This window comes from Cellulophaga sp. L1A9, assembly GCF_009797025.1.
In the GTDB taxonomy this organism is placed as follows: Bacteria; Bacteroidota; Bacteroidia; order Flavobacteriales; family Flavobacteriaceae; genus Cellulophaga.
Genome location: NZ_CP047027.1, coordinates 230,686 through 288,356, shown reverse-complemented (window position 1 = coordinate 288,356; position 57,671 = coordinate 230,686). Strand labels below are relative to the sequence as shown.

Below are 57,671 nucleotides of genomic sequence, written 5' to 3'. Positions count from 1 at the left end.
ACTCACCAATTCAATTGATGAAGCGCAACGAACTTTTATTTATGCTAAAGAGTTGGGGTACAATTTCTTGGATATAAAAGAGCGACTATATACATTTCCATGGATAAATTTTGAGACTTTTAATCAAGTTTTAAATAACTTTTATGCTTCTTATTTTGCGGGGGCATTGATTATTGCTAGTGCTAAAATTAAAGCGGAACTAAATGAAATTTTTGAAAAGAAAATCTTTGATACTTCCTTATTTTTAAAAGCAATTGAGTCTTTTAATGCATCACCAGAGTCGTTTTATCAGCGTTTGACCAATATCTTGCCCAAAGCGTTTAATATTCAAAATTTGTTTTTTCTAAGATTTACACACAAGGCAGGAAGCAATAAGTTTTACCTCAAAAAAGAGTTGCATCTATCTCACCAACATTCGCCGCATGCCAACGAAACAGACGAACATTATTGCAGACGTTGGGTATCTCTAAAAATGTTGGAAGACATAAGTATAAGCAAAAAGGAGCATGAGTTTGATATGCAAATCTCTAATTATCCAGAAGATGGTATGAAATATCTTGTATTGTCTTCAGCTACAAAAGATCCTTTTAAAGAGGGGCATTATCGCAGTATTAGTGTTGGGTTGCTCATTAATAAACAATTACAACGAAAACTTAATTTTTTAGGTGATCCAGCAATTGAAACCCAAAACGTGGGAGTCACCTGTGAAAGTTGCCCCATTAAAGATTGTACGGTAAGGCAAAAGCCTGCTGTTTATTTAGAACAAAAAGCTAAAAACAAAAAAATAGAAATGATTGTTAAAGAATTAAATGCTAAATATATGTCGTAAAGATTATACTGGAGTGATGTTCTGTTTTTACAGAAAAAGAGCGCAGCTGTTTTAATCTAAAAGGCTCCTTACATCATAATCATCTATACGAAATTTCTCTTTTTTATATTTTGCTTTTCTCTTAGTTAACCTTCCGTCGGTTTGGTGGTAGAAGGCATAAGAAATATTTTTTGTTTTGAATGTATATGCAATTTTTACAGGCTCATAATGTGTTAAGCCACCTTTTAAAACTACAGTGCTCTCCTCTAAAGTTGGGTAAGACGTATCCACAGTGGTCCAAGAGCACACAGTTAATTGGGTCCCTTGTTTAAAGGCTTTTTTTTTGAATAGCAGATCTTCTTTTATCTCATATACAGTAGCATAATTACAAGAGAACGACATATCGTCTTGTCTTTCTAATAAAAGAAATTCTTCCGCATTAAGCGTGTGTACCTCTGTAAAATAGGTATGCATTTTATGGTCCCTAAGGATAATCTTATTTGCTATATCATTTTGTTGTTTCGTGATGTAATTTAAATGGTAGAAACCTTTTGCAAAATGATAAAGGCTAACTTTTTTATTTTCTGATTGATAGCTGTTAAACTTGAAAGAAAGGGAGTCACTCTTATTCTTTAATGCTATAATTGTGCTGTTCGCTATATTTTTAGATTGCATGATGACTTCTATTTCATGCATAAAATGACGTAGTATACTGTCTTTGGTTTTATCTCCTTCAGCAGCTCTTATGCGATTAGGAGAAGCTCTGCGCTCCTTAGTAGCGTTAGGTACTTTGGTTTCAGTTTTTTGACCGAAAGCCCTGGAAAATAGGATTGTTAAAATAAAAATAATTAGTAGTCTTCGCATGCTGTAAATTCTCAATTAAGATTCCAAATTTAATGGCTATTATCGCACAAAATAGAAATACGCGGGGCTGTTTTATTTATTAAGGGTATGGGAGGGCAACCAAAGCTGTATCCTTCAAAGCCAAAGGTAACAGATGGTTTGTCTTTAAATAGCTAATTCTGAACAATAAACACCATGTATAGGATATAATTCGTTGATGTACTATGGCTGTCCTCCAATTCCATTTGCGCCGGCTTGCTCCATAAAGAATTTACTAGTGTCAGTAACTACTTGGTTTAATCCATCTTTAATATAAATGTCAATTGGCAATGACAATTGTTCTATTAGGACCTAAGGCGTCTAAAGACACCTTTAAACCAGCCGTAAAATGGATTGCTTGTGGTTTCTTTTTCTATCGTCTCTTTGTTAGATGAACGCTTGGTCCTGTTGTTTGCATTGATGCCAAATTGGCTAAAAAATACAAGTAGCAATATGAGTTTAAAGTGTAGTTTTATTTTAAAGGCATCACCTATCTGTAGAAAACTAATGGCGTTTTAATTGTTATAAAATTAAACCTTAATAGCTTCCTAGGCATAGCGTTATGGATTGCAGTGAAAATCCCGGAGCGTGGCACACGCGAGGAATTGCAACGAAAAGCCAGACCCAATAGGGGAACGCCCAATAAAGAATAGTGACAAGTGTTTTTTAGTTATTATTCAGCAATAGATTTTAATTCGGCAAGATCACTTTTATTGAACATATTCTTAATCTTATATAGGACACCTGTATTTAAATTAATTTACAGGCTTACGCTCTTTCTAATTTCAATGTTTAATTTTTTAGATAATTTGTCGATCAACTTATCATAAGACCTGTTTAGAATCAAGGATATGTTTCCAGAATCATTAGTAATATTCGTGTCTAAATGTATTTAAGATTACTAATGGTGTTTTTTTATTCTCACTTATCCAATGCTTTTTTATTATGTTTCTTTCGATTTAGGACTCTTTTTCTATTTAAAAGAACGCGCTGTGCTATTTTCTTATTTTTAGAAAATACTACAGAAATTCCCATAGTCGTCAATAGGGCTATAAAAGCTGATGCTCCTAACGCACCTCCGTAGCCATTAAAAAATTGGCTCTTATTAATGTAGATAACACTGAATAAAACACTTGCGATTACCAATATACTGTAACTGCCTTTAGCCTCTGAAGAGATCATACCAATAAATGATGCGCCTATAAAAACGATAGGTATGTTTTTAGTTAGGTACGGATTGAGTAGCTCAGGAAATAATTGAAAAAATAAAGCGACAATGAGTGATAACAAAGCTGATGCTCTTACTGGTCCTTGTTTTAAATGTGCACTGAAGTAAAAGGTGAGTATTGTTCCTAATATCCCTGTTATAATAACGATTAAAATGTTCATAGTGATAGCCAGTAAATTAGGGATACCATAACAACGCCAGCAAAAGCTATAGTCCCAAGCTTTCCGCCAACACCAAGAAATAGGTTTTTGGAAATCATGAAAAATAATCCCGCTAAAATTCCTGCTGCGACCACAAAATAAATGGAGGGTGTAATTTGTACACTAGACATCCCTACAAAGGCGCCACAATAAATTGCCGGTGGTAAATTTTTTAAATAAATAGATTGTTTTTTTAGTTTGGGAATAAAAGACGCTAAAGTCCCTACAATACTAGCCGATAATACGCTGCCTAGCCCAAAGTTAATATTCAAGATATAGCAGATTACAGCTCCAATTGGCACCCAAACAACTACTGTTACTTTTTCATAAGAATAGTCATCATGATGTAAATCCAAATATTTGTTTCCAAACATCGTTAGCGTAATCAATAAAAGAGAAAGGATGGCAACGTAAATGTTGGAATCGTATTTTTCTTTTATAATCATCGTTAAAAATATAATTTGAATACATAGAACATTCAAGATCATAAAAAACCGAATGGCTTTGTGCTTCTTCATTACGAAATTTTAGTATTTAATTTTATCGTATTGCGTTCGGTTATGTGTAAACGTTTTGTCTACATGTGATAAAAGAAACAAAGGTCAGGAGGGAGGCATTTGTTTACCCTTTTGTCCATGCAAATTTACAAATTTGCGGTCAAATTAAAAATTGATAGGCTTTGAAATTAGACTAAAATGGAGCGTAGAAGTGCAGGGTGGTTCTACTTTTAATAATGCGCTGGTACTTATGTATTTAGAGTGTGGTGTAGTTTTTTTTAAAAACTACAGAAGCATTTATTCGTAATTTTCCTTTAAAATTTTTTAATACGCAACTATTAATTTCTTCGAGTTTTTAGTGATTTGAAGCATCCCGAATTTGTGTATTTCCAAAATTATAAAACAACATCGAAATTATAATGAAGTGGTCGTTTTTGCTTTTCTTTTTTTAACTATGAAAAATAATAATAAACAGATGATTAATAAAAGAGCAGTGTACATAATGTAGTTGGATTTAAAAGTAGTTTGCTTTAAATCTACTTTTTTCCACAGTTCATTTTGGAGTTCTATGTGTATTTCGTGGTTGTTTTTAAGGTCCAGGAAATACTTCTCTTTAGGGAATGCATCTAATAAAAAAATAACAACAGATTGGTTGTTGTGTATGTCTTTAAATAATTCATTTTTTAGATGGATGGTTTGTATTGAATCAGGGAGCCCAATAATTTCTGCAACTAGTTTAGTTTCATGACCTAAAAAAACCTTGGGATTCTTAAACTGTAAAGTGTCTTTCTTGTTAACAATAAAATAGAAGCTGGTTTTAAAGTGTTTGAGTACTAAGTCTCTAAATTCTTTTGGTGATTTGTATGCACCTTCTCCATTGAGGTAATTAACTTCTTGTTGAAAGGCGGTAAGGGAGCTATTGATTTGTAAGATAATTTGCCCATTAGCTGTTTTAGAAATAATGATATTAGATAAATCTGGTTGATGAGCAAAGACTACATTGCTCATCAACAGCAAACCGAAAAAAAATAACTTTAATAGGTGTTTTTTATAAAGCATATTCCCCTCGTAAACCATCAATGAAGTTATTGCTACCTGCTTTGTCTACATGATAATGATACCCTCTAGTGTCGTCATAATGACCTCTAGAAGCATCTAAATCTTCATACTCTTTTCCGTTCACATCTGCATTTTCAAAGATTCCATAACCATCAAAGGCATAACCTATCATAGCAGAATGATTATCTGTTTGTGTTATTTTTTTAGAAACTCCTGTTGCTGCATGGTAATGGTATCCTGCAGCTAGGTTTATATGTCCGCCAGCATCGTCAAATGGTGCAATAGTATAAGCGCCTAAAATATTATCTACAGGAGCCGGAGCATCAAATACCACTCCATTAAAGGCCAAACCTCTACTTGAGGGTAAAGTAGAATTATCTCCATGACCTTCGGGCCTGCCTTCTGGTCTTTTGTGCCCGTCTTCACCATTTGGTCCGCCTGGTCCACCTGGAGGGCCACCGCCAGGAGGGCCTTTTGAAAAGGCATAAGCAGTTGCTGCTTTTTTAGGAGTAACAGGGATATAATATGTATGCTTTACATCGGCAACATATGAGGGCAAACATTCTACACAATAGTTTTGGTATTCCGCTCCTACATTTGGATTAGCAGCTTCCTGACATTCTTGTTTTGTTTTTGTTTTAGTGATGATACCAGTTTCACTATCGTATAACATCCAAGTATCGTCTTCATAAAAAGTGGCTAAATTTTTAATAAAGGCGCCATCTACATCATATACTTTCCCATTTTCTAACCAAATACCACCTGCAGATGCATCATCAGAAATAGTATCGGGACACCAAGGTCCCATTTCATGATCTGTAGGGATTGATGTGACCACTATTTTATAACATTCCGCCGCAGAGCCATCAGACAATGTTCTGGTTTCTATGGAAATAGGCTCTGCTAACCCTCCCGATAAGAAATTTTCACTTTTTACAGGTATTGTAACCTTATCTTCTGATATGGTTTTTGTATTTGAAGCTTTGTCTTTACAAGCAGAAAACACTAGAATCAGCATCCAAAATGTTAGTATTTTATATAGATTTTTTTTCATAATAATTTAGTGGTTTAATACGGCTATCACAAGTTAGTATAATCTTTTAAAAGAACCCATGTTTAGGGGTGTTTATCAGAAGGAGGCCCCGAAAATATTTTTTAAAATCGCTTGGTACAGCAGCTATAGCTAATTTAAAAAGGGTGTTTTTTTCTATTTTGTCATTTTTATTAATTGTTCTAAAATTACTTGGCCTTCTTCCCAGAATTCTAACTTTGAATCGGAATTTATATGACCTTTTAAACCAATATTTTTAAAATCACTATGCCATTGTTCTGCAAAATATTTAGCACGTTCTAGGCTTACAAAATCATCATTTTCACTAGCGACAACAATGGAAGGAAAAGGAAGTTTGGATGTTGGCATAGGGGCAAAGCCTCTTACTATTTCAGGTGTATGCATTGGATCGTCTACATCTGCAGGAGCTACCAATAGCGCACCTTTAATATTGGGGTTCGTATGCGTGTTTACCCAATGCAATACTAAGGATACGGCAAGACTATGTGCTACTAGAATAGTAGGGCAATCTAGTCTTAAGATAGCCTCATTTAAATTCGTTAGCCAATCTTTTAGTTTTGGTTCCTTCCAATTTTCTTGATTTACCCTTTCTGAAGCATTAAATTTCTGTAACCAAAATGATTGCCAATGATCTGCTCCAGAACCTCCAAGTCCAGGGATAATTAATAACTTAGTTTCTTCTTGTTCCATTCGATGTATTTTTTTAAATACTATTATAAATCATGTACCTGGTAGGCGATGTTCCAATGTATCAATTTACGGTGGGGGATTGAACAGTTAATTTTTATAGCTATTCTAAGCTATTTTTTTGTGACGACACATATTCAATTCTTAAATAATCCCATAAACTTGGGTCTACAAAAAGCTTTGTGTTCATTTTTTTGTATTTTATTTCGTTGTAATCATGGTCTTTAAAAAACGGATTATCAAACAAGTTGTGAATATTAAACCCCAAAACATTCAATGCTCCAACTAAATGAATAAATTCATAACTATCTGTCAACTTCTGCTCTGCTAGGATATAATTCCCTACGGAGTTAAACAATGAAGAATATCCAATACAATTGGCTTTTTTGGAGGTATAAACGGAATTTGCATTGCTGGAAACCTTATTCAGTGAAAATGCTAAGGTGTCACTCGTTATTTCATTGCTCAACGCAATTATTTCTTCAATATTTAATACTTTTCCTTCTGTTTGATAATTAATTTCCGCAATCAGATTTTTGTCAGTCAACACACTATTTTTCCTTCGGTCAACTTCTGAATACTTAACTAAAGTTCTAAATAGCACTCCCCGAGAGAGTATTAATAACAGGATTAAAAGGCTTAAGTATTTTATAATTTTCTTAAATCTATTCATTTTTTTGGAAAATTAATAGCTTTTCAAAGGGTACTCTTAATATAGGTGCTAATACCTTTTTTTTAGTCTTTGCTTCTTAAAAAAGCGTGGACCTCAAGGATATGAAGTCTAATGAGTATCTTATGATGCTTTCTGTATTTCTAGTGTTTTGTATACTTCATCAAAAACTTTAGGATTGTCTGCAAGGACAATCAGTGTGTCATGTACTTTAATTTTTGTTAGACCATTAGGAATAATATAGCTTACATCTCTTTTAATCATTGCGATTATCGCATTTTTAGGAAAACCTAACTGTACAATTTTCTTATCTACTGCTGCGCAGTCAGGGGTTATTAAGAATTCTTTCATCTCAGCCTTAGGGTTCTCTGCCAATAGCAAATCACTTGTGGTTGATTTTTTCTGGGTTTCTGGCAATCCAACATTTAACCATTTTGCCACTAAGGACAGTGTTGTTCCTTGAATTAATATGGAGGTAACAGAAATGAAAAATACAATATTAAAGATCATGTTAGCTTTGTCAATTCCCGCCAAAAGGGGGTAAGTAGCAAATACAATTGGAACGGCACCACGCAAGCCAACCCAAGAAATATAAAACCTCCTTTTAAGTTTCATTTTAAAAAACATAAGGCTGATAAATACGCCTATTGGTCGGGCCACAAGAATTAGGAATACTGAAATTAATAATCCTATACCCATATATGGTATAATTTGAGAAGGAAAGACAAGTAAACCTAAAGTAAGGAATAGCACAATTTGCATGAGCCATGCCAAGCCATCGAACATTTTTAGAATGGTTTTTTTATGTATAAGGTTTTGATTTCCTAAATAGACAGCACAAATATAAATGGCAAGAAATCCATTCCCTCCTATAAAATTGGTTGCAGAAAATGTAGTAAACATTAACGCAATGACTAAAACAGGATAGAGCCCTTCAAAGTCCAGTTTTATTTTGTTGATGATAAATTTACTAGAGATTCCGAAAGCGATACCGGCGATGCCTCCTAAAATCATTTGTTGAAAAAACAAGGGGACAATAGAAGCAAAACTTTGGTCTTGGTTGATGACCAACGTTAAAAATGCTATGGTGAGCACATATGCCATTGGGTCGTTACTTCCACTTTCTAACTCTAATGTAGGTCTTAAGTTTGTTTTTAGAGCAAGACTTTTTGACCTTAGGATTGAAAATACAGCTGCTGCATCTGTTGAAGATACAATAGAGCCCAATAATAAACTTTCATAAATAGTAAAGTCAGTAACATAATATACAAAAGTACCTAGGGAGACTGCGGTCAATAAAACACCTAATGTAGATAATAAAATTCCTTCTCGAAGAATGGGCTTAACTGCAGTCCAGTTGGTATCTAATCCACCAGAAAATAAGATAAAATTTAAGGATACTATACCAATGAATTGTGCAAGCTGTGGATCATTAAACCGGATACCTCCAATGCCATCAGAACCTGCTAACATTCCAATTGCTAAAAAGAGCAATAAAGTAGGAACTCCAAATTTATAAGAAGTTTTACCCGCAAATATACTTACAAGAAGTAATAAAGAACCAATTAATAGTATGTTTTCAATCGTTAAATTCATTCTTTTTTTCTTTTAAATACCTCCTTACAAAGGTACCGCTACTCGTCTAAAAAGTAAGCAAGAATTTACGGTTGTTTTTCTTTGATCTTCTTATTTTTTGTGAAAATATTTCATGCTGTCTTGGAGGTGGTCTGTATTGAAGCTCAGGTTTTAGCGCTTAAGTGTGTTTTTTACTTTTTACCCCTTGGCGATTAAGGCTACGGTGAAAGCGCCAAGGGCATTGCGCGTTTGAATATGCTTGGTTTTCGTTTTATTTTCAGCTAAAATTAGGTAGCTATGGGGTGTCTTTATTCTTTTGTAACTCTATGTGTTATTCTCTTGTTTGTAATCACTGTTTTTACTCTAATATTTAATAATGCAACTTCAGACGTTGTGTAAGGCGAACAGACATACCCTTCATTGGATAGTTGAACTCGGAATAGGAGTCCGTCAAAGTCTAAATTGATATCACGAATAGTTAAAGTTGCAGTGTCCATTCCTGAATAGTTGGTGGCATCTACTATATCTGAAAAAGTCACCCCTAAATCAGTACTTATTTGCCATTGATACTGGGTCGTGTTGGATGCTGTTACAAATATGTTGCCAGAATGACCATCAAAAATAATAGTATCCTGAGGGGCTACTGAAATATTAGGTGCTGAACTAAATTCTTGATAATCGGATACTGTATTATTATCTCCATCTTTTGGATTGGTATACCCACCTTGCCCAGTAACCACACCCCACGAATTGGTCGTGATTGGTGAAGTTCCTAAATAGCCATCACTATCTCCATCTAAGAATCCTGCTTCCACAGCATCATTACATCCATCGCCATCACTGTCAGAAGACAAATAATCAAGTATATTATCATTATTGGAATCCTTAATTTCGTAATTTATAGTTCCATTATCATATTGCCCTACGGCTTGTACAATATCAACAATACCATCAGTGCCAACGGGCCCTGTTAATCTGCCCGCTACCAGTGATTCTCCGTGGCCGGCTTCAATAGCATCATAGATACCATCATTATCACTATCTAAATCTAAGCTGTTCACTATACCGTCTCCATCTGTATCTTGTGGAGTACAGCCGGTATAAAAACTTTTATCGTTTACTACAAAAAATATAGGATCTGCGTTGGCAGAAATTTCAAGACGAAATATTACCGCTTTAGTTCTTTCTGCAGGCGTAAGCCCAAACTCAGATAGTTCAACAGCAGCAAGTCTAATGTTCTTTTTTTGATTCCTACCACTTGCGGAATCGTTTACGTTGTATTGATCCACATTTGAATTTCCTACTATGGGAGTATTATTCCAATTAACTTCAACACCATTGCCCAGATAATTTCCGTCTTCATCGAGTAAATGTAGCCTGTTATAGTTTAAACCACCTCCCAATTGTGCCCCCTGTGTTACTAAAATATCCATTTCGCCATCGCCATAGGCAGTAGTATTTGTTCCTCCTAGACTAAAGTACCAAATATTGTCAATGTTGGCAATAGCATAGCCCATATCAAGCCCTCTTTCTCCTTCATAGAGATATGGGTTAAACGGAATTCCGCCTGATGTAAGTTGTGGCGCTACAGCACTTCCCGTATTTCCATCCAGTGCCCTTCCTTCTAAACGTATTCCAGATTTAATTTTTGTCACAGGTCTTAACGCAGTCCAAGAGGTCTCGTCAACAGCGACATCTCCTATGCCATTCCCATCAGTGTCCATACTATCATAGAATCCATTACTATTACCGTCTATCATAACGCTTGATCCAACACCTGTAGCATATGTTTCGCTGCCCACTGTAAATGCTAAAAGTTCAGATGTATTGTCGTAAGGGGTTGTATTGAGGGATCCGACAGATGAAGTCCAGAAACCACTGTAGTTTGTATATATGGACGTCACATAATTCGTAGATGTTAAACTAGAAGGAGGAGAACCAAATGCAGTACTAACCTCACAACCATCTTCATTAAGATCTGGAATACCATCATTATCATCGTCTTCGTCAATATCATCAGTAAGACCATCACCATCAGTGTCTATTTCCGCAAAAGGTTTGTCCGCATTGACGTTTGTTGACTGATTTTTTTTTCTTTTTCAAAAACGACGGTATCATGAGAATCAACAGGTCCGAATAAAAGAATAAATGAGGTAATTGGAATAATTAGAACTAAAATTAATGATGCAGTGTACCTCAATCTATGTTATGTTTTAGAGATTTGAATTCGTAGTTATAAATACTTTAATTATTTTTTTAAAGTAGACCTAAACTAGAAGATTATACGGAAGTAACACTTTAATTGTTGTTAAGAGAATACTTTTGATCGTGTAAGTGATAAATGTTGTTGTTTGCTTTAAAATTAGTAACAGAAATAGGGGCTTCTTTTTTTGGAGAGAAATAAAAAAGTAGCGTAATTGGTTAAGCTAAAGTACTGTTAATCAGTTGTTTTTGTAAGAAAATACCGCAATTAAAATAGTTATTGTATACAGTTGGAATTCAACTAAATAGGAATAACGCTTTGAATTAAATTTTATTTATGAATGCTGTTTTTACTTAGAAGTTATAATAGGTGTCCTTAAACATTCTCTTTTATAAGTTCCTCTTAAGTAAAGACTCAAGAATAGGTTTTTCTGGAGCCTTTAGTTTCAATACGGTACTTAATGCGGCCTCACTAAAGGCTTCCATTCTATTTGTGTTCATCTTATAATTTATTTTTGTACTATAATTTAGGGCGCCCAAAGGACTAGCTGTACTCTAAAGCATTAATGCCTTAATTGAAGCGTTTTTTTAGTTTTATCCACAGCTTTTTCTTTAGAGTGTACACGTTTAATACTCCGGTATACAAATTCCTATGATACCCTTTTTTTATTTCTAGAGTATCACTAGATTATTTCTTTCTTGTATTCTTCAGTGCTATCAATTGTAGTATTCCTTTAACTATGCTTATCTGGTCATGGGTACTTCCATTAAAAGGACACGTGCATTTTCCGTTGCTTTTACGTGTATCGTTTCCGTATCCCAAATGCCCATACCATCTCTTTTAGATAATTTTTGGTTATTAATTTCTACAGCTCCTTCAAGAATAAAAGCATAGACACCATTGCCTTCCTTTTTAATGGTATAGGTGTCCGATTCTTCTTTTGTGAATTTTCCAATATGAAACCAAGCATCTTGATTTACCCAAACACCTTGATCGTCTTTATTAGGAGAAAGTACTTGATAAAATTCATTCTCTTTTTCAATAGCTCGTATAGAAATTTGATCGTATCGTGGTGCTTGATTTTTCTCTTTAGGGAATATCCATATTTGAAGAAATTTTACATCCTTGTCTTTGTTTTTATTGTATTCAGAATGTGTAACACCTGTTCCTGCACTCATGATTTGTACATCTCCTTCTTTAATTACGGTAACATTTCCTAAGCTGTCTTTGTGTTCTAAATCTCCTTCCAAAGGAATAGAAATAATCTCCATATTATCGTGTGGGTGTGTTCCGAAACCCATTCCTGCTTGCACGCGGTCGTCATTTAAAACGCGCAGTACACCAAAGTTCATTCTTTCTGGGTTGTGATAATTTGCAAAACTAAAGGTGTGATTTGAACTTAACCAACCGTGATTTGCTTTTCCTCTTGTTTCTGCTTTATGAATTATTGTATTCATTGTATTTAGTTTTTAACTGATTAGGTATAAATTACAATGCAAAGATGACACAGTTTAGGAGGCTGTGAAATATGAAAAATGGGAGTAAACATATGAAAATCCGATATTAGGATTTGTTTTCTCTTTTTTTGAAGTGTAAAGGAGATAATTGAGTGTGTTTTTTAAAAAAAGCACTAAAATTGGCAGGTTCGCTATATCCTAATTCATATCCAATTTCTTTATTGGATAGGTTGGTAAAATAGAGTAATCTTTTGGCTTCGGTAATTAGTCTTGATTGAATATATTCTTTAGCTGTTTTCCCTATTTTGGTTTTTACTGTTCGGTTTAAATGGTCTGGTGTAATATAAAGGCGTGTTGCGTAATAAGATGTAGTGTGTTCTTTCTTGTAATTATCATCTACTAAATCTTTAAAATTTCGAATAAGGTTGTCTCCAGTACTGTCAATATCTGATTCTAAAGGATTCATAGCGCAACTATTATTGCATGCTATTAACAAGAGTTTTAAAAAAGCACCTATAGATAAATTTTTCATTCTGGCATCACTTATAAATAAAGCGAAGATTTGATAGCTAAAGTTTTCTATGATGCTAAACTGTTCCGGACTAGGCAATAAGGGAGGTGTTTGACCGTAATTTTGAAAAAGATTCAAACTCGCAATAAATGATAATGGAATAGCGTTTTCTGTCAAAAATTCATTAGAAAAAGTCATAGAAAAACCAATGGATTTTTCCGTTTCTACAACTTGATGTACTTGGCCAGGAGCCACGAAGAAGATTTGTTTGTCCGCTAGGTCATATGAATTGAAATCTATTTTATGAAGTCCCTTAGCTTTATTAATTATTAAGACAGTATAGTAGTTGTGCCGGTGTGGCTCGTCTACTTTTCCGTTCCGCTTGGTGTAAATATCTTCCATTTTGGAAATTGCAAAACTCACGTTTTCCTCAACAGAATTTACTTTTTTATATGTTTTAACGGGACTCATTCTTTCTAATTAGCGGCAAAGGTTTGTAGCGGAACATAAAAGACTTAAAACTTCCTTACTTTTTGTATTCGCCTTTTATCAAATTTACAAATTTACTGTCATTGATTTTTAAATCTTTAAACTGTTAATTTTAAGCCCAAACAACACTAAGATAAGCTAGACTTTCGGACGTAATTCCTATGTGATTATATCCTGTTTGCCACTTAAAAAATTCACTTGAAATTCTATTGCTACAGGAAATTTACGTATACACCCATTATCTCAATAGCGCTAATAACACCATTTATATATGTGGATTGGTCTGCCAATTTTTATTAGTAGTAGTAACATAAATTTTGTGTAAAACAAAAAGCGAATCATTTAGAACTAGGCTATTTTCTTATCTTTTTATATTAGGTGAGATGAGGTGCTTTTTATTCTTTTTCCAATGTAGAGAATGCAGCAGCTTTTTTTCCGTCATTATTAATTCCATCGTTATAAAAATAACTATACAAAATTCGGTTTTCGTCAATTTTGGATAGGATTATGGTGCCTTCTTTTATACATGTAGACGTATTATTTTCAATAAGCTCTGTAAATGTGGCTTGATCTGCGGAGTACTTGGCTAGTTTCCATTTTCCTGAACAATCTAAACTTGGATAAGTGATGTTGTAATTTCCATTTTCAATGTTTAACACAATAGTCCATTGACTAGCCTCTGTTAAATCGGTTTGATATCCAATTCCAGTCCATTTTCCTTCCAACCATTTTTTGTTTTTTGAAATGGATGTATGTGATACCCCACAACTTGCTAGGAGCGCTAAACTAAATACGGTTACTATAAATTTAAAATTGCTCACTTTTACAGATTAATTATAAGTGTATTATGTGTATGAAGCTGCATTTTGGGAGCAAGGACGATACGCTCGATTCTCCTATGAATTAAAAAGAGCATATGTTTAGACGCTTATTTTTCGCGTTCTGTTACTTTCAGAACAACCTTTTCCTTTAGAACCCTATTTAAGCTATTTTTTATCTTCTGGTAAAGGTGAAATCATAATGTGCGCTCTATGTGTTCCTGGATTCATAATCCAAGGATGATTTGGTGCCATTGGAATTTCTGGTAATCCCATAGATTCAGAGGTAGCCCATGGCATATATACTACATAACGGAGTTGCGCATCTTCAACCTTAGAAGTTTCTGGGTCATAAGCTGTTTTTGATCCAAAAAGGATGTGCAAGCTAGATCCAGGAGTTATTTTAAGTTGTCCAGATTTCATTTCGGCTTCACGGATAGCAAAAACTTCCTGCCCTGTTTTTCCTTCGGCTCTTAAGGCTCTTCCTCTGGCCATAAAAGGCTCAAGGTCTTTGTGGTAGCATGCGGCGTTGAAGCCATCTTGATTGGGGTTGTCCGCTAGAACAATATATTGATTATTTCCTTCTCTCAGCGTCACAAATTCGCCAGCCATGTTATATCCTATCACTTTACAGCCCGCTCTACTTTCTTCGGGAGCAGCCATTAATGCTGTTGCAAGTAAGGCTTCATCCGTATCAATAGGTTTAAGTTGTGTATTGACATCTTTAGTTGTTGTTTCTACTCCGGTTTCCAATACTGGCGATTCCTGTTTTGCGCTTTTTGATTTTTCTGATGAGTTACAAGAAATTAGCATTCCTGTAAAAACAAGTGCTGTAATAATATGTTTCATGGTTTTTTGTTTTTCAGATTGTTAGATGTCAAATCAAACAGATTTAGCATACTTCTAAAAATACGGAAGCTTTTTTAAATTAGCACCAAACTATAGTATTGATTATTTTTTTATTTCAGTTGTATGTGAATATGATCATCATGTCTCACCGCTCTACATCCTTGATATCTTATTTTATTATTCCTTAAATTCATTCTTTGTTTTAAATGTGGTTCAATAAATAATTTCCCTAAATGCGGACTTTTTAAGACGTTTTCTATTAGAGATTTAGTTCCTTTTTCTGAGAAAATCAATTCATCATTGATTTTTCCTAAGGTCAAATACTTTGGATAGTCATACTGAAAATATCCATTTTTTAAGCATTTTTCTATTTGATTGTATTCATTTGATTTCGGATTTTCAAAAAGTCCGTAACCGCTTACCGATTTTTGTTCATTCGTAATCATACCGTTTTTGGTTTCATAAATCAGACTTAAATCAATTTTATTTCCGTCATTATGGCTCAGATGTGGCAGTAGTGGAAATTTAGTAATGAAAGGAAAATTAGCATCTAAATAATGAATTTCAATATTTGTTCCGTTTAGTCTTTTTTCTGTCTCACTTAATAATTTGTTTAGCTTGGGTCTTACGTAATTCCTATTTAATAAAACAGTCATATAATTTGTCGGTTTTATTTTCTCCGAATGTTTTACTTTTTCTCGACCAAAAATTGGTGCCATTAAGGGAACAATTAAAAGTGTTGAAAAAAGATATAGACTGATAAAAATTAGTAGCGTTTTAAACCTTAGATTTTTAGACCAGCTCCTAGAAATTAGTACACTCAATACATAAATAATTCCACCGATCTGGGTTACAGCAGTTAGAAAACAAAAAAGGATTAGTTGGAGTATTTTTTTTAGTAGAATTTTCAATTTTGAGTTCTTGTTTTAATGATGCGTCAGGTTTAGAATATGAGAATTGTGAAAGCAAGATTTTTTTTGTTATTCTTTAAGGGTATCGTAAAAGCTTTTTTACAGCTCGATTAGTAAGGTTGCTTTTGCTTAAACTTTTTGTAGTCAGAACAAAGCCCAAAATTTTGTTCACATGATAAATATAGAAAACAACGAGGAATTTTTCATTAAAGCATTTTACTCTGGTAAGAATACTATGGCGATTTTTATTTACAACCTCTTTTTAGTTTTTGAACCTAAATCCAAATTTAAACAGTTATAAAGGTACAAAGACACAATAATGAGCGCATTAGGTTATATTTGATATGTTCCTTTCAATTGCTTCCTAGACTAAATTTAATATTATGTTTTTATTAGAAAGATGGTTTCTTATCATGAGTAATTGAAGGGGGGAATTTTATATTAAATTTAATTGAAAGTAATTTCTTACTGTTAATTGCGTTAAAACTAAATATATCTCTAAAGGCCTGGCATGGTTCCAAAATATTTTTTCACCTTTTTCATTCTTTTTAGTTCCATCACCGGGGTACAATCACAACATACTGAGCCCCTTACTTTTAATCATATTGAAGAAGGGATGTCACAAAGTACGGCAACTAGTCTTTTGGAAGACAGCTTTGGATTTATCTGGATTGGTACGAGAAATGGTTTGAACAAATATGATGGAAAAGATTTTGAAATATTTAATAAAAGTTTAGATGGTATTACAGGTCTTAGTCATGAATATATCGTCTCATTATATGAGGATAATGAAAACTTATTAATTGGTTCTAACCATGGTTTAAGTGTCTATGATCGTAGCTTAAACCTTGTAACCCCTTATCCGTTCAAGGAGGAAGCAAAAAAGATTGAAAGCAAAAGGTTTGAATCCGTAACTAAAATAGCGGGAATGTTATGGTTAGGTACGGAATCGGACGGCCTTTATAGCTACCAACCAGAAACTGGAGAATTAAAACATTTTATACTTCCCTATGACCCACTAAAATTTGAAAATCGCAGGGTCAACAAAATTATTAAAGTAATAAACTTTGATGAGGAACGTATTTTGGTTGTTTCCACGTATAATATATTTGTGATTACGAAGGATATGAAAGTCCTTAGTGAGATTAAAGAAACAGCAGAAATTGTTACAGTCTTACAATTAGATGAAAATAATTTTTTGTTGGGTACCAGTAACGGAATGTTAATTGAATTGAATGTTAATGCTACTTCAGACCTACTTGTTAAAAAAATGGATATAAGTCCTGGTTTTAGCATACGCTCTTTAGCAAAGAATAACAATGATGAATTGTGGATAGGTACGGAGAATAACGGTTTGTATATCTATACAAAGACTTTAGAACGGATACGACACATAGAATACAGTGTGACTCAACCAAATTCTCTTTCGGGTAATTCCATTTGGTCGCTATTATGTACCAGAAATGGTGGGATGTGGATAGCTCCATATCAAAGTGGTCTTAACTTTTATGATTCGGAATTCTTTAAATTCAAACACATTAACTCAGATCCCTTTAATTCTCAATCTTTGAGTAATAAATTTGTCAATTCTTTTAGCGAAGATGCCAAAGGTAATTTATGGATTGCTACTGATGGTGGGGGTTTAAATTATTGGGATAGGACTTCAGATATATTTACACATTTTTCACTAAAAGAGAACACCTTTGGTAGTGACGTGGTCCTTTCATTACTGCAAACAAAAAAGGATGAACTATGGGTGGGTACATGGGCCAATGGTATTACTATTTTCAATACGGAAACTAAGGAGTTTAAAGAATTGAATATTCAGAATTCATTTTTAAAATCAAATATCATAGTAGACCTTTATAAGGATAAAAAAGGCCTTATCTGGGTAATTAATTATTTTGCAGGGGTGCAAATATTTAACCCAGAAACAAATACTCATGAAAATATTAGTCTTACTTCCGAATTGGATGGGAGCGAAATTAATTCGATGTATCAAATATTTGAAGATAACAAAGAACAAATTTGGATTGGCACACTAAATTCAGGTTTGTTTAAGTTGACTAAAAATGATGGTGCCTGGAAAAGTGTTCATTATCACAGTAAAAAGTCATTAAGCAATGATTTCATCAATTCCATTATCCAAGATAACGAAAATACCATTTGGGTAGGTACTCAAGGGGGACTTAACAAATATTTACCTGAAAGCGATACTTTTGAAGCGGTCACAGCCTTAGATGGACTTAAAAATGAAGCCATTAAAGGAATTATAACGGATGGTAATAAACAACTATGGTTAAGTACAGAAGACGGTATTATTAGGTATAATACGAGTACTGGAAAAACAATTGATTTTGATGTTGGCGATGGTTTGCAGTCTAAGGAATTTATAGCAAGTTCAACGTTGACAACAAGTAGAGGAGAGTATGTGTTTGGTGGTATAAACGGTTTCAATATATTTACTGCGGATGCCGTTAAAAAACGGAAAGATAAACTTACTTTGTTTATTTCAGGGCTTAAAATATTCAATAAGCCTGTTTTACCCAATGATGATTTTGGCGTTTTAAAAAAGGATATTAGTCAAGTAGATTCTCTCACCTTTAACTATGATCAATCTGTAATTAACATTGATTTCAAAGCCCTTACCTTTCGGCACCCAGAAAGTGTCAATTATGCTTTTTATTTAGACGGTTTTGAAAAAGACTGGAACTATGTGGGGAACAACCCTAGTGCAACGTATACGAACTTAAATCCTGGAGAATATACGCTAAGAATTAAATCGACGAATTCTGATGGAGTTTGGGTTAATAATGAATTAGATCTTCATATTACCATAACGCCTCCCTACTGGGAAACATGGTGGTTCCGGTCATTATTTGTAGCACTAATTTTCTTTTTATTCTATATCGCCCATTACATTAAATTAAGAACTATTAAAAAAAACCAACGGAGGCTAGAGTTGAAAGTAGCGGAGCGTACTAAAGAATTATTATATCAAAAAAACAAAAGTGTAGAAGCTGCAAAAGATTTGGAATTGAAAAATGAAGAAATTCAACGCTTTACGTTTGCGGTTTCCCATGATTTAAAAAGCCCATTAAACAATATAAAAGGAATTGCTGGCCTCATACCATTGGAACTTGTGATGGAAGAATTTCCGAATATAGAAGAGTATCTAGGATTGATAGATGTTTCCTGTAATAATATGAATGAATTAATTGAGGACATTACAGAAATTGCAAGGCTGGGTAAAATTGAGAATAAAAATGAGTTATTGAAAACGAACGAAATATTGAATTTATCAAGAGATCTTATTAAGGGGAAACTTAGTATGGAGAATATAGAACTCAATATTGCCGAAAACCTACCCGAAATTTTTGGCGATCGCAATAGAATCATCCAAATTTTTGGCAATTTCTTAGATAATGCAGTGAAATATATGGGAGACCAACCAACCCCAATAATCACGATTACATACGAGGTGAATGGCGATACAAATAGCTTTTTAATACGTGATAATGGATTGGGTATGGATGAGCGAGCTTTAAAAAAATTATTTACACCCTTTGAGCGTTTTCACGTGAATGTAAAAGGAACTGGCCTAGGGCTTTATATGGTAAAACAAATTGCAATTTCACATGGCGGAACCATAACAGCTACCTCAGAAGGCAAAGGAAAAGGCACCACTTTTAAGCTAATTTTACCGAAAGCTGAAATTGCAGCGCAAAAAGCGAAATAGCTACCATTCATTTTTAAGGGCAGCTATTGGAGTAACTTGAAATATAGCTGTTCATCAATCATTTTTTTTAGAACTTCATTGGCATAAATACTTTCTTTGGTATTATACTGCGGATGAATTGTCTTTTATATCGTAAGTTATCTGGTTGGGATTCTATTTTTTAAAATATAAACTAAATAAAAATTTGCGTAAATTTTAATAAGAATATTGGAAAGAGGAATAAAATTATTCAGAATTAAGAGAGGTTTCAATTTAAAAAAAGAACAAAAGGACTTTAACTTACCCTTTTAAATAGATTTAAAACCTTCATAAGAGGCTAATAAGCTTAATAACAATAAAACTTTTAGTAATTTTGTAAAAAATATATTTCAATTTCTTTTACAAGATATCAACAAAATAAAAATGAATACAGAAAAAAAAGTATGGTTTATTACTGGTGTATCATCAGGATTAGGTAAACAGTTAGCTAAAGAGGTATTAGCACAAGGACAAATTGTGGTAGGTACTTTTAGAAAACAAGCCCAAGTAGAGGCGTTTAACAATGAAAGCCCAGGGAATTCTTTTGGTGTACTTTTAGATGTTGCTTCTACACAAATGATTGTTGATGGTGTTAAAACTATTTTTGATAAATTCGGAAAAATTGATGTAGTTGTTAATAATGCTGGATATGGTATTATGGGAAGTGTCGAAGAAATTTCTGATGAAGAAGTTAGAAGACAATTTGAAGTAAACGTTTTTGGTGTTTTAACTACAATTAGAGAAGTATTGCCACAAATGCGTAAGCAGCGTTCTGGTCATATTATAAATATTACTTCAATTGCAGGACGTATAGGTTCTCAAGGTTTAGGAATTTACAATGGTTCTAAATTTGCTTTAGAAGGTATTGGTGAAGCTTTAGCAGCAGAACTAAAGCCATTAAACATTAAAGTAACGAACGTTGAGCCTGGACCATTTAGAACAGAATGGGCAGGAAGTTCAGCAGCTTATGATAATACAAAAATAGAAGATTACGAAAGTACTGTAGGAGAACGCATAAGAGGTTTACAAGCCTTAAATGGAAACCAACCAGGAAATCCAGAAAAAGCGGCAGCAGCTATTTATAAATTAGCACAATTAGAAGAAGCTCCAGTGCATTTACCTTTAGGTAAAATTGCTTATGAAGTTTTCGGAAAAGTAAATAATGGATTAATTGATGAATTAGCTAAGTTTGAAAACTTAGGTAAAGATTGTGATTTCGAATAGGTTATTTTAACCTTTTTTATAACTACTAAAAAACCGCCTCAATGGCGGTTTTTTTTATTTCCTTAAGCAATAGCGTATATTTAAAGAACGGCCTACCTTACTGTCGGCACGTGTACGAGAGATTTACTCTAAATGCGTAAAAAGTAGAGTAGGAGTTTCTACTTTAAGTTTTCTTTTAAAAAAAGGAGGTATTTTATCTAAAAAAATGTCCTAATACGAGCTTCAAAATTATTCAATTATTTGCTGAATTAAAAATTCGAAATGCTTTGAAATTAGTTTTTAATTGAAGGATTGTAAGATTGAATCTATAGGTTTTTTAGTGTGTTGATATGGGTATAGTTATAGCGTGTATGATGTGCTATTTTTGCAACTTCTATGGTGGATTTCCTGTATGGTCTGTGTTGATTGTAAGAGGTCTGATTAGTGTTTTATTTTTTCTCAGGCCAAATAGTTTCAAAACGCTCGCATACAATTAGCATCGTTTCGGTAGGTAGTTCTCCGCTTTCTTCCATAGCATTTGCAAAGAAATCCCAGTGGGCTTTCTTCCATTTATTTAGGGCATCAATTTCTGTTCCCATATCCATCTGAGCGTAGCTTGAAGAAACTTTATTAAAAGGAATTGTATCTACTTTTGTAGTTTCGATGATGGCCTGAGGAATGCCTTCAAAATTTGTGATAATAATTTTTGTTCCTACCTCAGGCAATGGGGCCTTAGCTTCTTCATACCACAAATAGAGTCCAGAACCTGCCTTCTTTTTTCCATCTAAAATGAGCTTAGCCAACCGGTCTGCATCTTCTTTATTATCATGAAAAAAATAGGATTCTGGTTGTTCTCCTTGAACCTCAGGATGTGCTTTTTTGAAACTAGTCCACATACTTTCAACAGAGTTCTCTGTATCCTGATGATTTTTTGTTTCGCTTTTGCAGCATATCAACGTTAAAAATAAGAAGATACTAGTGAGTCTCATGGTATAAAGGATATAGGTTAAAATGTACTTATACGCTAAAAATAAGGTATTATCTTATGATACGTATTGTAGTGTGTTTTTTAATCGCGTTTAAAACATAGATTTTTTTACTTCTGGTGCATCACTTGAAACCTGTGATTATTGATGTTTATTTAATAAGCCAAAATCAAAGGGAGTCCATAAACAAGATTTTATACCACTTTCTTTAAAGCCAACATTTACCCAACTATTACAGGTGTTAAAACAAGAATAGCTTCCGTTAGATTTGTAAAAATCATCTAAGGAAGAATAGCCTTCATTTTTCAATAGAATATTTGAACCATTGGTAGTTCTCGTAAAAGTTCGGTGTATATAGGTATTTAGTTTTTGTAATTCGGAGGCGCTAACTTTTACTTCAACCCATTCCGTCCGTACTGCGCTATAACGTGTTACATGAAGTAAGGTTGAACTTTTTAAAAATAAGGCTCTAAAGGCATTGGAAAAGGTTAAATCTCCCCAAGTAGGAGTGTTCACATAAAAATTTTCATCACCCCAACCAAAAGATAAATAGTGATCAGTATCTGTATACTTCAAATCTTTCAAGAGTAGTAGATCTAAATTTTCTTTGGGAATCACGATATCTAGATGAACACCGTTTGTACTTAAGTAGATAGATTTTTCTTCACTACTAATAGCTGCTTTTCTGTCTATCGTTATAGAAGCAAATAGTAAGGAAACAAGGAGGTAGCTTATTGGAATGAGTAGAAAATACAAGAACCACTTCAATGTTTTTTTTAAAATTTTCATAGAATAGAATACCTATTTACTTATTTAAAATAGACCTAGTTTTAGCACATTCCATAGGCGCCAAAACCATAGTTACTACTAATTAGGTCTAAAATAAGCTATATTTTTTAGACTTTTAGTGATACTCATTTATTCTTCTAAATAGTTGATTAAAGCCTTTATAAACGTATCAAATTTTATAAGTATAATAGTATAAATTTATAATAAAATATAATTGTATAGATTATAATAAGAATATATTTCTATCGTTTTAAGTCTATAATTATAAAAACTTAACAATGAGAAAATTTTTAGCATTACCATTATTAGTATTATTTATCGGATTTACATCTTGTTCAGATTCAGAAGATAACGATGAGCCTGTAGTGGAAGAAAATAACGAGATTTTATCTTATGCGGGAATTGAATTAAAACTAGATGATTCTGATACCGAAGATTATGGAATTGCATTTTCTACAGCAACTGGCGAAACGTATGCTTATGCTGAGATTAGCGCAGATAATATTGCGGATATTGATATAGTATCTGCAACCAATCAAGCATTTATTGCTTTTAATAGCCCAGATGCTGATGATGTTCTTAGCGAGATTGAAGGGGCAAAGTCTACTAAAATACAAGTGAGCAATGTTGCTATGACTGTAGCCGAATTTGATGCTATGGAAGATGATACCTTACTAAAAGATTTGACAGTTTCGGATGATAATGAAGCACAATCTATAACGTATAGAGAAGTGGTTCTTTTTGAAACTGCCGAAGGTAAGATTGGTGCATTTAAAATAAATATGCTTAATGCTCAAAGAATTTCAATTGACGTAAAAGTTATGAAATAGATTCCGTATTAAATTTGAGTCGTCCTAAAATAGGTTGACAGTTTTTAAATAATTAATATTAAACCAGAGAAGCTAGCTTCTCTGGTTTTTTGTTGTGTATAAAGTTAGGTGTTTTATATTTTAGACTCAAGTGTGGTCTTTTGTTATTATACGTTCTTATTGATTCTGCTACGAGCTTTTTCAACTCTTTGCCACTGTTACATTTATAGATTAAGAATTCCCCTTTCAATATGCCGTTCATTCGTTCTGCCAATGCATTTTGGTAGCAATCATACCCATCTGTCATTGATGCGGTCATATTACTTAGCTGTAGTTCTTTTTGGTATATGGCCGAGCAATACTGCAATCCTCTATCGGAATGATGAATTATATCTTTGTTCGTTAATCTATTGTTGTTCGCCATTTTTACTGCCTTTACCACATTCTCGGCACTCATATCGTCACTAAGATGATACCCCATTATTTTTCTACTATAGGCATCGGTCACCAAGGATAGATAATGTGTACGCTCCCTACTTTTAATGTATGTAATATCACTGACGAAGTATTCCTCTGGTCTAGAAACTTTGATTTCTTTCATCAGATTAGGATGTTTTCTAAGCCAATGGTTAGAGTTTGTTGTCTTGGTGTAATTCTTCCTTGGCTTTATAAGCATTGATTCTGAGCGTAAATATCCAAACAGGGCATCTCTTCCTATTTTTAATTTGTGCTTTGCGAATTCATCCTTTAACAAATAATACAACTTTCGTGTACCGAGCCTGGGCATATCCTTACGAAGACCTTCGACCAAGTTCTTTACTTTTACTAACTCTTGATCTCTTTTTATGATACGTTTTTCTGCTTGGTAGACAGCTTGTCTACTTATCCCAAACAATCGACAACAACGAGATAAACTTAATCGTTGTTCTTGTCGGATGCGCTGGATTGAATGGGCAAATGCTTTTTTCTAATAGCAGTACCATACTGTTTATCAGAGATGTCGATCATAGTGTTGAGAATTTTATTCCTCAATTTTTCATCGGAAAGCTCTCTCTCCAAGCGTTTGATTTTCTGTGCAGGTGTTTCTTTTGATTTTGGCATTTGACGGCGTATAGGTTTGCTCCAATCTAATGTACCATGTTTTCTCAGCCAAACCAAAACAGTACTTCTACCTTGAATACCATAAGCCTTCTGCGCCTGCTTATAAGTCATCTCGCCTTTTTCAACCTGATGGACAACACTTAATTTAAAGCCCAGATTATAATCGCGCTGGGTACGCTTGTTTACTGTAATAATTGTACGTTTCATGAATAAGTCGATTTTATGTCAACTTATTTCAGGACGAGACAATTGAATAAAAAAAGGCTATCTAGATCAGATAGCCTTTTTTGTATTTGAAACTGTCATTTTTAAAATGAGCGTTTGTAGTATTAATTTTTTTTTGGACTCGTGAAGTTTTTAGTGCTATGAGATATAATAATACTGTCTAATTTTTGAAAGCTTGTAGCAATTAAAAATATAAGGTGAAAAGATTACTGTGATGCTTACAATAGCGGTTGTGTTTAATATATTTGAGTCAGCGAACACATAGCCAAAGAATAAAGCCAATAGTACTGCATTGGCATAGCCTACAGGTTCCAGGTATTCAATTGTTTTTTTAGTATAAAAACCATTCTTGACCACCTGTTTTAATTTAATTAGGTATACAAAATAGGTGATACCCGTTAAAAACAACATAACGATAATTGCTTTAATGGAAAGTTCCTCCCAACGATCAAAAAGTCTTTCTCCCGCAGCAACTAGGGCTATAAGGAAAGAAGCAGCAGTTAGTAGCCTAGTACTAAAATAAAGTAGGAACCAATTTTTAGGCTTATAATTAAAACTTGAATAGTTGTAATAACTTAGAGAGCCATCAAGTAAATTGTTATAAAATGTAATAAGTAAATCATTGGTCAATTGTAACTCATATAAGCCCTCTTTATATTCTTTTTGTATCGAGTTTTGGTTAGAATCATTGTAGGCTGTCGTCCATTTTATTAAAGCATTATCATCAATATGTAAAAGTGAGTGGATTGCTTTTTTTTCAATTTCTTCGAACTCTGAATCTACTTTGAAATAAAACTGAAAATTGATATTTAGAAACGAATAAGATTCATCAAAGTCAAGACAAATAACCAAGTAGTCGTTTTCCAAGAAAACATTTAAGTCTTCTGATTTATTTAATTTTGCAGCCAGACGTTGATGAACTGAAAAATTATATTTTTCAATTACTTCTTTAAAGTATGTTTCAGTATCTTGAACTATTCTTTTTTGTGAGTAGGATATTATTCTCATATGATTTTTCTATGCCTTAATTATATCAAAACGCAAGTACGAATAATTCATTGCAGTGTAATGATTAGTTTATTTCATAGTGCTTACCAAAGCCAATAGTTATAAGCCGTATACGTCATTAATCCTTGCAATGTTAAATCCTTGATCTAAAATATCCTTTGCTTCATTACTATCTAAGTTAATTGCCGGATTGGTATGATTAAAATGAATAAAAATCACTTTATTTCTTTCCAAAGTATCCAATGCTTTAAAGCGCTCAAGACTCTCAATAATAAAAGGATGTGGGATTTGAGAAATATCACGATTGTCTATTTCTTTTCCGCTATAAAATGTAGCATCTAAAAAGGCATAATCGACTTTCTTAATTTCTGCGACAATACTTTTATCCCACTTATTCCATTTATCTATGTCTGGTATGAATAATGCGGTTTTATTAGGTCCTTGAATCTTATAGCCAACGGTTTCAGAATATTCATCTCGGTGGGGTACTAAAAAGGGAGTCACTGTTATATTTTGAGAAAGAGAAATAGATTGTTCATTTTCAATAGGAGTCAACGAAATGTTGTTATTTAAAACAAGCTGACTCCAAGGACCATTTGTTTCTAAATATTTCTTCATTCTAGGCATAGCAAATACAGCAACATTTTTTGCATTGGTAGCTTCTTTACCCAAATACATTAAGCCGGTATAATGACCAATATGCGCATGGGTTAAGAAAATTCCGTCTACCATCTCGTTTGTATTTAGAATATCATCTTTTACTAAGGCCTTCATTTGCCTTGTGATATCAGGAGTAGCTTCAAATAAATATTTTTCACCATGGTCATTATCAACCAAGCCCAATGCAACCACTTGTCCATTCTTGTCTGAATGGTCAAATAAATCTTTACAGCAGTCTTTTGTACAACCTATATGAGGAGAACCAGCATCTTGAATCGTTCCGAGGATCTTTAGGAAGGTATTTTCTTGAGATCTTGTTTCATCTGCTTCTGTAGTCAGTGTCTCTGTTGCCTCTGTTTTTTGAGGAGATTGCTGGTCTCCACAGGAACAGATTAAAAATAGAAGTAGAATTCTATAAGCGTATTTCATTTTTGATGGAATTATTGGCAATACTAGATCTTGTTATTCTTGTTTTATTTTTAATAAGACTGCTTTTCCATTTTCATTTTCTGGATTCAATTCAATGGATTTCTCGTACATTTTAATAGCTTCTGGTTTATTATTGGAAAGCAATAAAGCTTCGCCATAACTATCAAAAGCATTAAAACTATCAGGAAATAGCATAGTACTCAATTTAAAAACCTGTAAAGCTTTTTCTATTTCTTGGTTGTTTATAAATGTATATCCCCAATCATTCAAATCACTTTCTGAATGATTATTTTCTGTTTCTGTTTTTTTAGCGGCAATAGCTAACACAATGGCATTATCCAATGCTTTTTGTAACAGTACTTTTTTATCGTTCTCTTTTAACGTTTGTGCGTATGCTTTAATAATTGCATTAATGACTAGCCCCGGATTATCTAAATGTATATTGTGACCGCTTCCTTCAGCAATAAGTTGAACCCGATTGGGTTGCGCATCCACAAAATCCTTATGTGCGTTTTGTACGAGTGTCCAATAAAAGTCAGGAAACCCTCTATTAATTGGGGAAGTAATATCTATAACAGGTACGTTAGACGGAAAATCAATTGTACGTAATAGTTTAACGGTTTCAGGATAGGTTGTTCCAAGATAATAACTGCCCAGTGTCTCAGGGGTTTTAGGAGGAACTCCCTGTGCACCCATCATTTGAAGTACTTCATCAGTATAGTGTGCTACTAAATTGGCATCTATCCGTACGACATATTTTACGTCGTTCGGATGACGGGATGCGTAAAGCGTTGTATAAAATCCGCCATAGGAATGAGGAACTAAAATAAGGTCCTTGTTATAACCCAGCTTTGAAAGCCCTGTCTCCAGTTCTGTAATTCCGTTGAGTATACCAAAATCTGAATCATTTTTTAGCGATGGATTTACTTCACTTTTCCCAAATCCTGATCGGTCATATGTGATTAACGTTGTACCTGTAACCGTATGTATTTTCTCTAATAGGTGGTCCCATACAGTACCATCACTATCCGCTCCTGATTCAAAAAGAATTGGAGTCCCTTCTCCTTTTATTATTTTGAAATGCATATGGTAACCTCCAACATCTACGAGTGTATCTAAGGTTTGAGCATGCATGGAAAATGGTAAAAACAAAATAAGAAAGAATTTAAAATAGAAGTGTCTCATGGGTGTGGTCATTTAAATTATGTGAAAAAAGTTTAACTATCAGTGCTACATGAGGAAAAGGTTTACTCGTTTCCGCATACGGATGTTTTAAAAAAATAAATAGGTCACAAAAGTTATACCACACATAGTAAATATTCCGTTAATTTTTAAATAAACGGCCAAGCTTTATTACGATTAAGCTGGGGTGCATTCTATCGCTTGTTATATTGGAGCAAGCTATCTAAGGTTTTACGGATACTAGTGGGTGCTTATATTCATTTTTCAGGTAAACTGATGATAAACGCTGTGCCCTGCCCCAATGTGCTTTGTATTATGATAGATCCTTCTAGTTTTTCAACCAGTGTTTTAATTATTGCCAGACCTAATCCATGAGAACTTTCACCATCGGTTGGTTGTGCAGAGAGTTTTTGAAACATTTTAAAAGCTCTTTTTTTATCAGCTTCAGACATACCAGGACCGTAATCCTTGAATGAAATATGGACGAGACCATTGCTAGAATTCACAGATAAATCAATGGTACTACCTTTATCTGAAAATTTTATAGCGTTGGTCATCAGGTTATCAAAAATACGAGTTACCAGTTTATGGTCTGCATGAATTATCAGTTGTTTTTTATCAATAAATTTTCTTAGTTTTTGATCTTTTTTATCTAATCTAGTGATATAGCTTTTTTCCCATTCGTCAATAAATTCAGAAAGCTCTATATCTGCTAATTCAATTGTTTTTTCAGGGTGATTAACGTTACTCATAAACAGCAAATCTGTTATTAAACTATTGCCACTGTTTACAGACTTATTAATGTATTTTAGATATGTTTTTTGCTCTTCATCTAAATTTTCATTACTCTCTAGTAATTGGGTAAGTCCATGAATATTGTTCAGAGGACTCCGGAGATCATGGGCCATAATCCCGATGATTCCATCTTTTTCTCTATCTAGTTCTTCTAGCTTTTTGTTGTTACGTACTAATTCTTTAGTTTGCTTGGTCACCTCCTTTTGAAGGATGGTTTTTGTTCTCTTTAACCTTTTAATCCGTAAATAATAGAAGGAAAAAAGCGATCCTATAATGAGTAAAAGACTAAGTATTCTAAACCATAGTGTTTTATACCAAGGTGGACTAATAGTAATGGTTAGTGAAGTCTCTTGTTCATTCCAGACCCCTTCGTTGTTAGATCCTTTTATCTTCAAAACATATGTTTTTGGATCTAGGTTGGTAAAAGTCAAATCATGCTTACTACCATATTCAATCCATTGATCGTTAAATCCTTCTAGTTTGTATTTGTATTTATTGAACTGTGAATTGGTGAATTCTAGTGCTGAAAATTCAAAGGTGATATTATTTTGGCTATAGGATAAATCCATGCTTTTTAATTCGGAAATGCTTTGATCAAAAGACATAGATTCATTATTGATCTTAATCTCTGTAAAAACAACATTCGGAATGTATGGATTACTTTTTATATCACTAGGATTGAAAATGGTAAATCCAGCGGTACCTCCAACAATTAGGTTTCCATCTAATCCTAGCGTATGCCCCCCCATATCTAAGATGTTATTTCCAGGAATCGTAATATTTTTGAATTGTATCTTTTGAGGGTCTGTTTTTGATAACCCGTTGGGAGTGGTCAGCCATACATTTCCATCACTACCAGGGAGAATACCAAAGATAATATTGCTAGGTAGGCCATTTTCGGTGCTGTAGTTCTTAAATTTTTTAGTTTCTGGATTAAAAAGCGCTAAACCACTTCTAGTTCCAATCCATAATTTATTGTTCTCGTCCCGGTACAGAGAACGAATTTTGTTTCCAATAATACAGTTTGTACACCCCTCTTCATATTCATAGGATTCTAATGTAAGAGTATTCATATTTAACAAAAGTAATCCACTGTCACTTCCAATCCATAACTCGGATTCAGAGGCTTTTAGCATGCATTTTACATCTAAGTTAAATAAGAAGGTACTGGGCTCACCATTGGCATAGATACGTTTAAGTTCCCTGTTAATAGTATTGTAGGTGATCAGGCCAGCTCCGACAGTTCCAATGATTAGTTGCCCTTCCTTAATCTCATAAATGCTTTGAATATGTCCTATTTTAGATGCCAAAGGGCTATCTGCAAAACCCAATGCTAAGCTAAATTTATCTTGCTTTCGATCGTATGTATAGAGTCCGCCACTTTGTGTACCCACCCATATGTCGTTGTTTTGAGAACGATAAATAGCACGAATTTTCGTAGTATTTACATCAGCTCTGTAATTAAAATCATTTATATAATTTCTAAACCGCTTAGATTCAGGATTAAATCTGCTGAGTCCATTGTTGGTTCCTATCCATATGGTGCCGTCTAGATCCTGCAACATTGCTCGGACGTTATTGTTCACCAACGAATTACTATTATCATCATCTTTTTCCCAATGATGAAAGTTCAAATTTTTTAAATTGAATTTGTTCAAGCCGTTACCTGTGGTGGCCATCCAAATATTTCTAGATTTGTCTACGAGCACATCTTCTACTGAATTACTGCCAATTTTATACGGAGAGTTGCCATCTGCCTTATAAATGGTTATCTCGTGGGTCTTTAAATTATAATTTATTAAACCATTGCCATTTGAACACAACCAAATGCTCCCGTTCTGATCATTATAAATTTTCCAGATACAGATATCGCTAGCAGCACTTTTATGTTTGCCATCTAATGACACCGGGGAAAAGGGGCTAGTTCGAGTATTTAATATAGCTAATCCATTATCGGTACCCACCCATAACATCCCTTTTGAAAAATACAAATCGTTTATAAATTTTGAAGGAAGAATATTTTCATCAGAATCATTTAAATGAGGCCGAGTGAATTTACCAGTTGAGGGAGTAAAGTAATACAGTCCTTGAAATTCATCTCCGATCCAAAGGTTGCCTTTCTCATCCTCTGTTATTGCTTTCAAAGAAAATTCACAATGTTGACATTTATTGGGTTGGATCCAATGTTGAAAGCTTAGCTTGTCACGATCCAGCAAATTCAAACCATTTTTTGTTCCTAACCACAATCTTGACTGGCTATCTTCGTATATGCGATGTACTATGTTGCTGCTGATAGACGTTGAATCGTTTTTTTTATGAGTGAATCTCGTGATAACGTCTGTAGCTGTATTATAATGATTAAGCCCGCCACCTTCTGTGCCAATCCATATATTACCTTCTTTATCTTCTAGGAGACTAGTTACCCAATTTTCTGAGATTGTATTACTATTGTTTGGGTCATACTTAAATATTTTAGATTGATACCCATCGTAGCGGTTTAAACCGTTGTTGGAGCCAATCCAAATAAACCCCTTAGAGTCTTCAATAACACAAGTAGGATAATTGGATGAAAGTCCATTTTCAATTCCAATTTTTTCTAAAAATTGATTTTTAGACTGCGCATTAAGGTTCAGTGCCAGAAGTATAAAAAATACTGTGGCAAAGAATATATTGGAGGGGGGGTGCTGCATTTGTCAGTTAGTTTTTTTGGTAGAAGAATCATTAAATACCATCAAAAAGAAAACGTAAAGTTGTTCTTTTTAAGAAATGTATTGTATCAATCATCCTTATCCATTTCTAAAGATATAAAAAGTGTACCTAATTTTATAGTTTTATTAACATCTAAAGTTTAGACCTCTTTCTTTATGTAAGAAATAAAATTTGGTTTTTCAAACAAAAGAGATGTCAAGCAATTTTTAATATGGTGTAAAATAGTGAAAACAATTACAGCATATATCTCTAAGTTTAGTCCGTAAATTAAAGCTATAGTTTTAAAGTTAAATTTTATTTCTGAGGAGAAATGAGAGAATGTTAAAAGTACTTAAAAACCGTTCAGGATACTTTTTGGAAAAATAATAGTTCTAATGCTCTTGCCTCTTGAAAGGTATTTTTCTTAGCTGCTTAATGCTGGTTTACACCAACTCTCTTGGGCATTAGGATAGCTGAAATTCTAATTTTTGATGTATCACCACCATAAAAAATCAGAATGAGATGACATTAATTATGTTATTTTTTTTTTAAAATAGCGATTGAGTTAATACACCTATCATGAATCTTATATTTTCATAAAAACTTTAATCATGAAGAAAACTACTACCTTATTATTTATTACGATTGCAACGGTATTCTTTAGCTGTAAATCTAAAGAGAAAAATAAAATAGAAGTATCTGAAGATGTGAAAGCGATGATTTCTCAACAACCAGCAGATACAGTACAAACTGCGATTGGCGCACTGGTTTTACCAAAACCATATGCTACAGAATCTGTAAGCAAACAAAATAAGCTTGTAGATTGGCCCGCGGGTAAGATGCCAATCGCTCCAGAAGGATTTGAAGTCACAAAATTTGCAGACGGATTCCAAAATCCGCGTTGGACCTATATTGGCACAAACGGCGATATATTTGTGTGTGAGGCCAATACAAAAAATAGTGCAGGTAAGATCACTTTGTTAAGAGATGCCAATAACGATGGTACGATTGAAATGCGAGAAACTTTTCTTGAAGAATTGAAACAACCTTTGGGGATGTTAATTATCAAGGATAATTTTTACGTAGCAAATACAGATGGTCTGTATCGATATCCTTACAAAGCCGGACAAACGAAATTGAATCCTTCTGAGGGAAAAAAAATTGTAGCGCTTCCTGCAGGGGGGTATAATAATCATTGGACGCGAAATATTATCACGAATAAAACTGAAGATAAAATTTATATTTCTGTGGGTTCGGCAAGTAATGTGGCAGAATATGGTATGGAAGAAGAGGTTCGTCGTGCTAATATCTTAGAAGTAGATATAGATGGAGGAAACGAAATAATATATGCTAGTGGATTAAGAAACCCAGTTGGAATGGACTGGAATCCAGTAAATGGTGCGCTATGGACTGCTGTGAATGAGCGTGATAAAATTGGAGATAATTTGGTGCCAGATTATGTTACTAGTGTAAAAAAAGGAGGCTTTTATGGTTGGCCTTATGCATATTATGGAGCCATTCCTGATCCTAGGCTAAAAGGAAAAGCACCAGATTTAGTGGCAAAAACTATTGTTCCAGATGTGTCTGTAGGGCCACATACCGCTTCTTTAGGGTTAACGTTTTATGATCAAGATAGTTTTCCAGAAAAATATAAGAATGGCGTATTTGTAGGGCAACATGGTTCTTGGAACCGCTCGGAGCTTTCAGGATATCGGGTGGTATTTATTCCTTTTGAAGATGGCAAGCCCATGTCTGCACCAGAAGATTTTCTTACCGGATTTATTTCAGAAAACAATGATACCGAAGTATATGGAAGACCCGTTTGCGTTACAGTTATGCCTACAGGAGATTTATTAGTAAATGATGATTCGGGTAATACCATCTGGAAAGTAAGTTATATCAAATAGTTCCTAACAACCAAGCTTAGAACAACATGAAATTTTTATCGTTAAACTTATTAATGGTGGGTATTCTTTTATGCACCACAACAACTAAAACATATGCTCAAAATGTTAGTGGTCGCGTCATTGACGAAACACATACTCCAATTCTAGATGTTGCTATTTTATGGAAGAATAAAGTTATTTCCAAGACAAATGCAGCAGGTGTTTTTACAATAGCGGAAACGTATCAGCTCCCTTTAAAAATTAAGCTCCAACATCCAGGTTATTACAGTAAAGAATTTGTAATATCTAAAAACAGCAATGTATTTCAGCTGTCTGCTTTAGAAAATACACAAGCTCTTGAGGAAGTGATTATATTATCTACCTATCAAAAGCAAAGTAAGATTATCATTCCAACCGCTAAGACCACAGCAATTAAATTGGATCAATACAGTCCTATTGATTTAGTCTCTGCTATAAATGAGACACCTGGGGTTTATATACAAAGCGGTGCCCTGAATACAAATAGAATTGTGATCCGTGGGGTAGGATCCCGTACGTTATATGGGACGAATAAAGTTAGAGCTTATTATAATGGTATTCCCATCACGAATGGTGCTGGATCTACCGCTATTGATGCTTTCAATGCTGAAGATATTTCAGATATAGAAGTAGTAAAAGGCCCAAAAGCTACCCAATACGGAACTAATCTAGGGGGCACATTATTGCTGAATTCAAAGCAAGCCTCAGCAGGTGAAACCTATTTAAAAAGCACTAATACAGTAGGAAGTTTTGGCTTGATAAAAAATAGCGTTTCTATCGCTACAGCAGCTAATAAATCAACATTCAATCTAAATTATGATCATATGCAGTTTGATGGTTTTCGAGACAATAGTACGTATGAGCGGAGTACTGTTTTTTTAAATTCTAGCTACTCTTTTGATAAAAAAAACAAAATTGGAGTATTGTTTAATTATACCGATTATAACGCGCAAATTCCGAGTTCTATTAGTAAAACAGCTTTTGAAGAAGACCCTACCCAAGCGGCATTTACTTGGGGCACTGCTCAAGGTTATGAGGATAATAAGCAAGTGCTCGCAGGGCTACATTATACACATCTATTTTCTGAAAATTTCAGTAATACAACGGCTATTTTTTATAATTATTTAGATCATTATGAACCACGTCCATTTAATATTTTAGACGAATTCACTGATAGTTACGGGATGCGAACACTCTTTGCAAAGGATTTTTTGTTTTTGGAAAATAAAGCAAATTTAAGTTTCGGAGGAGAATTTTATAGGGATAAATACCATTGGAAAACTAAAGAAAATTTATACGAGGGTACTAATGGGAGTGGTAGTTTAGAAGGTTCACTGCTAAGTGACAATATGGAAAACCGAAATAACTTAAATGTTTTTGCCACAATAACGCTACCTATTACTGAAAAATTAAAAGCGCAATTAGGTGTAAATATTAATAAGACCAATTATGATTTTACAGATGTATTTAATACTGGAGCGGATAATAAGGATGCCAATCGTAATTTTGATCCTATTTTTGCTCCCAATCTAAATGTATTATATCAATTAAATTCAAATACAAACGCTTATGTTAATGTAAGCCGAGGATTTAATTACCCGTCTATTGAAGAAACATTAACTCCAGAAGGTATTATTAATCCCGATCTTGGTCCCGAAACAGGTTTTAATTATGAAATAGGCAGTGAAGTCTATGTATTTAATCGTGCATTGCACCTGCAACTATCAGCTTATTTACTTGATATAAATAATTTATTGGTGGCTGAGCGAGTAGGTGATGATCAGTATATAGGCAGGAATGCAGGAAAAACAGAACATAAGGGACTCGAACTTTCCATGTCATACACGCATACCTTTATAAATGGCTTAATTGTCTCTCCATATATTAATGCTGAAATCACACAGCATAGATTTATTGATTTTGTAGATAGAACAGCTAATTATTCAGGTAACGAACTAACAGGAGTACCTAATAAAAAAGTAAACGGAGGAATACGTTTTGGACTTAAAAATATTAGTCTGAATGCCAATGTACTTCATATAGGAGATATGCCTCTTAATGATGAAAATACATTGTACTCTGAAGCGTATACTATTTTTAATGCTAAGTTGTCCTATAAAAATAATATTACAGATCATCTTACCATTGGAGTTAATGCAGGTGTAAATAATTTTACGGATGAAGCCTATGCTTCATCCATTCTTATAAATGCCGTAGGGTTTGGTGGTGCAGAACCTCGTTATTATTACCCTGGAATGCCGAGAAACTGGTTTGGAGGAGTAAAGATTGAATATACACTATAAACAAAGTACTAGTAGCGCTGTAGTCAGTTAAAATTTTGAGAAAGAAAAACAGTGAATGCTGATACCTTAATGGTTTATAATCACCTCCGTGTATATTCTAATCATGGAGGTGATTACACTATTCTAGATGATTTTTTTTAGGATCTAAATTGTTTATTAAAAATCGACCATTTTTAAAAAATCGAATAAAAGAAATTTGCATTTTCGCTATTACAATTCGCTAGTTTATATCGTAAATCCTCTTTATCCCAAACGGAACAAAACAGATAAACACCATCTGTTTTTGTTATATCCTGTATTTTTAAGACATAAGAGTCTTTTTTGGTTGGAACCAATTTTTTTCAGGTCTAACCCCACTTTGAGAAGTAAAATAATATTGTTTTGAGATCACATTAAAAAACCCGCAACTAGTTAATGTAAGGATTACAATTCGTACTCCTACTGTTTTTATTAAAGTTAGGGCTGATTTATTCAATTGAAAATGTTTTTGAAACTATTTTATAATGTTTTACTGTTTGATTAATTCTCTACTCACATAGCTACTTTAGTAATTATAAAATAGACAAAAAACTTCTTAGAATTTTCAGGAGTAGATGTGTACTAGCCTCTAAGTTTAGCTGTTTCTAATTAAGTTTGTGTATAAATTAAATACGATTTTAAGTAGTATATTTATGGAAAATATACACTATCAAATTATGAAAAGCTTTTTAACGGTCTTCTTTACTCTAGTCTGTCACTTATTATTTTCGCAAGTTAAAGATACTATAACGACTACGTCTGGGCTGAAATATTTTTTGACACAAAAGGGAGAAGGACGGGCTATTGATTCAGGCGCTATAGCAATTCAACATTATACTCTTTGGCTATCTAATGGAGAAAAACTAGACTCTTCTAGAGATAGGGAAGGAACTTTTGCTAGTGAATATCCCTCAAAAAATTTAATAAAAGGTTATAATGAAGCACTCTCGATATTGAAAGTAGGAGATAGAGGAATTTTTATTATGCCCTATTATTTGGCTTATGGCGAAAAAGGGGGTACTGGTATTCCAGCTAAAGAAACGTTAATGTTTGATATTGAAATTTTGGCTACTAAAAAAGAATCTTTAGAAAAAGAAATGAATAAGATACTCTATCATAATTATGAAAAAGATAGTATTCCTAAAATTCAACAAACTGTTAAAAGGTTTCAAGCATTAAAAGAAGAAGGATTTAAAGACACGTGGATGAATGAATATGCTATGAATAGTGTTGGGTATGGTTTAATGAGAAAGGGTCATTTTTCTGAAGCTTTGCAGGTGTTATTATTGAATTCAGAGCAATATCCAACTTCTTCGAATGTCTATGATAGTTTGGGCGAAACTTATATGAAATTGGGTAAGGAAGAATTAGCAATCTTGAACTACAAAAAATCTCTTGACTTAAATTCGGAAAATAAAAATGCTGTTGAGATGCTGAAAAAGCTAACTAAAGAATAGGCGGTTTATTCGGGTTTGAAGATTAAAATCTGTTTTTTTAATTTTCTTGCGTAGTTACCATTAGCAATTTTTTTTGCTACAAAAGACCGTAGTCTTTATTTAGAGATTGTTTTCATCAAGGTGTAATTTCGGCACGAAATAATTTAGATAAAAAATCATTCCTATGTAGGTAAGTACTAACGTAGGTATGTTTGAATTGAAGCCTAAATCAAAATTGGGAATATTAAGTAATTGTCTAAATGAAGTTGTTGCAATCGATAGCATAAAAACAATACCAAACACGAACAGGCCTATAATTGAAGCTTTGTTTTTCGAGGTATGTTGAACTCCGTTTTGGGCTTCTTGTTTAAAGAAATACCACAGGATAAGAATACAGAAAATGGCTTCTATAGCTATTGCTAAGTAAATATTTGAGGCATAAAGTCCTAGAGCAACCGCTGGAGTTTCTGCTCCAAATAGATGATGTGGGTGCCCTGAAAAGAAATCTAGTATAAAGTGCCCAGCGACTAAAGCAGCGCCCACAACTCCAATTTGGGTGCTCTTGAATAAAATTTTACCAACTAAAAAGATGACAACCAACCAAAATATTTGTGGAAGTAAATCGTGACTATACAGCATATCAACCTTCATGTTGCTCAACGTAGTATCTAATACATCACTGGGTCCTGTAGGTTCTAAACCAACTATATGAAACGTGAACCACAATAAATCCTGCAACTGTGAGGCTATTAAAAAATAGAGTAAACTTCCTTTTGGAAATTTTTGGTTTGCGATTAAAGCGGTGGTATAATGTCCTGCTAACATAAGTTTGGTTTATAATTTAGGTGATGATTTGTTGATTAAAAAAAGCATTAAAAGCGAATACAGATGATAAAAAGGGGCTGTTTCTCGAAATAGTGATATACCGACCATTAAATTTATACCATAGCGCTCTGTCAATAAAAAGTTTATTTTTTATCGCCTTTCGCAGCCCAATAGATACCACCAAATAAATGGTCTAAATACGTTTGATTATGAAAGGCTTCTGGTTTATGACCAAGTGTAGTATAAAATGAGCGCCCTCCTTCGTAAAATTGATACCACGCGATAGGGTGGTTTTTGCCCATACCTTTAAGCGGTATTTCGTCGTATCCTTTTTGGTAATCATAGGTGTTTTCATCTACGGAAAGGAGTACTTTAATATGTTCTGATTTTAAGAGTTCAAAATTATACCATTCTTCACTCCACAACCATTTTTCGGGTAGGTGTAGGTTAGACGGGAAATTTACATCGTGATTCTTTAGTACCGCTGCCTGAAATTGGGGATGGTCTTTAAAAACTCCGCCTACAAGATTATCAAACCAAAGGTTTCTAATTTTACTATCAGAAGTAGAGTGGACTCCCACAAAACCTTTGCCGTTGTGGAGGTGTGTTTTTAGTACTTCAAGCTGGTCATCAGTTAAGATATCAGCATCAGCATTTAAAAATACAACCACATCGTAAGATGGTAATTTTAGGGCAAGATCTTCTGGGCTTTGCGTCCAATCAAACTTAAACTGATGTTCAGTAGCCATTTTATGGAAAGCAGCTACCGCAGTGGGAATGCACTCATAATGCCAAGTATCTTGTACGGTAAACAATAACACCTTAAATTGGTCTTGAGCAAAAGCCATTTGGTTGCAAGTGAAAATGATAAAACAGGTTAATGATAAAATTCTTGTTTTCATAACGTTTACGTGTTGAGAATGATGGTTATAATATGTTAAAATATAAATAGTTCCAAGCTGCGTTAATGCTATACCACACGGGGTAATTATAGGCTTCCACTTCAGCCACAATATATTTGACGCCCGCAGTTTCTGTGTATTCAAAGTAGAGCTCAAAATCCATTTTGCCGCTCTGGCCAAGTTCTTTGTAATCTTTTACATGCCAGCTTATAAACCGGTTCTTGTATTTTTTAAAGTAGTCAATGGGGTTTATTTGTGAAAAATGCATCCAATACAGATCGGCTTGAAAACTAACATATTCCGGATCTGTGTTTTCTAGGAGGTAGTCATAAACAACCTTGTTTTCTACCGTTTTAAATTCATCGGAATGATTATGGTAAGCGAACCTGATTCCTCTTTCTTTACAAAGTTTTCCAATAGCCGTGTAGTACTCAGCATATCTTTTGAGTTCGGAAAGGGTCTCAATTTCTTTAATTTGATTATTGGATATGGTAAGGTATTCCACACCTGCTTGCCTGTGGTCTTCGATGCATTCCTTCCACCATTTCATAGCTTTTTTCCAAGCTTGATGGTCATCGGAAGGGAGGTCGTAAAACGTCATGGATCCCGTGAATTTCAGGTTATTTTTTTCCACCAGTTTTTTAAAATCCATGGGAGATAGTCCATAAAACGAACGATCTTTATAAACAAAAGTTTCAATATAGCTATAGCCCATTCTATCAAGGTACTTCAGGGTCTCTTTAGGATTCTTCTGCATTTCTTCATGCACTGAAACTAACTGTATTCCTATATTTTTATGCTTTGGATTTTTCTTGATATAGCGCGTTTGCCAAAGCATTTCGTTCTGCGGATTTACTCCCTTTAGGTATACATCAGTTTGATTTTTAAAATCAAAACTAACTGTCATGGTTTCTTTTCCTGTAAAGTCCCGGTCTTTCATTATCCAGTCGCTTTGGGTGGTAAACGCTCCTGTACCAAGGAACATTTGGCCTTGAGCACTTTTACCCAAAGCAAAAAGTGAATCGGTCTTGGTGTCGTATCCAATAAGTTCTGTTAAGGTATGATTGTAGATTTCGCCATCCCGTTGAAACACATCTACGGCCATTGTGGTATGATCTATTTTAGGATAGTTGTTCATTTTGATTAGAGGTGCCTTGGCCACACTATCCGTTTTATAATCAATTGAACTAACCCAGAATCCTAAATACTGTTGCAATCTATCCGATTGTTTTGGAATGGGCTTTTGTGAGAAAACAGTATTTGTTCCTATTAAAAAGAGCAGTAATACGGTTTTTTGGGTAAACCGATGTAAGCTAAAATGGTAATTCATCCTTTAAATCTTATGGTAGTAAATTTAATTGAGTTGAAGGTCTAGGACTATAAGCCTTGAAGCTATGATTGCAACGGGTGTTGCAAATGGACAATTATGTTCATTGGAAGCCATCATAATAGGCTTTAGAATGGGTATGGTCTATGCAACAATCTGTCTACCCTTAGGAGTATGAATTATTGTGTAATCTAGATAAATACTTTCTAACAAGAATGAATGCCACATAGGTGCTTCACAATGCATAATTTATTATAGTGTTCGTATGGTGCATTATTTACCTTCGATGCATAAGGAGCTCTTTCATATTTTCTTAAGGAAACGTGGTAAATTTTATAGGGTTATATTTTATGGGATTATCGATGGATTGTCTTGAAAAAATAGCTACACCATTCCTAATAAAACCCATTATCCTCTTATGTATGGCCGAGACAAAAAAGCAAAATTGACAAAAGAGGCGATGTTAGCAATAGTAGAATAGAAGATTTATTAAGTATAACCATTTAAAGAAATAGGACAGGATTAAAACAAGCGAATAGAGTAATGCACCTATCAGCGATAACCTATAATTTGAAGACCTACCTGCCAGCTGGCAAGAATACCTGAAATTCACTCAAAAACATATGAAAGGTAGCGCAGTACTTGCGTTAATTTTATGGTTAGATTTGGGTAAGTAAGATACAGGGAGTATACGCTAAATTTTATATATTGGTTGGATAATTACCTTATTGTAACAGCGTATGATCTAGTTAAAAAATCATACACAATATTTTATCAATTCTAACTTTCAACTAGATTTCCAAAAGGCATCTTTTTTCATTACCCGTCATTTTATATGTTGCTTCAATATCAATCGTATATTTAATTTTTTATAAATATTAATGATTTTGTTTTTTTTCAACAATAGTTTCAATAGCACTTTTTATTTTATCAATGGCTCCTGTTACGGCAAGATCAATAGAGTTTGCCTGATTACTGATAGCAATGGGTTGTCTGCCTTCAAGTCTAGCTTCTAGTAGACACGAGATATCTTTAAATCCATCTTTTTTTCCATTCTCATCTTTTAAATGAACCTCGATTCTGGTAATATGAGATTCGAACCTTTCTAATGCTTCGGCAATTTGAGAACTAAAAAAATCGCTACTTCTTTCTTCTCCAGTAATTGTTTTGTCAGTATTTATTTGAATTGTCATGTTTTAAAGTTTTAATACCTATTCATAAAAGTTCCTAATTAGTTATTTAGGGAATCTAAATAACTAATTAGTACTTTGTTATTTGCTCTTTTTTCCGATTTGGATAAGAGGTTTTTAGTTCATTTGGTCATCACCCGGTCTGGGTGATTTGAAAACGTCCATTCCTTCTTTCCGATGTTCCACCACTTGTTCCTTAATGAATTCACGGAACTCCCTGTTGCTCTGACCATCTTGTTTCGAAAATTCAGCTACTGTCTTGGTTATTCCTTTTGATTTAGTATTCAAATAAGTTGTATTCATAGGTAATCTTTTTATATTATTTATTTCTGCTTTTATGCAAATTTCAATCTCATTATAATTTTTGTTATGTTTTTTTTACTGTTGTCCCAGCAAAATTAAAATGCTTGGTATTACCGGTCGGATTTTTTGGGTCTGTTGGATTTGTCTGTTCTTTCTATCTTTAATCGCTCCCATTTACATCGCTTTAAATGTTCGTGGATAGTATACGGGTTATATAGCCGAACTCTTACAATGTTGTCTTAAAATAAAAAGTTTAATGTTAAATTTCCTCAACCCCTACAATACACTTTATGAGCTAAGAGGTGCTAATGATCTTCGAATGAAGTTTCCACATAACAACTAACAACTTTGTTATTTTGAAATGTAGCTTTTAGGCCGACTTACTATTTTACCGTTAATGGTTATTTTGTATGCTTCCTTAAAAATAAGACAGCTTAAATTCGAGTTTATTAATTTTAAATTTAACCTGTCAGATGAAAAAAAGTAAATTTAGTGAGCGCCATATTATAAAGGTTCTTAAGGAGATTGAACAGGTACCTGAAGTTCCAGATGTACTTTGGGATGAGACAGCAGCAAAAAGATTTAGAAGAGGATAACAAAAGGCTCATACAAATGTATGCCGATGTTCATTTAGAGACGTATTATTTTAAGGATACCTACCCGTTGCAAAAGAGGAGTGATAACAGGAGAGAAGATTATAATTTTAATCCTCCTCATAAATTCCGGGTATAATAATAGTTTATTGAAATTGGAGGTTTCCTAAAAAGGGAAGGCCTGGGCAGTGTTATTGCTAATTTTTATAATTCTTCATTTCTTTAGATCTTCCTTATTTCATCAATAAGTACAGCTATTCTAGTTCAAAAATAATATTCCTTTCCGTAACTTTTTTATACATGTTCTTAGGAATAACCGTTCTAATTGCAGTTGAAGAGTAGTTTTTATTACTTGGGTTTAGCATATATTCCAGCTGATAGGCAATCATTTTTTCAAAAGGAATAAGGAAGTCCTTGGTCTCACATTGTTCTAGGTCACCTTCCTTAAGTAAATTTAAGACCGTATAGACAGATTCAATAGTACTAAGACAAAGAGATTCTGGCTGCTGCTTGATTATAAATTTTGATTTTATTTTATTATCAAAACTCACTCTTTTTAGTTTTTGTAAGTTCTTACTTAGTTTAAGTATTTTACGTGCGCAGGGCCAGGTGCCATCGATAAGGAAGATGTGTGGGTTCGTACCCATAAAAGAGTTTATTTCAGAACTATTTCTCAGCGATAAATTGAAATTTTCTTTTCCCGGATAAAGTAAGAAAGAACTACTGTTTTCTTGAGTCAGTAGTTCATTTACACGATTATTATTGGTAAAATCGACACCCACTATAATTTCTGAATTATCAAGTTGAAGATGCGTCATATGTCCCGTTCCGTTTTTTTCTTTTTTATACTCCTTCGGGTGCATAAGAATAATAAAACGAGTCTTAGTTTGGAACGAACTAATATGTTCACAAATACAGGTGCTTGAAGGCCTCATGCATTGGTAACATTGGATTCTTGTTTTTTTTAGTTCTACTTTCAAGGTGAATATCTTTTTATTTTTTAATTGGTCAAAACGGTCAAGGCTGCGGCAAGTAGGGTAGGTAAAGATTTTTTTTTCGTTTATGCCCGTCCGCTAGGCAGGTTTTGTTTGATTTTTTCCTGCCCAAAGCAAGATTGCAAAGATATTGTGGACTTCGCAAAAATACGCAAACCTTTCCATCAAGCTCAAAGCCAATATTGATTATACCTCTTGTAAGCAAATCTTTTTGATTTGTAACTTAATAGTCTTCGAAACGCTTATCATACCATCATTTAAAAAGGACTGATTGTATTTATGTTTTTTTTTAGTTTTTAATGTCTATTTCATACCTATTAATCACAATAAACGCTTCTGTTGAGGAATATATTGAATCAACTGTATCTGAATTGCCTAGAATGAAATTGCTTAAACAAATAATCAATGTTATGAGGAGTTAGCTGCATTGCTAATTCTTAATTCGTGTATACTTTTAAGGGGTTAGCGGTCTGGTAAACGTATCAATTACTAGAGGCACGAATTTGTTTCTGGTTTCACTGGATAATCTCTAATAGCCTATTTTTTTACTATTACTGCATAAATTAGAGTTCAGCTATGAAGTGTTTGATGAAAAGTGGTAAAAATACCGTCCCAGACTTAGGTGCTCTTAGTTTATTTTAATATTAGAATTCATATTTCTAAGTATACTAACCACACTTTTAACGGCTAAAAAGCTTGTTTTAGGATTACTTGGACTTGGTTTATTCTCGGTACGCGTATATATTTTTCCGAAATCACCTTCACAAGTTATCTCGTGCATATTACTAGTAGCGTTCGGATCGGCAACGATTTTAATTCTTAAATTTTCACATTCTGATGCAAAATAAATACTTGCAGCAACGTTTATGTTTTTAGGAAATAAACGTACAGCTTCACTTACATTACCTTCCCAAATAGTCTGACTAGTTTTAATTGACGAAAGATCAATCTCCGAACTATCAAAAAACGGAGCGCCTTCTAAACTTTTAGGATGTTTTGTAGTCTGTATGCTAATGGAAGTAATTTCATCATTCACAGCTTTTATAGCATCTAGCCCTGCAATTGCACCTATTGGTAAAATTACCTCACATTTTTTTAAGGTTTTTAAAACCGCTTTATTTTGGTAAAGTCCACCTGTACTGATAATGATTAATTTTAAACCGGTACGGTCTATTTCATCAAATTTCAATAACTGAGAAACGACTTCCTTCGTTGCACATTCAATAATAATATCAACATCATTAATCAGTTCTGGAGTAACCTCTTTTCTAAATTGTACCGGCTGATTTTTAAAATCAAAATCCTCTGTATTAATTTCTTTTCTAGCTACTACGTACCTTAGTTCAAACGAAGGGGCATTAACAACCCATTCTGTAAGATATTTACCTATATTTCCAAAGCCTATTATCGCTATTTTCACTTGACTAATTTTATTTTTTAGTAACATTTTTAATTAAATATATAACAAAGTTTTTAATTAAAAATGGCGCGCTGTAAAGGTTTGATAATGAGATAATAGTATTTGAAGGGTATCTTACAATAAATAACATGGAGCTGTTTTTATGCCTATAATCTTCTTAAAACTCAAAAAACAAGCACTATAGAAAATATACAGGTTGTGTGTCCAGTACGGTTCTCTTTTACTTCACCGAAAAACAAATAATCAATCTAGGGGGTGCAAGTCCCTTATGGGAAGGATTGACCTCTTAAACCATTAGTAAGTTGAAAGCATGTCTATTGTGAGGGAGGGAGTGAAGATTAAAAATAAATGCTTTAGTTTAACCCTGTCTTTTTGGCATCATAGCACTGCAGCCTTCTAAGGACACCCCTGCTTGTTGAGCTATAAAAACGATGCGTTTTGTTTTTAATTGCAATTCATCTAGCGTCCATTTTTTGAGAATTTCAGCTTCAATTTTCCAGCCTTTTAAAAAAATGAGCGTTCTAGTTTCTTTTACGCTTGTTGGTGTGTTTTGATTTCCTAACTTTTGGCATAGAAGCTCCATATTTTCTTTTTTTGGAGTATAAAAATGAAAATTGACTATAAATTCAGTTTCCGAATTAATCCCGTTTTGCTCCCAAATTTGCCACATATTTTCATTTCTTTTAAGCTGAGCGTTTAGTTCAGAAGTATTGTTCATTTGGTTGTTTTTTTAATGTTTTCTAACGTTCAGTATAAGAAACTAAGCAGGTGATCAGCACTTATATTATGGAGTATTACTTAGCTAAATATAAATATTTTGCTTTTATCTTTCTTACTATAAACGCCATATTTTATATTTAGCGGACTTTGTAAATAAACACAGACCTTTCGAAAAGCCTTAATTGCCCTATGTTTTTTATACACTGTTAGCATTAGTATTTATATTCAATCAATTCATCTTTTGGTAAGTCATATTCATATAGTTTTCCGTTTTTTTCATTATAATATAACCATTGTAAAGGTATTGTCTTAAATTCAAACGAATGATTTATACCTATAACTAAATAATTTGTACCATTTCTACTTCTATTTCCTATGGAATATTCAATTTGCTTTTTTTCTTGAATTAAGTTTTTAATTAGTTTTTTTTTTGAATTAGATATATAATATTCAACATTTAAATAGATATAATCTAAGTAGGATTGTGAGTAATTATCTGTGTAATAATATTTAATTTGTTTCTTATAATTTTTTCTAAAGTTAGAAACAATACCATTTTTAATTTTTTTGATACTGAGTAATTGATTATATAATTCTTTTATATCTTCATCTCCAGCACTTGTGATAATGGCTTCTTTCCATTCTATTTCAATAATATCACCTCTTAAGAGGTTTATTTCTTCACCATTTGTAATAAAATTATATGTTTTATTTTCTTTTTTTGCAGTGCAGTAAAAATTGTCGTAATTATCATCGTAAAGAATAAATTCAAAGGTACCTTTTTGTTTAGGTTTAGTTAAAAATCCACTAAAAACATAACCCGTAATTATTTCATTAATAACAGATTTTCCGATTACTTTATACCATTGTCCTTTTATAACTTCTCCATTATCTTTTACCTCAAAATACTTATCTGTTATTTCTAATAACTTTACCTGTTCGGCAAAATTAAATTTCCCTATTTTTTCAGAGTTTAAGTCAGAATCTGACCTAACATTTAGACCACTTTTTGATATAACATAAAAATTATCTTGTGCATAAAAAAAAGTGACTTGAGTCAGTGTAGACTTCCCCTTCTTAGGACACCTCTAATTTCGATAAATAATTATTATTTAGCCCAGATTTGATGAAGAATTTAAATTCTTCATCAAATCTGGGCATGAATTCTTTAGGTAATATATTACCTAAAGATTTATGCGGGTGATTAAAATTATAGTCTTCTCTCCAGTTGTCGCTTATTTTTTGAAGTTGATAAATGTCATTGAAAAAATAGGCATCTAATATATCCTCCCTAAAGAAACGGTTAAATCGTTCTATATATCCATTTTGCATTGGCTTTCCCGGTTGGGTATATTTAATTTCTATAAAGTTCTTTTTACACCAGTTCATAAAAGTCTTAGAGATAAACTCCGGGCCATTATCACATCTTACATATTTGGGTATTCCTATTTCCTCTTTTAGGCATTCAAGAGTTTCTACAACAGCTCTTGCTGGATAAGAAAGTCCTGCGTCTATTGCTAGAGCTTCCCGATTACAGTCGTCTATAACATTAAACACTCTGAGCTTTCTACCATCAGTAAGGGCATCGCTCATAAAATCCATACTCCAACACTCATTTAATGTTAAAGGTGTTTCTAAAGGTTGTTTTATACGTTTAACCAAACGTTTTTTGTGTTTACGGCGCAGACTGAGTTTCATCTCACGGTACACACGTAACACTCGTTTTCTGTTCCATTTTAAGCCTTCACGACGGATCTTATAATAATATTCATCAAAACCTCTAGTTGGGTATGATTCCGCTAACGCTGTTAGCTTATCAATAACCTCACTATCATCTTTCTTACTTTGGTAATACCACATCGATCTACTCAGTCCTACAATATTACAGGCACGGATGATAGGAATTACAAACCTTTTGATGAGATACTTTACACGAACTCTCTTGTCGGAAGGCTTTAGAACTTTTTTGACAATACGTCTTTAAGCATCTTATTATCAAGACTCACATCAGCATACATCTGTTTAAGTTTATTGTTCTCTTCTTCAAGTTCTTTTAAACGTTTAAGCTGCTGTTGTTCCATACCGCCGTACTTCTTTCTCCAATAGTAGAAGGTGCTTTTGTCAATTCCTAATTCTCTAGATAAATCACCTACGGATCTTCCTTGTTCATTTTCCTTAAGAGCTTTAATAATCTGGCTCTCGCTAAATTTGCTGTTTTTCATTGTGACAGTTTGAATTTAAAGTTAGTAAATTCGAATTATAAACTGTCCTATTTTTAGGGAAGCCTACAAGAAGGGGAAGTCTACACTTTGTGCAAATAGAACTCTCTCACGCATCCGTTGATTACAAAATAATTATCTTTTGCTATTTGTCCTTCTTTAAGTAATGTGAATCCTTTTTTTACCGACCTAATGTCAATATCTTTCAAAATAGCGTTTTTCTCTTCTGTGGAGAGAACCTGAAATTTAGAAAAATAAGCTATAAATTTATCTTCTATTTCCATTTTTTTTAATGCTTTACAACGTTTAGTGTAAAATGCGTTTTAATGCATTTTTACATAGTGTTATCGAATTTTTTAAAATTTCGTTTGTTCGATATGGCCAGTTTCCTTTATTAGAGTTTGTGTTTCAGACTTAGGTAGGAGAACTACCATTAAGTTCTCATCTCCTGTGTCGATAAATGTAAACCTATTTGGATTATTGATCTCTACCAAGGCTAGGTTCAAAGATTGAATTAAAAGCTTCATATTTTCACTAAAATGCTGCGATTGTTCCTCAAAAGTAAATTTTGTTGTTGGGGTTATAACAGAAACCAAATGTTTTTCTGAGTTTACTGTTTCTTCTAAGTCGATACTTAACACTTCAGAGTTTATCAAATATGGTAACAGGTGGGTAGTGAATATATTCCTGAATTTTAATGGTGTTCTAGTATCTACAGAACCAAACCAAATGCACCTATTTGTAGAAGTAAGAAGTTCATGATTATCCCAATTGCCACCTACAACGAATTCCGAATTGTATTTTTTAACTATAGCAATAGATTGTTTAATGTCATTTGTGTCTTTGTAACTAACAAAGTATTTTGAAGAGTTTCTATATGCTTTGAAATTATGAGTTGAGCTGTACTTTTGAGGAATTAGTTTTTCAAATTCAAATTCATCTAGGTTAGGGTTTAAAGCGTAAAGAGTTCTAATATATCTATCAAAATCATAGTTGTCTTTTTTACTAGATTGATTAGAAATGGTTGGGTGATTACTTAATATGAATTCTAGTATTTGAGCTTTATCCTGTTCAGTTAAGTTTCCGTTTTTAGTAATATCGACTGATAAGAACAGAGAGTTTGCAATTCCATCTTCATCAAGATAAGGTGAGTTTTCTTGGAAAATATTCCAAAGTTCAATTCCAAGAGAAGGCCCAAGAACACTCCTTGATTTCATTATTTCAGAACTAAATTCAGATGCATTGTTTTCATCTCCAAGTAAAGTTCTTAGTCTGTTTTCGTATTCTTCGGTATATCGTTCAGAGCATTCTTTTTGTAAGAATTCGTGTAGGTATGTAGTAAGTCCTTTAGATACTGACCAATAGTAAATAAAAGCGAGGTCTTCAACCTTTTTTCGGTAGGTTGGCGATTCATGTTTGTGAAGAACAATAAACGGATTGTTTGATAAGTCATTTATTCCATCGTCTATTCTTCTCGTCTTTTTTGTTAAGACTTCTGACACGAGGGTGTCCAATAATGTTAGAGCTTTGTCAAATTCCCCTATTTCAAAAAGGCGTGCTGGAATTGAAGAGTCTTTATATCTGGATTTTAACCGCCTATCAAATGTTTCTCTTTTTGAGATGTATTCATTAAGCATTGTAGAAGCATCATCAAGATTGTTGGTTACGCTGAAATTAAAAAGTTTGATATTTAGATAACTACTTTCACCACTATCCAAGCTGATTAGTTTTTCCCTTATTATTTTATAGAGCAGTGGACTAGTTTTGATACAGTCACATTTGTTGGATATGATGAAACGTGGCTTTTCTTGTTCGTAGTCTTTTTTCAAAAAATCAATCTTTAAAGATTCATCAATTTTAGAATTACAAAGCACCTTTGAATCAAAATCAAGGTATTCATCTGATAAATCATATTTAAAGTTTAAAACATCAGATTCTTGAGTTGATTTTACAATTAGTCCCTCCATATTATTTGATTGAGAATACATACTTGCTAATAGCACAAAAGTAAATGTGAAAGTAAAAAGTGCTGTTTTCATAATTATTTTCGATAACGTTGCGTGTATGGTTAGTGCGGGAATTGAAAGTTAGTGGACTTTTAGTTTAGCACGAGGCAAAGCATTTTGTTTGGCTTTATCTTGTTTTATCAAAAGTCAAATCAAAATGATTTGACGGACTTAGTAAAAATACACAAAACTTTGAATTAAACACTAAACCCGCATTAATTATACACATCTTAAGTTTGATTCTTAGTAAATTGTTGCTATAACTAGAAAGAACAAAAGAGAGAATTAAGGTTAGTATACACGGTGAAGCTTTAGACTTCGACAACATTGATAATCCTCTCTCTTTTACTACTTAAATCACGTTCAGTTCTGTGAGACTTTAGATCTCGTTTTCAAGTTGTTGTGAGCAGAAGTAGCTAGTTCTTTCATAAAACATTTCTTATGAATAAATATAAAGAAACTTTTGGAGTTGACATCAGTAAAGATGTCTTTGATGTACATGGTAGTAACCAAGGTCACGACCAGTATAAGAATGATGAAATTGGATTTAAGAAATTCCTTAAGGAATTACCCAAAAGTTCATTGGTCGTTATGGAAGCTACCGGTTATTATCATTACAGACTTGCACAGTTTCTTTACAAGAAAGGAGTAGTAGTTTCAGTAGTAAATCCATTATCGATAAAGCGGTTCATTCAAATGAAACTGGCCAAGGTAAAAACGGACAAGAGCGATGCCAAGGCTATATGTGAATATGCCCTGATCAACGAGGTTCCTATTTACAATGCTTTGACGGATACCCAAAGTGAGTGTCTACAGTTGTTCCGGTTATTGGATGCCTATTTAAAACAACGAACGGCAACCAAGAACAAAATACATGGGGAAGCGGTTTTAGGTATACCCTCAAAGTTTGTTTATCGTTCGTTGATACGCAACAAGAAGCAGCTCAATAAAGAAGTAACGGCAATCGAATCAAAGATTCTATCATTAGTGAAAGAGGACCAACAAGAGCAATTGACCTTGTTGACGTCAATACCTGGCATAGGGCAAAAGACCGCATTGTTCCTAATAGTGGTCACTGATGGTTTCAGTAAGTTCGAAACGGCATCACAGCTTTGTAGTTATGTAGGTATAACCCCAACGATACGAGAGTCTGGGAGCAGTGTAAGAGGTCGAGCGAGAATAAGTAAGGTCGGTAATAGAAAGCTTCGTAATTTATTGTTTCTATGTTCTTTCAATGCCTGTAAACACAACAAGGCATGCAGAGAGGTATATGAGCGAATCGTGAATAAAGGGAAGAGCAAGAAACTGGCACTGATAGCAGTTGCTAACAAACTACTTAAACAGTCCTTTGCTATCGCAAAATCTGGCAGACCCTATGATGAAGCTTATGTTTCTGTATTACCTAAATAAATAGGGAATAAACCGAATAAAAAAAGCTCAAGAATCTGTTTTTTGAATTTATGAGCCTAGAATAATAGTGTCTCAGATTAAGGAAGAATTTACTTGTTTTTTACCTCAGTTCTTTGTTGGCAGTAGTTTTTAATAATATATAATTTTCCTTTTTTCAGTAATCTTATATTCTCCACCATAAACTTTCTTAATAATCCAGTTTCCTTTTTTGTCATCTACATATTTATAGTTGTAGTTTTTTTCAGTAGCCAATTGGTCATTTTTGAAGTTTTGTTCCTTTTTAATATCTCCTCTTTCGTTGTAATCATAAACTGTTGTAAGTTTTTTGTTATGCCATTGAGTAAATATTTGCTTAATCTTTAAATCATTATTATCATAAGAATATTCCCATTGCATAGAAGGTCTATTATTTAATCCATTTTTGAAAACTATCGTTTTTACTAAAAGTTTATTTTTTGAATAAATTTTTCTTATTGGTTGTAGTATTTTGCCTTTATCACCAATATTATATTCAAGAGTTATTAAAGTATCGTTTCTATAAGTTTTGATAATAGTATCACGCTTAATAGTGAACTTTTTTATTTGATTTCCTTTCTTGTCAAAGTTATATGTTATTGTATCAGTCGGACAGTGAAATTTAGTTCCATTAGATTCAGATGGACATTTTATTTTGATTAAAGTAACAGTTTTTACCTTTTTTTTTAAGCCCATTTTAACTTTATCAGTTTCATTTTTTTGAGCATAAATAATATTGCTGGTAAAAAGTGAGGTAATCATAATAATGTAAAAAAGGTTATTCATTTTAATCATAATGTCATAGTTTTTTAATTACTGCCAACGATGGAGCTATGAACAGTACGGGAGCAAACTAACGTTTACTTTCCGCCACGAACATAGGGAAATCTTTTGGTTTTGTTTTTTCTTTTTCTGGCTAAAGCGAAATCCCAAAGATTTCGCGACCTCATAAAAATACACAAACCTTTCGTTTAAGCCCGAAGCCCGTATTGTTTATAGGTTGTGTTGTACCACGTTTTATTTCGGTTTCTGCTTTACCAATTCTATAAATTCAATTAGTTCATTAACCTTTAAATTTAATTCGGCCTCACTAATTTCATCTGGTCTATGAACTAATTTATTTCTAAACTCAGTTATCCCTTTTAATACAGACTCTTCATTATTTGATAAATTGAATAGTTCTTTGAAGTTCTTTTTGCTATAAATTTTTGGACCTTGATTAACAACTAATTTATTGAAGTCCGCCCAAACTAATAGGAAATCATCGATACCATATTTTTTGCCTACGATTTCAACTTTTTCGCCAAATAAATTTTCAAAAAGTATTTTTGCTATACTGGAATAGGCAATTACTTTTTCTTTTTCAACCGTAATTCCATTCCCGTCATGATATAGTTGATTTCTAATTCTATGATACCATTCTATTTCGCCTAGTTCAATCCCTACAAGTTTATCTTTTGCAAACCTGTCCATTGTATCAATTAAACTTGGAAAGCTTTTAGTCGCTTCGTCATATATTTTACGAGTTACGCCTTCAAGCTTTGTAATCCGTTTTGGTAAGCCCAAATATGTTTTCATCATTAATTCAACTGAATTGTCGATAACAATCATTCCCATTCGATAATCAAAGTCCGTTTCGAGAGATAAGTGCTCAAGACCATGCCTTAATAATTCTTTTGGTCCCGATTTCCAAGGTTCGTTTTTCATTTAGTTTTAAATGTCACGTCCTAAAATACGGCTACAGATTAATATTAGTTTTAAGCGGCATATTGATGCACGTAATTAGGTGTTTTATAATCTAAAGATAAATGTAATCTTTTTGAGTTGTATAATTTGATTGCATTTTTGGCTGCTTTTTTAGCATGGACCACACTGGTAAATGTTTGATCAAGATAGAATTCATCTTTTAGAATACCATTGACCCTTTCGGCTAGGGCGTTTTCATAGCAGTGATTTTCTTCTGTCATACTGATTTTAATTTTCTTTCTTTTTAGTATTTGGGTATAGAGGTTACTGCAATATTGAATACCTCTGTCCGAGTGATGAATAAGGTGATCAATGTTCTTAGCATTGTAAATAGCCTTATTTAAAGCTCTGACACACCCTTTTAGCTCTAGGCTATCACTTAGGTCGTATCCAACGATTTTACGGGAATACATGTCTGTAATCAATGCTAGGTAACAGAATCCTTTTATGGTTCTGATATAGGTAATATCGGATGCCCAAACCTGATTAGGTCTATTGATTTTCAAGTCTTTTATAATATTACCATACTTGTAAAACCGGTGATATGAATTGGTGGTTCTAGAGGAGTACTTCTTTCTTCTAATGAGCAATCGATTTTCTCTTGAGATACGGAACAGCTGGTCTCTACCTACTTTAAGGTGGTACTTATGAAACTCATCTTTTAATGATCTCATGAGTTTTCTGGTACCTTCTCGAGGTAGTGTTCTTCTGCTTTTTCGAACAAGTTCGAGTACATCTTGTTCTATCTTTTTTTGATAACAAAACGTTTTTGGAATTTGTAATAGGCATCTCTTTTCAGATCAAAGGCATTACAGATAGTACCAATCGAATACAGTCTTTCATTACGGTTTATCGGTGCTACTTTCATCAAGGCTTTATGTTTAAGTTTTTTTTTAATTCTTCAACATCTCTATAGCCCAGGTTTTCGGCGGCTACCTCAAGATAGCTGTCGGTCACCAGTTTGTCTAGGTCCTTTTTAATAAGAAGGTCCTTAAGTTGTTTCAGCTCTTTTTGAAGGGCTTTGATACGGGAAAGTTCATCGTCTGTTTGCACGGTTACACGGGTGTTCATTAAATCTTTACGATCATACTTTTTGATCCATACATTTATAGTACTGGATTGTATACCGTAAGTTAATGCAATTTGTCTTTTGGAATGGTTTCCTTTGGTAAGTTCTGCCAAGACTTTGAGCTTAAAGCTCTCACTATAGCGTTTTACATATCCATCATTTTTATACATATACTTGAAGTGTTTTGTATACATATTTCAGGACGGGTCAAAATGTTCGTTAAGGGACATGGTTTACACAAGTTAAAGATTAGACTTTACACTAAATTAGTTTCTAACCTTGTTGATTGTTGTTTATTTCTAAGATGTTTTTCATCAAAGTAACCTAAAAATACATTTCTATAAAACACTTTCCAAATTCCATTGCCAAGTTCTTCAATTGCAACGTGTTTACCTTTTAAAGCAGCGGATACATATACCCAATAATAAGATTTCCATCTCACAGCTCCACTTTCTGTTACTTTGAGTATTTTATACTTCGTGTCATACTCAAAGTTGGGTATTCTTTCGGGGAAGGGTCTAGTAGAGAAATTATGTATATCAGCAGGTGTTTTCATATCTAAGGCTTCATGTGGTCTTACGTTATTATATTGTTTTACAAAGTGATTTAAACGTCTTTGTTGGGCTTTTAAATCATATGCTGAAGGCTTAGCACAAGCAGCCTTTAAATCACGATGCATGCGTTCATGTCTTCCGTTTTGTTGTGGACTAGCAGGATCAGAAAACACAGGACTAATACCTAGTTCAATAAACCAGTAGGAGAGTTGTGTAAAACGTTGTATTGCCCTTACAGAACCAAAAGGGCTACCATTATCTGTGTGTATTTGTTTAGGAATACCATATATTCTAAAAACCCTTTTAAACTCTGCCTTAGCAGACTTTAAATTTTCTTTATAGTGACCTTTAGCAGAGAATAAAAATCGACTTCTAGAGTCTGCAATTGTTAATGGATGGCAATATATTTTATTACCCATTAAGAACTTTCCTTTATAGTCAGCACTCCAAACTTCATTACATGATTCAGGGTCAAATATAGGGAAGACTGGTTTGACTCTTCTCATCCGTTTTTGCGGACATACTAATCCGTTTCTTTTAAGTATATTATGAACAGTAACCACAGATGGGACTTCTTGACTTGAAAGTTCATTAAACAATAACTCTCTAATTTTTTTAGCTCCCCAAAGTTTATATTTCTTCTTTAATTTTAGAATACAATCAACGATATTCTCTTTGGTTGCATTGGGATGTTTGCCAGGTGCTCTTGAATGCTCTTTTAGGCCTTCATAACCTTGAGTTTCAAACCGACTTATCAACTTATAAGCCGTTGGTCGAGAGATTTCAAAACTTTTACATAATTCTGTTATAGTATACTTTCCTGTACGCCATTCACAAATAAATTCGATTTTTTGCTCCATTGTTGTGTTTACTTTCCAAGGCATGATAATTTGATTTTTATCTCAAATTAACCCTTAAAAAAGTGTAAACCATGTGCCTTTAACTTTGTAAACGATGTGTCTTTACCATACCAAAATGTGGTACAACGACTCGGCTATGGTTAGTACGGGAATTAAAAGTAGTGAACTTCCGATTAATCACTTAGCCAAATCTTTTTATTTTGTTTTATCTTTTTTATTTTAAAGCCAAATCAAAAGATTTGGCGGACTTCATTATTTAAACAGACTTTTGATTTTATGCCAAAAGCCCGTATTAAATATAGCCATTGTGCCTGTTGCACAAGTTAGCAATTAATTGACATAGTGTTAAAGTAAATTATTGATTGATTTCTTAACTTTAAGGATGCAAGGCAAAAAAACATATCAAGAAAAGCTTTTTAATAGTTTTCGCTTAAGCGAACGAGTTCCTCAAGACAATTTTTATCGTTTATTAAAAGGTGTATTAGATTTAAATTTTCTCTATGTTCAAACCAAGAGTTACTATGGCGACAGTGGCCAGAAGAGTATAGATCCGGTAGTGTTCTTCAAGTTGTGTTTGGTTGGTTATTTAGAGAATATTATCAGTGACCGTAAATTAATACAGCATTGTTCTATGCGATTAGATATTCTCTATTTCATTGATTACGATTTAGACGAGGAGCTTCCTTGGCACAGTACGATAAGTAGGACTCGTCAGTTGTTTCCTGAGTCAGTATTTGAAGAAGTTTTCACTAAAGTACTTAGTATGTGTATAGAAAAGGGAATGGTAGTGGTCATACCCAAGCTATTGATTCTGCCCCAAAAAGCGAATGCAAGTATGGATACTTTGGAGCTTAAAGTACCTGAAGAAGATTTGCAAGCACATTTGCGAAAGGTTCGTGTGTTTAGTTCTATGGACAAAGAAACACCGCATCGTAAAAGCAAAGGCGATAAGTCAGATAGAGGTCAGCGTATCGTTACAGCGAGCAAGAAAGAACTAGGTGCTATCCAAAGCAGAAATAAGAAATGGAGTACAGATCAAGACCAACGACCAGGGTCAGGAAACAAAGGCTCGAAGTATACCAGTAATAAAACCCATTATAGTCCTACTGATCCAGATGCTCGGATTAGTGTAAAGCCTGGCAAGGCTCGGAAGCTAAATTACTTGAGTCAGTTAAGTGTGGATACGGCTAGTCATGTCATCACCGACATTCGGGCGTATCATGCTGATGGAAGACAATCACAATTACCAGATATAGTAGAACGTTTACATAAGCGTTTGTGGCAACAGGGTCTGTTTTGGGAAAATTGTGTTGCGGACACTGGCTACAGTAGTGGCGAGAACTATGCTTATTTAGAGCAAAAGGACTTAAAGTTTTATTCCTCCACATGGTACCTATAAAGGTGGTCCGGATGGTTTTATTTATAATAGGGAAGAAGATTATTATCAGTGCCCAAGGAAAGATTCCCTTTACTAAAGCGTTTAATGATTATAGAACGGAACAAAAAGAAAGAATATAGGGCACGAAAACATGTTTGTGTTGCTTGCCCAATGCGCAGTAGTTGTCTAGGGAAAAGTGCCCAAGAAAAGAAGTTTAGTGTAACGTATTACCGAGAAGAATACGAACGTAATAATGCTAGGGTACACAGTCCACAGGGCAGATACATGAAAGGCAAACGCCAAAGTACAGTTGAACCCGTATTTGGTACTTTAACGCAGTTTATGGGCTTACGGAAAATAAATACGCTAGGCTTAAAACAAGCCAATAAGGTGATGCACCTATCAGCAATAGCCTATAATCTGAAGACCTGCCTGCCGGCAGACAGGAGTACCTGAAATTCACTCAAAAACACGTAAAAAGTGGAGCAGGAATGGGGTCTTTGTTCATTCTTCTAAAAAAGACCTTATATGCTCTAAAAAACTCACATTTAACCACCTTAAAAATAACCAATTACTTGACTAATTGAAAAATGAAACCGCCTTAAAAGGCGGTTATAAAGGCCATTATTTTATAAATTATGGAGTTGTGCAACGGTTACCTTTGTTATCTCTTGTTTTTCTTTCTAATTAGATTATAATAATTCTCATTTTATTAAATGACCAAATTAAACCTTTTGTGTTGATCAAAGTCTTAGAATAAAGAACATAAAATAATTTTACATGATATTGATGTTTATTAAATCCAAAAAAAGCAATTTACTTTTAAGTATAATTTTAATTGCATTTACTTTTTTTAGTTGCAATAGTAGCGATAATAGTACTGAAGAAATTATTGATGATGAAGTAATT

51 protein-coding genes (2 of these 51 only partly in view) are annotated in these 57,671 nt (G+C 33.5%); 12 read left to right on the top strand and 39 right to left on the bottom strand.

All coding sequences use genetic code 11. From position 1 onward, the window contains the following. A protein-coding gene (locus GQR94_RS01295; RefSeq protein WP_158979436.1) for a helix-turn-helix domain-containing protein crosses the window boundary here: on the top strand, nt 1-829 show its 3' portion. 650 nt of this gene lie to the left of the window's left edge; 829 of the gene's 1,479 nt are visible here — the last part of the coding sequence; the start codon falls outside the window, past its left edge; its stop codon occupies nt 827-829. Between the two features lie 51 nt (nt 830-880). Here the strand turns inward: GQR94_RS01295 and GQR94_RS01290 are convergent, their stop codons facing one another. The 14 genes from GQR94_RS01290 to GQR94_RS01225 form a co-directional block, all read right to left on the bottom strand. Beyond that, nucleotides 881-1,672, bottom strand: coding sequence for a hypothetical protein (locus GQR94_RS01290; RefSeq protein WP_158973639.1), 792 nt, complete (start codon nt 1,670-1,672; stop codon nt 881-883). A gap of 939 nt (nt 1,673-2,611) precedes the next feature. After that, nucleotides 2,612-3,079: a hypothetical protein gene (locus GQR94_RS01285; RefSeq protein ID WP_158973638.1), complete on the bottom strand. Its 468-nt coding sequence runs from the start codon at nt 3,077-3,079 to the stop codon at nt 2,612-2,614. Next, entirely contained in the window at nt 3,076-3,636 is a 561-nt protein-coding gene (locus GQR94_RS01280) for a hypothetical protein (protein ID WP_158973637.1), read from the bottom strand. The genes GQR94_RS01285 and GQR94_RS01280 overlap by 4 nt, the downstream gene beginning before the upstream one ends. A gap of 393 nt (nt 3,637-4,029) precedes the next feature. Then, a complete protein-coding gene (locus GQR94_RS01275; protein WP_158973636.1) occupies nt 4,030-4,623 on the bottom strand; it encodes a hypothetical protein in 594 nt (197 codons plus the stop codon). Nucleotides 4,624-4,663: 40 nt separating this feature from the next. Further along, nucleotides 4,664-5,728 carry a YHYH protein gene (locus GQR94_RS01270; RefSeq protein ID WP_233268595.1) on the bottom strand — a complete coding sequence of 355 codons (1,065 nt, stop codon included), beginning with the start codon at nt 5,726-5,728 and terminating at the stop codon, nt 4,664-4,666. Nucleotides 5,729-5,881: 153 nt separating this feature from the next. Continuing rightward, a complete protein-coding gene (locus GQR94_RS01265) occupies nt 5,882-6,436 on the bottom strand; it encodes an alpha/beta hydrolase (protein ID WP_158973635.1) in 555 nt (184 codons plus the stop codon). A 100-nt stretch (nt 6,437-6,536) separates the two neighbouring features. Further along, the gene (locus GQR94_RS01260; RefSeq protein ID WP_158973634.1) at nt 6,537-7,106 is read right to left on the bottom strand and encodes a hypothetical protein; all 570 of its coding nucleotides are present in this window, start codon (nt 7,104-7,106) and stop codon (nt 6,537-6,539) included. A 120-nt stretch (nt 7,107-7,226) separates the two neighbouring features. After that, the gene (locus GQR94_RS01255) at nt 7,227-8,699 is read right to left on the bottom strand and encodes a potassium/proton antiporter (protein WP_158973633.1); all 1,473 of its coding nucleotides are present in this window, start codon (nt 8,697-8,699) and stop codon (nt 7,227-7,229) included. Between the two features lie 287 nt (nt 8,700-8,986). Continuing rightward, on the bottom strand, nt 8,987-10,582 hold the full coding sequence (locus GQR94_RS01250) for a hypothetical protein (RefSeq protein ID WP_158973632.1): 1,596 nt from the start codon (nt 10,580-10,582) through the stop codon (nt 8,987-8,989). A gap of 1,042 nt (nt 10,583-11,624) precedes the next feature. After that, nucleotides 11,625-12,338 carry a pirin family protein gene (locus GQR94_RS01245; RefSeq protein WP_158973631.1) on the bottom strand — a complete coding sequence of 238 codons (714 nt, stop codon included), beginning with the start codon at nt 12,336-12,338 and terminating at the stop codon, nt 11,625-11,627. 106 nt (nt 12,339-12,444) lie between these two features. Then, nucleotides 12,445-13,320: an AraC family transcriptional regulator gene (locus GQR94_RS01240; RefSeq protein ID WP_158973630.1), complete on the bottom strand. Its 876-nt coding sequence runs from the start codon at nt 13,318-13,320 to the stop codon at nt 12,445-12,447. A gap of 413 nt (nt 13,321-13,733) precedes the next feature. Then, complete coding sequence (locus tag GQR94_RS01235; RefSeq protein ID WP_158973629.1) at nt 13,734-14,159, bottom strand: hypothetical protein; 426 nt, start codon at nt 14,157-14,159, stop codon at nt 13,734-13,736. A gap of 165 nt (nt 14,160-14,324) precedes the next feature. Next, complete coding sequence (locus tag GQR94_RS01230; protein WP_158973628.1) at nt 14,325-15,005, bottom strand: hypothetical protein; 681 nt, start codon at nt 15,003-15,005, stop codon at nt 14,325-14,327. 110 nt (nt 15,006-15,115) lie between these two features. Continuing rightward, complete coding sequence (locus GQR94_RS01225) at nt 15,116-15,724, bottom strand: hypothetical protein (RefSeq protein WP_233268592.1); 609 nt, start codon at nt 15,722-15,724, stop codon at nt 15,116-15,118. A 703-nt stretch (nt 15,725-16,427) separates the two neighbouring features. On the opposite strand from GQR94_RS01225, the gene GQR94_RS01220 reads away from it, so the two are divergent. Continuing rightward, the gene (locus GQR94_RS01220) at nt 16,428-19,655 is read left to right on the top strand and encodes a two-component regulator propeller domain-containing protein (protein ID WP_158973626.1); all 3,228 of its coding nucleotides are present in this window, start codon (nt 16,428-16,430) and stop codon (nt 19,653-19,655) included. A gap of 402 nt (nt 19,656-20,057) precedes the next feature. Further along, a complete protein-coding gene (locus GQR94_RS01215) occupies nt 20,058-20,897 on the top strand; it encodes an oxidoreductase (RefSeq protein ID WP_158973625.1) in 840 nt (279 codons plus the stop codon). 428 nt (nt 20,898-21,325) lie between these two features. Here the strand turns inward: GQR94_RS01215 and GQR94_RS01210 are convergent, their stop codons facing one another. Further along, nucleotides 21,326-21,772: an ASCH domain-containing protein gene (locus GQR94_RS01210; protein WP_233268589.1), complete on the bottom strand. Its 447-nt coding sequence runs from the start codon at nt 21,770-21,772 to the stop codon at nt 21,326-21,328. Between the two features lie 231 nt (nt 21,773-22,003). Then, nucleotides 22,004-22,651: a DUF2459 domain-containing protein gene (locus GQR94_RS01205; RefSeq protein ID WP_158973623.1), complete on the bottom strand. Its 648-nt coding sequence runs from the start codon at nt 22,649-22,651 to the stop codon at nt 22,004-22,006. Nucleotides 22,652-22,929: 278 nt separating this feature from the next. Between GQR94_RS01205 and GQR94_RS01200 the strand changes: the two genes are divergently transcribed. Next, complete coding sequence (locus GQR94_RS01200; RefSeq protein WP_158973622.1) at nt 22,930-23,481, top strand: hypothetical protein; 552 nt, start codon at nt 22,930-22,932, stop codon at nt 23,479-23,481. A 58-nt stretch (nt 23,482-23,539) separates the two neighbouring features. Here the strand turns inward: GQR94_RS01200 and GQR94_RS01195 are convergent. The 5 genes from GQR94_RS01195 to GQR94_RS01175 all read right to left on the bottom strand — a co-directional run bounded on the left by GQR94_RS01195 (nt 23,540) and on the right by GQR94_RS01175 (nt 31,550). Continuing rightward, nucleotides 23,540-24,768 (bottom strand): IS3 family transposase gene (locus tag GQR94_RS01195; RefSeq protein WP_370458250.1). Its coding sequence is split into 2 segments (ribosomal slippage): nt 23,540-24,414 and nt 24,414-24,768, totalling 1,230 coding nucleotides; the frame shifts between segments, so codons are not numbered across the junction. A 156-nt stretch (nt 24,769-24,924) separates the two neighbouring features. Then, the gene (locus GQR94_RS01190; protein ID WP_158973620.1) at nt 24,925-25,794 is read right to left on the bottom strand and encodes a hypothetical protein; all 870 of its coding nucleotides are present in this window, start codon (nt 25,792-25,794) and stop codon (nt 24,925-24,927) included. 99 nt (nt 25,795-25,893) lie between these two features. Further along, nucleotides 25,894-26,883: an MBL fold metallo-hydrolase gene (locus GQR94_RS01185; protein WP_158973619.1), complete on the bottom strand. Its 990-nt coding sequence runs from the start codon at nt 26,881-26,883 to the stop codon at nt 25,894-25,896. A 33-nt stretch (nt 26,884-26,916) separates the two neighbouring features. Continuing rightward, nucleotides 26,917-28,068 carry an alpha/beta fold hydrolase gene (locus GQR94_RS01180; protein WP_158973618.1) on the bottom strand — a complete coding sequence of 384 codons (1,152 nt, stop codon included), beginning with the start codon at nt 28,066-28,068 and terminating at the stop codon, nt 26,917-26,919. A 254-nt stretch (nt 28,069-28,322) separates the two neighbouring features. Next, nucleotides 28,323-31,550 (bottom strand): sensor histidine kinase, encoded by a 3,228-nt coding sequence (locus GQR94_RS01175; RefSeq protein WP_158973617.1) that lies wholly within the window; start codon nt 31,548-31,550, stop codon nt 28,323-28,325. 609 nt (nt 31,551-32,159) lie between these two features. On the opposite strand from GQR94_RS01175, the gene GQR94_RS01170 reads away from it, so the two are divergent. The 3 genes from GQR94_RS01170 to GQR94_RS01160 all read left to right on the top strand — a co-directional run bounded on the left by GQR94_RS01170 (nt 32,160) and on the right by GQR94_RS01160 (nt 37,251). Continuing rightward, entirely contained in the window at nt 32,160-33,455 is a 1,296-nt protein-coding gene (locus tag GQR94_RS01170) for a sorbosone dehydrogenase family protein (RefSeq protein WP_158973616.1), read from the top strand. Between the two features lie 26 nt (nt 33,456-33,481). Beyond that, on the top strand, nt 33,482-35,776 hold the full coding sequence (locus GQR94_RS01165; RefSeq protein ID WP_158973615.1) for a TonB-dependent receptor domain-containing protein: 2,295 nt from the start codon (nt 33,482-33,484) through the stop codon (nt 35,774-35,776). Nucleotides 35,777-36,447: 671 nt separating this feature from the next. Continuing rightward, complete coding sequence (locus GQR94_RS01160; RefSeq protein ID WP_158973614.1) at nt 36,448-37,251, top strand: FKBP-type peptidyl-prolyl cis-trans isomerase; 804 nt, start codon at nt 36,448-36,450, stop codon at nt 37,249-37,251. Nucleotides 37,252-37,350: 99 nt separating this feature from the next. On the opposite strand, the gene GQR94_RS01155 is transcribed toward GQR94_RS01160, so the two are convergent. The 5 genes from GQR94_RS01155 to GQR94_RS01135 all read right to left on the bottom strand — a co-directional run bounded on the left by GQR94_RS01155 (nt 37,351) and on the right by GQR94_RS01135 (nt 41,777). Further along, the gene (locus GQR94_RS01155; RefSeq protein WP_158973613.1) at nt 37,351-38,055 is read right to left on the bottom strand and encodes a hypothetical protein; all 705 of its coding nucleotides are present in this window, start codon (nt 38,053-38,055) and stop codon (nt 37,351-37,353) included. 143 nt (nt 38,056-38,198) lie between these two features. Next, the gene (locus GQR94_RS01150) at nt 38,199-38,957 is read right to left on the bottom strand and encodes a ThuA domain-containing protein (protein ID WP_158973612.1); all 759 of its coding nucleotides are present in this window, start codon (nt 38,955-38,957) and stop codon (nt 38,199-38,201) included. A gap of 25 nt (nt 38,958-38,982) precedes the next feature. Then, the gene (locus GQR94_RS01145) at nt 38,983-40,287 is read right to left on the bottom strand and encodes a sugar phosphate isomerase/epimerase (RefSeq protein WP_158973611.1); all 1,305 of its coding nucleotides are present in this window, start codon (nt 40,285-40,287) and stop codon (nt 38,983-38,985) included. An 875-nt stretch (nt 40,288-41,162) separates the two neighbouring features. Beyond that, nucleotides 41,163-41,477 (bottom strand): HPF/RaiA family ribosome-associated protein, encoded by a 315-nt coding sequence (locus GQR94_RS01140; protein ID WP_158973610.1) that lies wholly within the window; start codon nt 41,475-41,477, stop codon nt 41,163-41,165. Between the two features lie 114 nt (nt 41,478-41,591). After that, nucleotides 41,592-41,777 (bottom strand): hypothetical protein, encoded by a 186-nt coding sequence (locus GQR94_RS01135; RefSeq protein WP_158973609.1) that lies wholly within the window; start codon nt 41,775-41,777, stop codon nt 41,592-41,594. A 561-nt stretch (nt 41,778-42,338) separates the two neighbouring features. Here GQR94_RS01135 and GQR94_RS01130 point away from each other — a divergent pair. Further along, on the top strand, nt 42,339-42,509 hold the full coding sequence (locus tag GQR94_RS01130; RefSeq protein WP_158973608.1) for a hypothetical protein: 171 nt from the start codon (nt 42,339-42,341) through the stop codon (nt 42,507-42,509). Between the two features lie 115 nt (nt 42,510-42,624). On the opposite strand, the gene GQR94_RS01125 is transcribed toward GQR94_RS01130, so the two are convergent. From GQR94_RS01125 to GQR94_RS01095, 8 genes are all read right to left on the bottom strand, one after another. Then, nucleotides 42,625-43,350: a tRNA-uridine aminocarboxypropyltransferase gene (locus GQR94_RS01125; protein WP_233268586.1), complete on the bottom strand. Its 726-nt coding sequence runs from the start codon at nt 43,348-43,350 to the stop codon at nt 42,625-42,627. A 643-nt stretch (nt 43,351-43,993) separates the two neighbouring features. Next, the gene (locus tag GQR94_RS01120; protein ID WP_158973607.1) at nt 43,994-44,785 is read right to left on the bottom strand and encodes an aspartate dehydrogenase domain-containing protein; all 792 of its coding nucleotides are present in this window, start codon (nt 44,783-44,785) and stop codon (nt 43,994-43,996) included. A gap of 358 nt (nt 44,786-45,143) precedes the next feature. Beyond that, the gene (locus tag GQR94_RS01115) at nt 45,144-45,503 is read right to left on the bottom strand and encodes a ribonuclease E inhibitor RraB (protein ID WP_158973606.1); all 360 of its coding nucleotides are present in this window, start codon (nt 45,501-45,503) and stop codon (nt 45,144-45,146) included. Nucleotides 45,504-45,717: 214 nt separating this feature from the next. Next, nucleotides 45,718-46,521, bottom strand: a complete 804-nt coding sequence (locus tag GQR94_RS22880) for an SH3 domain-containing protein (RefSeq protein WP_370458292.1) — start codon at nt 46,519-46,521, stop codon at nt 45,718-45,720. A 61-nt stretch (nt 46,522-46,582) separates the two neighbouring features. Next, nucleotides 46,583-47,425, bottom strand: coding sequence for an IS3 family transposase (locus tag GQR94_RS01105; protein WP_233268678.1), 843 nt, complete (start codon nt 47,423-47,425; stop codon nt 46,583-46,585). A 35-nt stretch (nt 47,426-47,460) separates the two neighbouring features. Then, nucleotides 47,461-47,727 carry a transposase gene (locus GQR94_RS22410; protein WP_034669045.1) on the bottom strand — a complete coding sequence of 89 codons (267 nt, stop codon included), beginning with the start codon at nt 47,725-47,727 and terminating at the stop codon, nt 47,461-47,463. Between the two features lie 80 nt (nt 47,728-47,807). After that, a complete protein-coding gene (locus tag GQR94_RS01100; protein WP_158973605.1) occupies nt 47,808-48,008 on the bottom strand; it encodes a hypothetical protein in 201 nt (66 codons plus the stop codon). A 72-nt stretch (nt 48,009-48,080) separates the two neighbouring features. Continuing rightward, nucleotides 48,081-49,763, bottom strand: a complete 1,683-nt coding sequence (locus GQR94_RS01095; RefSeq protein WP_158973604.1) for a hypothetical protein — start codon at nt 49,761-49,763, stop codon at nt 48,081-48,083. A 408-nt stretch (nt 49,764-50,171) separates the two neighbouring features. Here GQR94_RS01095 and GQR94_RS01090 point away from each other — a divergent pair, with 408 nt between their 5' ends. Further along, nucleotides 50,172-51,140 carry a transposase gene (locus tag GQR94_RS01090; protein WP_158973603.1) on the top strand — a complete coding sequence of 323 codons (969 nt, stop codon included), beginning with the start codon at nt 50,172-50,174 and terminating at the stop codon, nt 51,138-51,140. A 129-nt stretch (nt 51,141-51,269) separates the two neighbouring features. Here GQR94_RS01090 and GQR94_RS01085 read toward each other — a convergent pair whose 3' ends face one another. The 5 genes from GQR94_RS01085 to GQR94_RS01065 all read right to left on the bottom strand — a co-directional run bounded on the left by GQR94_RS01085 (nt 51,270) and on the right by GQR94_RS01065 (nt 55,408). Further along, a complete protein-coding gene (locus tag GQR94_RS01085) occupies nt 51,270-51,950 on the bottom strand; it encodes a hypothetical protein (RefSeq protein WP_158973602.1) in 681 nt (226 codons plus the stop codon). A gap of 222 nt (nt 51,951-52,172) precedes the next feature. Then, nucleotides 52,173-52,862, bottom strand: coding sequence for a hypothetical protein (locus GQR94_RS01080; protein ID WP_158973601.1), 690 nt, complete (start codon nt 52,860-52,862; stop codon nt 52,173-52,175). 50 nt (nt 52,863-52,912) lie between these two features. Then, nucleotides 52,913-53,647 carry an IS3 family transposase gene (locus GQR94_RS01075; RefSeq protein WP_233268677.1) on the bottom strand — a complete coding sequence of 245 codons (735 nt, stop codon included), beginning with the start codon at nt 53,645-53,647 and terminating at the stop codon, nt 52,913-52,915. A gap of 121 nt (nt 53,648-53,768) precedes the next feature. Further along, on the bottom strand, nt 53,769-54,140 hold the full coding sequence (locus GQR94_RS01070; RefSeq protein WP_024479941.1) for a transposase: 372 nt from the start codon (nt 54,138-54,140) through the stop codon (nt 53,769-53,771). A gap of 86 nt (nt 54,141-54,226) precedes the next feature. Then, the gene (locus GQR94_RS01065; RefSeq protein WP_158973600.1) at nt 54,227-55,408 is read right to left on the bottom strand and encodes an integrase core domain-containing protein; all 1,182 of its coding nucleotides are present in this window, start codon (nt 55,406-55,408) and stop codon (nt 54,227-54,229) included. A 358-nt stretch (nt 55,409-55,766) separates the two neighbouring features. Between GQR94_RS01065 and GQR94_RS01060 the strand changes: the two genes are divergently transcribed. The 3 genes from GQR94_RS01060 to GQR94_RS01050 all read left to right on the top strand — a co-directional run. Further along, nucleotides 55,767-56,783: a transposase gene (locus GQR94_RS01060; RefSeq protein WP_158973599.1), complete on the top strand. Its 1,017-nt coding sequence runs from the start codon at nt 55,767-55,769 to the stop codon at nt 56,781-56,783. 84 nt (nt 56,784-56,867) lie between these two features. Continuing rightward, a complete protein-coding gene (locus GQR94_RS22575; protein ID WP_158973598.1) occupies nt 56,868-57,218 on the top strand; it encodes a transposase in 351 nt (116 codons plus the stop codon). A 324-nt stretch (nt 57,219-57,542) separates the two neighbouring features. Next, a protein-coding gene (locus tag GQR94_RS01050; RefSeq protein WP_199271487.1) for an integrin alpha crosses the window boundary here: on the top strand, nt 57,543-57,671 show its 5' portion. Its footprint extends 1,215 nt past the window's final position; the window shows 129 of its 1,344 coding nt (coding positions 1-129); it begins with the start codon at nt 57,543-57,545; its stop codon lies off the right edge, out of view.

Excerpts from the sequence above, each read along its gene's own strand:
- GQR94_RS01260 (WP_158973634.1), bottom strand. The coding sequence starts at position 7,106 with ATGAATAGATTTAAGAAAATTATAAAATACTTAAGCCTTTTAATCCTG.
- GQR94_RS01220 (WP_158973626.1), top strand. The coding sequence starts at position 16,428 with ATGGTTCCAAAATATTTTTTCACCTTTTTCATTCTTTTTAGTTCCATC.
- GQR94_RS01160 (WP_158973614.1), top strand. The coding sequence starts at position 36,448 with ATGGAAAATATACACTATCAAATTATGAAAAGCTTTTTAACGGTCTTC.
- GQR94_RS01190 (WP_158973620.1), bottom strand. The coding sequence starts at position 25,794 with ATGAGAATAATATCCTACTCACAAAAAAGAATAGTTCAAGATACTGAA.
- GQR94_RS01210 (WP_233268589.1), bottom strand. The coding sequence starts at position 21,772 with ATGTGGACTAGTTTCAAAAAAGCACATCCTGAGGTTCAAGGAGAACAA.
- GQR94_RS01240 (WP_158973630.1), bottom strand. The coding sequence starts at position 13,320 with ATGAGTCCCGTTAAAACATATAAAAAAGTAAATTCTGTTGAGGAAAAC.
- GQR94_RS01095 (WP_158973604.1), bottom strand. The coding sequence starts at position 49,763 with ATGAAAACAGCACTTTTTACTTTCACATTTACTTTTGTGCTATTAGCA.
- GQR94_RS01100 (WP_158973605.1), bottom strand. The coding sequence starts at position 48,008 with ATGGAAATAGAAGATAAATTTATAGCTTATTTTTCTAAATTTCAGGTT.
- GQR94_RS01080 (WP_158973601.1), bottom strand. The coding sequence starts at position 52,862 with ATGAAAAACGAACCTTGGAAATCGGGACCAAAAGAATTATTAAGGCAT.
- GQR94_RS01180 (WP_158973618.1), bottom strand. The coding sequence starts at position 28,068 with ATGAGACACTTCTATTTTAAATTCTTTCTTATTTTGTTTTTACCATTT.
- GQR94_RS01155 (WP_158973613.1), bottom strand. The coding sequence starts at position 38,055 with ATGTTAGCAGGACATTATACCACCGCTTTAATCGCAAACCAAAAATTT.
- GQR94_RS01215 (WP_158973625.1), top strand. The coding sequence starts at position 20,058 with ATGAATACAGAAAAAAAAGTATGGTTTATTACTGGTGTATCATCAGGA.
- GQR94_RS01145 (WP_158973611.1), bottom strand. The coding sequence starts at position 40,287 with ATGAATTACCATTTTAGCTTACATCGGTTTACCCAAAAAACCGTATTA.
- GQR94_RS01280 (WP_158973637.1), bottom strand. The coding sequence starts at position 3,636 with ATGAAGAAGCACAAAGCCATTCGGTTTTTTATGATCTTGAATGTTCTA.
- GQR94_RS01060 (WP_158973599.1), top strand. The coding sequence starts at position 55,767 with ATGCAAGGCAAAAAAACATATCAAGAAAAGCTTTTTAATAGTTTTCGC.
- GQR94_RS01115 (WP_158973606.1), bottom strand. The coding sequence starts at position 45,503 with ATGAACAATACTTCTGAACTAAACGCTCAGCTTAAAAGAAATGAAAAT.
- GQR94_RS01165 (WP_158973615.1), top strand. The coding sequence starts at position 33,482 with ATGAAATTTTTATCGTTAAACTTATTAATGGTGGGTATTCTTTTATGC.
- GQR94_RS01285 (WP_158973638.1), bottom strand. The coding sequence starts at position 3,079 with ATGAACATTTTAATCGTTATTATAACAGGGATATTAGGAACAATACTC.
- GQR94_RS01275 (WP_158973636.1), bottom strand. The coding sequence starts at position 4,623 with ATGAGCAATGTAGTCTTTGCTCATCAACCAGATTTATCTAATATCATT.
- GQR94_RS01170 (WP_158973616.1), top strand. The coding sequence starts at position 32,160 with ATGAAGAAAACTACTACCTTATTATTTATTACGATTGCAACGGTATTC.
- GQR94_RS01070 (WP_024479941.1), bottom strand. The coding sequence starts at position 54,140 with ATGTATAAAAATGATGGATATGTAAAACGCTATAGTGAGAGCTTTAAG.
- GQR94_RS01265 (WP_158973635.1), bottom strand. The coding sequence starts at position 6,436 with ATGGAACAAGAAGAAACTAAGTTATTAATTATCCCTGGACTTGGAGGT.
- GQR94_RS01200 (WP_158973622.1), top strand. The coding sequence starts at position 22,930 with ATGAGAAAATTTTTAGCATTACCATTATTAGTATTATTTATCGGATTT.
- GQR94_RS01175 (WP_158973617.1), bottom strand. The coding sequence starts at position 31,550 with ATGCAGCACCCCCCCTCCAATATATTCTTTGCCACAGTATTTTTTATA.
- GQR94_RS01205 (WP_158973623.1), bottom strand. The coding sequence starts at position 22,651 with ATGAAAATTTTAAAAAAAACATTGAAGTGGTTCTTGTATTTTCTACTC.
- GQR94_RS01245 (WP_158973631.1), bottom strand. The coding sequence starts at position 12,338 with ATGAATACAATAATTCATAAAGCAGAAACAAGAGGAAAAGCAAATCAC.
- GQR94_RS01065 (WP_158973600.1), bottom strand. The coding sequence starts at position 55,408 with ATGCCTTGGAAAGTAAACACAACAATGGAGCAAAAAATCGAATTTATT.
- GQR94_RS22575 (WP_158973598.1), top strand. The coding sequence starts at position 56,868 with ATGATTATAGAACGGAACAAAAAGAAAGAATATAGGGCACGAAAACAT.
- GQR94_RS01085 (WP_158973602.1), bottom strand. The coding sequence starts at position 51,950 with ATGATTAAAATGAATAACCTTTTTTACATTATTATGATTACCTCACTT.
- GQR94_RS01135 (WP_158973609.1), bottom strand. The coding sequence starts at position 41,777 with ATGAATACAACTTATTTGAATACTAAATCAAAAGGAATAACCAAGACA.
- GQR94_RS01225 (WP_233268592.1), bottom strand. The coding sequence starts at position 15,724 with ATGGCACCAATTTTTGGTCGAGAAAAAGTAAAACATTCGGAGAAAATA.
- GQR94_RS01140 (WP_158973610.1), bottom strand. The coding sequence starts at position 41,477 with ATGACAATTCAAATAAATACTGACAAAACAATTACTGGAGAAGAAAGA.
- GQR94_RS01090 (WP_158973603.1), top strand. The coding sequence starts at position 50,172 with ATGAATAAATATAAAGAAACTTTTGGAGTTGACATCAGTAAAGATGTC.
- GQR94_RS01185 (WP_158973619.1), bottom strand. The coding sequence starts at position 26,883 with ATGAAATACGCTTATAGAATTCTACTTCTATTTTTAATCTGTTCCTGT.
- GQR94_RS01255 (WP_158973633.1), bottom strand. The coding sequence starts at position 8,699 with ATGAATTTAACGATTGAAAACATACTATTAATTGGTTCTTTATTACTT.
- GQR94_RS01230 (WP_158973628.1), bottom strand. The coding sequence starts at position 15,005 with ATGAAACATATTATTACAGCACTTGTTTTTACAGGAATGCTAATTTCT.
- GQR94_RS01270 (WP_233268595.1), bottom strand. The coding sequence starts at position 5,728 with ATGAAAAAAAATCTATATAAAATACTAACATTTTGGATGCTGATTCTA.
- GQR94_RS01130 (WP_158973608.1), top strand. The coding sequence starts at position 42,339 with ATGAGACAGCAGCAAAAAGATTTAGAAGAGGATAACAAAAGGCTCATA.
- GQR94_RS01290 (WP_158973639.1), bottom strand. The coding sequence starts at position 1,672 with ATGCGAAGACTACTAATTATTTTTATTTTAACAATCCTATTTTCCAGG.
- GQR94_RS22410 (WP_034669045.1), bottom strand. The coding sequence starts at position 47,727 with ATGAAAAACAGCAAATTTAGCGAGAGCCAGATTATTAAAGCTCTTAAG.
- GQR94_RS01150 (WP_158973612.1), bottom strand. The coding sequence starts at position 38,957 with ATGAAAACAAGAATTTTATCATTAACCTGTTTTATCATTTTCACTTGC.